This window comes from Marinilabilia salmonicolor JCM 21150, from assembly GCF_000259075.1.
Classification (GTDB): Bacteria; Bacteroidota; Bacteroidia; order Bacteroidales; family Marinilabiliaceae; genus Marinilabilia; species Marinilabilia salmonicolor.
In genome coordinates this window covers 1-57,671 of the sequence record NZ_AJKI01000020.1, presented here as the reverse complement: position 1 = coordinate 57,671, position 57,671 = coordinate 1, and the positions used below count along the sequence as shown (strand labels likewise).

General features: G+C 39.9%; 38 protein-coding genes and 1 tRNA gene (1 of these 39 running past the window's edge). 31 read left to right on the top strand and 8 right to left on the bottom strand.

The genetic code is table 11. The annotated features are described in order from the left end of the window. From W7W_RS0111100 to W7W_RS0111075, 6 genes are all read left to right on the top strand, one after another. Positions 1–804 carry the 3' portion of a sugar porter family MFS transporter gene (locus W7W_RS0111100; RefSeq protein WP_010663832.1) on the top strand. The gene continues 549 nt to the left of window position 1, outside the view, so 804 of the gene's 1,353 nt are visible here — the last part of the coding sequence; its start codon lies beyond the left edge, outside the window; its stop codon occupies positions 802–804. A gap of 272 nt (positions 805–1,076) precedes the next feature. Continuing rightward, positions 1,077–1,958: a carbohydrate kinase family protein gene (locus W7W_RS0111095; protein ID WP_010663831.1), complete on the top strand. Its 882-nt coding sequence runs from the start codon at positions 1,077–1,079 to the stop codon at positions 1,956–1,958. Between the two features lie 58 nt (positions 1,959–2,016). After that, the gene (locus tag W7W_RS0111090; RefSeq protein WP_010663830.1) at positions 2,017–5,151 is read left to right on the top strand and encodes a SusC/RagA family TonB-linked outer membrane protein; all 3,135 of its coding nucleotides are present in this window, start codon (positions 2,017–2,019) and stop codon (positions 5,149–5,151) included. Positions 5,152–5,162: 11 nt separating this feature from the next. After that, positions 5,163–6,848: a RagB/SusD family nutrient uptake outer membrane protein gene (locus W7W_RS0111085; protein ID WP_010663829.1), complete on the top strand. Its 1,686-nt coding sequence runs from the start codon at positions 5,163–5,165 to the stop codon at positions 6,846–6,848. A gap of 35 nt (positions 6,849–6,883) precedes the next feature. After that, complete coding sequence (locus W7W_RS0111080) at positions 6,884–8,074, top strand: DUF4960 domain-containing protein (protein ID WP_010663828.1); 1,191 nt, start codon at positions 6,884–6,886, stop codon at positions 8,072–8,074. 287 nt (positions 8,075–8,361) lie between these two features. Next, on the top strand, positions 8,362–9,888 hold the full coding sequence (locus tag W7W_RS0111075) for a glycoside hydrolase family 32 protein (protein WP_010663827.1): 1,527 nt from the start codon (positions 8,362–8,364) through the stop codon (positions 9,886–9,888). Between the two features lie 240 nt (positions 9,889–10,128). On the opposite strand, the gene W7W_RS23510 is transcribed toward W7W_RS0111075, so the two are convergent. Further along, positions 10,129–10,305 carry a hypothetical protein gene (locus tag W7W_RS23510; RefSeq protein WP_010663826.1) on the bottom strand — a complete coding sequence of 59 codons (177 nt, stop codon included), beginning with the start codon at positions 10,303–10,305 and terminating at the stop codon, positions 10,129–10,131. Positions 10,306–10,398: 93 nt separating this feature from the next. Further along, positions 10,399–11,358 carry a substrate-binding domain-containing protein gene (locus W7W_RS0111065; protein WP_010663825.1) on the bottom strand — a complete coding sequence of 320 codons (960 nt, stop codon included), beginning with the start codon at positions 11,356–11,358 and terminating at the stop codon, positions 10,399–10,401. 289 nt (positions 11,359–11,647) lie between these two features. Between W7W_RS0111065 and W7W_RS0111060 the strand changes: the two genes are divergently transcribed. From W7W_RS0111060 to W7W_RS0110990, 13 genes are all read left to right on the top strand, one after another. Beyond that, complete coding sequence (locus W7W_RS0111060) at positions 11,648–12,220, top strand: RNA polymerase sigma-70 factor (RefSeq protein ID WP_010663824.1); 573 nt, start codon at positions 11,648–11,650, stop codon at positions 12,218–12,220. 438 nt (positions 12,221–12,658) lie between these two features. Further along, complete coding sequence (locus W7W_RS0111055; protein WP_025007118.1) at positions 12,659–13,633, top strand: FecR family protein; 975 nt, start codon at positions 12,659–12,661, stop codon at positions 13,631–13,633. Positions 13,634–13,825: 192 nt separating this feature from the next. Continuing rightward, a complete protein-coding gene (locus W7W_RS0111050; RefSeq protein ID WP_157202471.1) occupies positions 13,826–17,029 on the top strand; it encodes a TonB-dependent receptor in 3,204 nt (1,067 codons plus the stop codon). Between the two features lie 20 nt (positions 17,030–17,049). Next, positions 17,050–18,720: a RagB/SusD family nutrient uptake outer membrane protein gene (locus W7W_RS0111045; RefSeq protein WP_010663821.1), complete on the top strand. Its 1,671-nt coding sequence runs from the start codon at positions 17,050–17,052 to the stop codon at positions 18,718–18,720. Between the two features lie 89 nt (positions 18,721–18,809). Further along, a complete protein-coding gene (locus W7W_RS0111040; RefSeq protein ID WP_010663820.1) occupies positions 18,810–21,482 on the top strand; it encodes a glycoside hydrolase family 2 TIM barrel-domain containing protein in 2,673 nt (890 codons plus the stop codon). A 79-nt stretch (positions 21,483–21,561) separates the two neighbouring features. Continuing rightward, positions 21,562–23,163, top strand: coding sequence for a hypothetical protein (locus W7W_RS0111035; RefSeq protein ID WP_157202470.1), 1,602 nt, complete (start codon positions 21,562–21,564; stop codon positions 23,161–23,163). A gap of 233 nt (positions 23,164–23,396) precedes the next feature. Further along, positions 23,397–25,388, top strand: a complete 1,992-nt coding sequence (locus tag W7W_RS0111025) for a glycoside hydrolase domain-containing protein (protein ID WP_010663818.1) — start codon at positions 23,397–23,399, stop codon at positions 25,386–25,388. A gap of 57 nt (positions 25,389–25,445) precedes the next feature. Beyond that, positions 25,446–27,299, top strand: coding sequence for a glycoside hydrolase family 2 protein (locus W7W_RS0111020; protein WP_010663817.1), 1,854 nt, complete (start codon positions 25,446–25,448; stop codon positions 27,297–27,299). Between the two features lie 364 nt (positions 27,300–27,663). Next, positions 27,664–28,095, top strand: coding sequence for a glycoside hydrolase family 3 N-terminal domain-containing protein (locus tag W7W_RS23870; protein ID WP_051536331.1), 432 nt, complete (start codon positions 27,664–27,666; stop codon positions 28,093–28,095). Positions 28,096–28,120: 25 nt separating this feature from the next. Beyond that, positions 28,121–29,218 carry a glycoside hydrolase family 3 C-terminal domain-containing protein gene (locus tag W7W_RS22070; RefSeq protein ID WP_238532133.1) on the top strand — a complete coding sequence of 366 codons (1,098 nt, stop codon included), beginning with the start codon at positions 28,121–28,123 and terminating at the stop codon, positions 29,216–29,218. A gap of 147 nt (positions 29,219–29,365) precedes the next feature. Continuing rightward, positions 29,366–30,196: a glycoside hydrolase family 16 protein gene (locus W7W_RS0111010; RefSeq protein WP_010663816.1), complete on the top strand. Its 831-nt coding sequence runs from the start codon at positions 29,366–29,368 to the stop codon at positions 30,194–30,196. Between the two features lie 349 nt (positions 30,197–30,545). Continuing rightward, positions 30,546–31,793 (top strand): agarase, encoded by a 1,248-nt coding sequence (locus W7W_RS0111005; protein WP_148660943.1) that lies wholly within the window; start codon positions 30,546–30,548, stop codon positions 31,791–31,793. A 786-nt stretch (positions 31,794–32,579) separates the two neighbouring features. After that, positions 32,580–32,927 (top strand): carbohydrate-binding protein, encoded by a 348-nt coding sequence (locus W7W_RS0110990; protein WP_025007186.1) that lies wholly within the window; start codon positions 32,580–32,582, stop codon positions 32,925–32,927. A 176-nt stretch (positions 32,928–33,103) separates the two neighbouring features. On the opposite strand, the gene W7W_RS0110985 is transcribed toward W7W_RS0110990, so the two are convergent. Beyond that, positions 33,104–34,927, bottom strand: coding sequence for a glycoside hydrolase family 15 protein (locus W7W_RS0110985; RefSeq protein WP_234408997.1), 1,824 nt, complete (start codon positions 34,925–34,927; stop codon positions 33,104–33,106). A 92-nt stretch (positions 34,928–35,019) separates the two neighbouring features. On the opposite strand from W7W_RS0110985, the gene W7W_RS0110980 reads away from it, so the two are divergent. From W7W_RS0110980 to W7W_RS0110965, 4 genes are all read left to right on the top strand, one after another. Beyond that, positions 35,020–37,245, top strand: coding sequence for a bifunctional alpha,alpha-trehalose-phosphate synthase (UDP-forming)/trehalose-phosphatase (locus tag W7W_RS0110980; protein ID WP_010663810.1), 2,226 nt, complete (start codon positions 35,020–35,022; stop codon positions 37,243–37,245). 66 nt (positions 37,246–37,311) lie between these two features. Then, complete coding sequence (hflK, locus tag W7W_RS0110975; protein WP_010663809.1) at positions 37,312–38,307, top strand: FtsH protease activity modulator HflK; 996 nt, start codon at positions 37,312–37,314, stop codon at positions 38,305–38,307. A gap of 94 nt (positions 38,308–38,401) precedes the next feature. Next, entirely contained in the window at positions 38,402–39,343 is a 942-nt protein-coding gene (gene hflC / locus W7W_RS0110970) for a protease modulator HflC (RefSeq protein ID WP_010663808.1), read from the top strand. A gap of 669 nt (positions 39,344–40,012) precedes the next feature. Further along, positions 40,013–46,759 carry an aminotransferase class I/II-fold pyridoxal phosphate-dependent enzyme gene (locus W7W_RS0110965; protein ID WP_010663807.1) on the top strand — a complete coding sequence of 2,249 codons (6,747 nt, stop codon included), beginning with the start codon at positions 40,013–40,015 and terminating at the stop codon, positions 46,757–46,759. 78 nt (positions 46,760–46,837) lie between these two features. Here the strand turns inward: W7W_RS0110965 and W7W_RS0110960 are convergent, their stop codons facing one another. Next, a complete protein-coding gene (locus W7W_RS0110960) occupies positions 46,838–47,872 on the bottom strand; it encodes a DUF4097 family beta strand repeat-containing protein (RefSeq protein WP_010663806.1) in 1,035 nt (344 codons plus the stop codon). A 91-nt stretch (positions 47,873–47,963) separates the two neighbouring features. Here W7W_RS0110960 and W7W_RS0110955 point away from each other — a divergent pair, with 91 nt between their 5' ends. The 4 genes from W7W_RS0110955 to W7W_RS0110940 all read left to right on the top strand — a co-directional run bounded on the left by W7W_RS0110955 (position 47,964) and on the right by W7W_RS0110940 (position 51,330). Continuing rightward, complete coding sequence (locus tag W7W_RS0110955) at positions 47,964–49,244, top strand: S28 family serine protease (protein WP_010663805.1); 1,281 nt, start codon at positions 47,964–47,966, stop codon at positions 49,242–49,244. A gap of 365 nt (positions 49,245–49,609) precedes the next feature. Continuing rightward, a complete protein-coding gene (locus W7W_RS0110950; protein WP_010663804.1) occupies positions 49,610–49,891 on the top strand; it encodes a hypothetical protein in 282 nt (93 codons plus the stop codon). 228 nt (positions 49,892–50,119) lie between these two features. Further along, positions 50,120–50,317 (top strand): hypothetical protein, encoded by a 198-nt coding sequence (locus tag W7W_RS0110945; protein ID WP_010663803.1) that lies wholly within the window; start codon positions 50,120–50,122, stop codon positions 50,315–50,317. Between the two features lie 122 nt (positions 50,318–50,439). Beyond that, positions 50,440–51,330, top strand: coding sequence for a patatin-like phospholipase family protein (locus tag W7W_RS0110940; protein ID WP_025007185.1), 891 nt, complete (start codon positions 50,440–50,442; stop codon positions 51,328–51,330). Position 51,331: 1 nt separating this feature from the next. Here the strand turns inward: W7W_RS0110940 and W7W_RS0110935 are convergent, their stop codons facing one another. Together W7W_RS0110935 and W7W_RS0110930 are read right to left on the bottom strand one after the other, a co-directional pair. After that, a complete protein-coding gene (locus tag W7W_RS0110935; RefSeq protein ID WP_010663801.1) occupies positions 51,332–52,558 on the bottom strand; it encodes a hypothetical protein in 1,227 nt (408 codons plus the stop codon). Positions 52,559–52,812: 254 nt separating this feature from the next. Then, complete coding sequence (locus W7W_RS0110930) at positions 52,813–53,484, bottom strand: flavin reductase (RefSeq protein ID WP_010663800.1); 672 nt, start codon at positions 53,482–53,484, stop codon at positions 52,813–52,815. A 250-nt stretch (positions 53,485–53,734) separates the two neighbouring features. Here W7W_RS0110930 and W7W_RS0110925 point away from each other — a divergent pair. Next, positions 53,735–53,809: transfer RNA gene (locus W7W_RS0110925), tRNA-Pro, on the top strand. Between the two features lie 307 nt (positions 53,810–54,116). Here W7W_RS0110925 and W7W_RS0110920 read toward each other — a convergent pair. Beyond that, entirely contained in the window at positions 54,117–55,256 is a 1,140-nt protein-coding gene (locus W7W_RS0110920; RefSeq protein WP_010663799.1) for a hypothetical protein, read from the bottom strand. A gap of 345 nt (positions 55,257–55,601) precedes the next feature. Beyond that, positions 55,602–56,528, bottom strand: a complete 927-nt coding sequence (locus tag W7W_RS0110915; protein WP_010663798.1) for a hypothetical protein — start codon at positions 56,526–56,528, stop codon at positions 55,602–55,604. A 193-nt stretch (positions 56,529–56,721) separates the two neighbouring features. Between W7W_RS0110915 and W7W_RS0110910 the strand changes: the two genes are divergently transcribed. From W7W_RS0110910 to W7W_RS0110900, 3 genes are read left to right on the top strand one after another with little or no spacing between them, the layout of a single operon-like run. Then, positions 56,722–57,165, top strand: a complete 444-nt coding sequence (locus tag W7W_RS0110910; RefSeq protein ID WP_010663797.1) for a DUF6557 family protein — start codon at positions 56,722–56,724, stop codon at positions 57,163–57,165. Between the two features lie 55 nt (positions 57,166–57,220). Further along, complete coding sequence (locus tag W7W_RS22065) at positions 57,221–57,400, top strand: hypothetical protein (RefSeq protein WP_025007183.1); 180 nt, start codon at positions 57,221–57,223, stop codon at positions 57,398–57,400. A 41-nt stretch (positions 57,401–57,441) separates the two neighbouring features. Next, the gene (locus W7W_RS0110900; protein ID WP_010663796.1) at positions 57,442–57,639 is read left to right on the top strand and encodes a hypothetical protein; all 198 of its coding nucleotides are present in this window, start codon (positions 57,442–57,444) and stop codon (positions 57,637–57,639) included. Positions 57,640–57,671 lie beyond the last annotated feature (32 nt).

The window sequence follows — 57,671 nt, the reverse complement described above, 5'->3', positions numbered from 1 at the left end:
AAGTTTCCGGAAAGTCCGCGCTGGCTCATCTTAAAAGGATACAAGGATGAAGCACTGGGCGTTTTGAAAAAAGTTGCCGGAACAGCGAATGCTCAGAAAGAGTATGACTCTATTCTGACAAGGATTGAAGAGGACCAGAGGAAGTCAGGAAAAGGGGTGAAGTTTTCATCCTTGTTTAAAGGTAAGTTGGGCAAGGTTGTATTTCTGGGAATCATGCTGGCAGCCTTTCAGCAGATCACCGGCATCAATGCAATCATTGCTTATGCTCCCACCATCTTTAATCAAACCGGTGTGGGAAGCGACATGGCTTTACTGCAGGCCATTATGGTTGGGGTAGTAAATTTTCTGTTTACCCTGGTTGCCGTTTGGCTGATAGACCGGATTGGCAGGAAGAAGCTGTTGCTCATAGGAACAGGGGGTATGACCGTGTCTCTTCTCTATTTGGTTTTTGCATTTCTGACCGGACGAGCAGACAGTCTTGGTGTGTTGATATCAATTCTTGGATACATCGCCTTTTTTGCCGCCTCTCTGGCGCCTGTAATGTGGGTTGTTACTTCTGAAATATATCCCAATAAGATTCGCGGAATAGCAATGTCGGTTTCTACCGCAGTAAGTTGGGTTTGTACTTTCATCGTGGTGCAGTTTTTCCCCTGGATGCTAAACGGTCTGGGCGGAGCCGCAGCCTTCGGATTCTTCCTGGTTTTCACTGTGGTAGCCTTTGTTTTTATTTTGGCAAAAATACCGGAGACCAAAGGAAAATCACTGGAAGAGATTGAGTTAGAGTTAGGATTGAGAGAAGAATAAAACCAAAATACCCGTTGCCTGAAGTCAACATGTTAAACCGGGTGTTTGCCCGCAAAAAGGCAGCACTTACCTGTCGGGCTAAGGGTTTGTAATGAAATGAATTGACAGATTTAACGAAGTTATTTTGTTCTTTACCGACTTGAAAATACTGCGAATAGCGAGCTATTTAATGGGTTTTCAAGGAAGTTAAAGAGCAAAAGAACAAGTTTAAAGCGGCAAGTTATTTCGGCACAATCCCTAAGGGCAACGGGTAGTTTCCAAAATAAAAAGTCATGGAGAAAAAAATTGTAGTCGGAATAGGAGAGATTCTGTGGGATCTTTTACCCGAAGGCAAACAATTGGGCGGGGCACCTGCCAATTTTGCCTGGCACGCTCAACAATTGGGTGCGCGTGGGGCAGCAGTCAGTGCTGTTGGAAATGATAAAGAGGGAGATGAAATATTGAAGATTATTCAGGAGCGAAACCTGACGAATGGTATTTCCCGTGTTGATAAACCAACAGGAACGGTGGATGTAAAGTTGGTGGACGGAGTTCCTGATTATGTGATAAATGAAAATGTTGCCTGGGATTTTATTGCATTGAACGATGTGGCTAAAGAGGCCATTGTGTCGGCAGATGCCATTTGTTTTGGTTCCCTGGCACAGCGCTCCGAAGTTTCCTCCAAAACCATTCAGCACGCTTTAGAAATGGCTCCCGAGAAATGTATTAAGGTTTTTGATATCAATCTGAGACAGTCTTTTTATAGTCGCCAGATTATCGAAAGCTCGCTGGAGCATGCTACTGTATTCAAAATTAACGATGAAGAATTGGATGAGCTGAGAAAACTGTTCAATATGTCAGGAAATGATGTGTCGATTTGCCGGCAGTTTCTGGATAAATACAATCTGTGCATGGTGGCCCTTACCAAAGGGAGTGAAGGAAGTATCCTAATTACCCGGGAGGAGATGTCGGAAATGGAAACTCCGAAAGTAGAGGTCTCAGATACGATAGGAGCAGGAGACTCTTTCACTGCTGCGATGACCGTTGGGTTACTGGCAGGTAAGTCTCTGAAAGAGATTCATCGCTCTGCCATTGAAATCTCGGCGTTCGTTTGCACCCGGGCCGGTGCAATGCCGGTGATTCCGGCAGAGCTGGTGTCCGGTATTAATCAGTAAAGTATTCATGTTATGAGAATTGAAATAAATCTATATAGTCAACTTAAACAGCAAGATCATGAAAAAAAATCGAAATTTTAGAACCTTGAAAAGGGGTTTGCTCATAATGGCCTTTGTGGGGCTGTTTATCCCCGGGGTCATGGGCCAGGGGGTTGAAGTCACCGGAAAAGTCATCGATTCAGAGGGATATCCTCTGCCCGGCGTTACCATTGTGAAGGCAGGAACAACGGAGGGGACTATTACCGATGCAGAAGGACAATATTCCATTAATGTGTCGGGAGATGAAACGCTCGTATTTAGTTTCATTGGAATGAAGACTGTTCAGGTTCCTGTGAATGGACAGCGAACCATTAATGTAACACTGGAACAGGAATATGTGGATTTGGAACAGGTGGTAGTGACCGGTTACTCTTCACAGAGACGTTCTGATATTACCGGAGCCGTTTCTGTTGTCGAGGTGGATGACATGATGAAAACTCCGGACAGTAACCCGATAAAAGCATTGCAGGGACGGATTCCCGGTGTGCGCATTACTTCAGATGGTAGTCCAAAGGGAAATGCCAGTATCAACATTCGCGGAATCAACTCTTTGCGGTCAGATAATAATCCGCTTTATATCATTGACGGTGTTCCTACTCAGGCAGGTATGCATGAATTGAACTCCAACGATATTGAGAGTATCCAGGTGCTGAAGGACGCATCGGCAGCCAGTATTTACGGTTCACGTGCCGCCAATGGGGTAATTGTTATTACTACCAAGAAGGCCAAAGAGGGTAAAACGGTTGTTGAATTTGATGCATACCTATCCTCATCTTATTACAACAACAAGATTGATGTGTTAAACACAGAGCAATACGGGCAGGCTATGTGGCAGGCCTATGTGAACAGGGGCGCTGAACCCAATACCAATAATATGGGGTATGAATATGATTGGGGCTACGATGGAAACGGAAATCCTGAGCTTAATAAGATTTTACTGCCGGCTTACCTGGATGCAGCGCAAACCATGCGACCAGCTGATACTGATTGGTTCTCAGAGGTTACCCGCCCGGCACTTATGCAGTCGTATAACCTCTCTTTGAGTAACGGAACAGAAAAAGGAAACTATTTTTTCTCTGTGGGTTATCTTGATAACGAAGGAATTGTTAAACACAGTAATTTCAGCCGCGTTTCCACTCGGATGAACTCCGAATACAAGCTTTGGGATGATAAACTGACCATTGGTGAAAATTTCACTTTGAATATGACTCAGGAGCTGGAAGCCAATGCCGGAGCTGCAATAGACCAGGCCATTCAAGCCTTGCCGGTTATTCCCGTTTACACCGAAGATGGTGGATGGGGTGGCCCTACGGGAGGAATGAACGACCGTGATAATCCCCTCAGGGTACTGGACGCCAATAAAGATAACAGTTACCGCTACTGGCGTACTTTTGGAAATGGTTATGCCAATCTGGAACCGATTGAAGGATTGAATATAAAAACCAGCTTCGGATTGGATTACGGGAATTTCTACAAAAGAAGTTTTACCAGAAGCTATCAGGCCGGATTTCTTAAAAACGACCGAACCGCTGTTGATATGCAACAGGGACACTGGTTGAAATGGACATGGACCAATACAGCCACTTACAACCTTCAGACAGGAAATCACAATGTTGACTTTCTGGCCGGTACAGAAATGTTCCGGGAAGAGAACATAGATTTCAATGCCACAAAAGAGGGCTTTGATGTGGAAACCACTGATTTTATGTGGCCCAACACCGGAACAGGCGATGCCAGAACCACCGGTGGTTCAATTGGTTATTCTCTTCTTTCATATTTTGGACGGGCCGATTATTCCTACGATAATCGATATATGGCATCAGCCACAGTAAGATATGATGGTTCTTCCCGTTTCGGAGAAAATAATCGCTTCGGTTTCTTCCCTGCCTTCTCTTTAGGATGGAGAATAAGTCAGGAGTCCTTTATGGATAATGCCGATTTTGTTTCTGATTTGAAGTTGCGTGCCAGCTGGGGCCAGACTGGCAATCAGAGTTATGACGGATATTATGGAACACTAACCTCTTTTGTTCCCGATTATGGTATTGCTGACCCTACCTGGGTGATTATTCGTGGTACTGCTTATGATATCGAAGGCAAAGGAACCGGCCAGTTGCCCTCAGGATTTAAAAGAGAGCAAATTGGAAATCCGGATTTGAAATGGGAAACTACTACCCAGAGCAACATTGGTGTGGATTTTGGCTTCCTGAAACAAACCATTTACGGAACCATTGAGGTATATCAGAAGGAGACTGAGGATATGCTTGTTACCCCTCCATATATTGCGGTAATCGGCGAAGGCGGTAGTCAGACTTTCAACGGGGCTTCCATGAAAAACACCGGTTTGGATGTATCTCTTGGGTATCGTGGAGAGATGAGCAACGGGTTGTCGTACGACATCAGTGGAAATATCTCCGCATACAAAAATGAAATCACTGAACTTCCGGAATATGTGTGGAATGCCTACAGTACTGGCGAGCAGGGAGGAAATATTCTTGGACGTCCCATCGGGTCAATGTTTGGATATGTTACTGATGGTCTCTTCAGAAACCAGGAAGAGGTGGACAATCATGCCGTACAGGATGGTAAAGGTTTGGGCCGTATCAGATACAAAGATTTGAATGAAGATGGCTTTATTACCGAAGATGACCGCGCCTGGATTGGAGACCCGCATCCTGATTTTACTTATGGTTTGAATATCAATCTGGAGTATCGTCAGTTTGATTTGAGTCTATTTGCCGAAGGGGTTCACAATGTGGATTTGAATGTGCATGCGATGAAAACCTTTACCGATTTCTGGAGTGTAAGAGAAACCGGCTCCAATAAGGGAACCCGCTTATTGAATGCCTGGAGTCCGGCCAATCCTGATTCGGATATTCCGGCTCTTCAGTCAACCAATATCAATAACGAAGGACGATTCTCCACTTATTATGTGGAGAACGGGTCGTATCTGAAACTGCGAAATGCCCAGTTTGGCTACACCCTGCCGGAGAGTATCTCCTCAAGAATCAGAATGCAACGATTCAGGGTTTATGTTTCCGGTCAGAATTTATTCACAATAGCCAGTAAGGACTTTACAGGTGTTGACCCTGAAAACACCGGATTCGGATATCCGAAACCCATTTCATTCACTTTTGGTATTAATGCTACATTTTAAAAAGAGGAACGATGAAAAGAACAATTATATATTTTGCAGCAGTGTTGGTGGTGCTTTTCAGTGGTTGTAAGGACAGCTTTCTGGAGCAAACACCACAGGGAGTACTCGACGAAAGTCAGGTAACCTCGCCCGATGAGATTGACAAACTGGTGATTGCCGCATACTCAATGTTGGGCAACGACCATTACGATGTGCCATTCAGCTTGTGGCCTTATGGCAGTGTGAGGTCTGATGATGCTTACAAAGGAGGCCGGGATGAGGCGGATATTGATGATTTTCACTTTTATGAAATCTCTGAGAATATGCGTCTGGATGCCGGGCCCACAGATGGTATGTGGTTCAACCTCTATGTTGGTATTTCCAGAACCAATGCAGCGCTCAGGGTATTGAACTCTGTGACAGAGGAGCAGTATAAACAAAAAGCAGAACGCACAGGAGAATTGCGTTTTATCCGGGGACATTTTTATTTTCTATTGAAGGTCTTGTTCAAAAATGTGCCCTATATTGATGAAACCGTTCCTGCAGAGGATTATGAGACCATCTCCAATACCGCACTGTCCAATGACGAATCATGGTCAAGGATTGCCGATGATTTCCGGTATGCTTACGAAAACACCCCGAAACAACAAGATGAGGTTGGGCGTGTTACTAGCTATGCCGCTGCTTCTTACCTGGCACGTGTACTGCTTTATCAGGCTTACCAGCAGGATGCACAACACAACGTCACAGGGGTTGACCAGGCGATGCTGAATGAGGTGCTTCAGCTTACTGAATATGTCATGGGCTCTCCCTACACCCTGGAGCCGGATTTTGCCAATAATTTTATTCACGGTTCGTATGAGAACGGCCCGGAGGCCATTTTCTCCATTCAATTCTCCCATGATGACGGAACATTTCACGGACGTCTGAATTTCTCAGATGTGCTGGCAACGCCACAGGGGCTTGGCTGCTGTGATTTTCATAAACCAAGTCATAACCTGGTGAATGCTTTTAAAACACAGAACGGACTGCCTGCTTTTGATTCCTATAACGATGAACCTTATGATGAAGGAATCCATTCTGTTGATCCGCGGTTGTACCATACTGTAGCGATACCCGGTTATCCATTTAAATACAATGACAACCAGATTTATGAGGAGAGCTGGAACAGAAATCCCGGGATTTACGGAGTTTATGCCTCATTGAAAGAGAATGTTGACCCCGAGAGCGATGCCTTCATAAACATTGACCCATTTTATGGAAATTCGAAGAACCGCATCATTATACGTTATGCTGATGTATTGTTGATGCGTGCCGAAGCACTGATTGAACTGAACCGGGAAGATGAAGCGCTGCCGTTGATAAATGAAATCAGAGCAAGAGCACAGGTAAGTACTCCCAAAATTGAGTATGCTCCTAACTTACAAACAGCCTTATATCAAGACGGAGTGAATTGCGACTGGACCAATGATTTTGCACGGAAAGCTCTACGCTGGGAGCGAAGACTGGAATTTGCCATGGAAGGTTACCGATTCTTCGACCTGGTGCGCTGGGGAGTTGCGGATAGTGTTTTGAACGAGTATTATGAGTCTGAGGCGCAAAGAATCACCTATTATGAAAATGGGGATTTTGATAAAAACAAGGATGAATACCTTCCTATTCCGCTTCAGCAAATAAACTTTAGTAAAGGACTTTACGATCAAAATCCAAGTTATTAATCAGTTGTAATTCAGCAATTAAAAAAATATTTGTTATGAAACGAAATATAGTAGCTTCAGTAATGGTATTTCTTTTGGCGGGGGGACTTTTTACCTCCTGCCAGGAGGAATGGACAGCCAGCAATCTTGAGCTTGATGGAGAGGCCCAAATAATGAGCTTTTCGGTAAATGGCGTTGAAGGTGAAATCAATGAAATTGATGGAGAAATTAATGTTCAGGTTCCGGATGGTACAGATTTGACCAGCTTAAATGTGGAGATTGATGTGCCTGCAGGTGTGGAGATGAGCCCTGAAATTGGAGATGTAATGGATTTCTCGGAGCCTGTTTCCGTGAGATTGGTTAACGGAAACGTCTATAACGATTACATCATAAATGTCACCGAGTTGTTTTATATTGGATTTCTTAGTGCACATTCGAGTGTTGCAACCATCGAAGACGATGATGAAAAAGCGGCCGCTGAGTGGTTTTTCTCTAATTATGAAAATGGTGAATTTGTAACCTTTGAGGAAGTTCAAAACGGAGAGGCAGATTTGTCAAAATATCGTGTACTCTGGTGGTACTATGATCAAAGTGCTGAACTGCCCGGGATTGCTTTGGATAATTCGGTTCTCAGTGCCGTGAATGGCTTTTATAAAGGTGGTGGCGGATTATTATTGAATTCGCATGCCTGTAGTTATTTGTGGGATTTGGGACGAATTTCCAGTGAGTTTGCTATGGTTATTGGTTCGGGTGAAGGTTTTGATAACCCTGACACTTGGGGTATTGGTGTTACCCTGGATGCCGAAAATGGGGGATGGGCTCATAATGTAAGCAATCATCCTGTTTATAGCGGAATTTCTATGAATGTTGATGATGATGGGTATATGTGGTTCCCGGTTATTGGTCCCGGTTGGAAAGAAGACCATAATCATGTGATAGAAAATGTTCCCGGATACTTTGGTGTCGGGCCCAATGATAATCCCGAGATTTATCAGGCGTTTACTGAGGAACTGCAGGCTGAATGGCTTGGAGTGTGGGGCGGAATTCGGGATTACTGGATGGCTGGAGTAGTGGAATTTCTGCCTACCGAAGAATATGGTGGAAAGGCTATATATCAGGGAATTGGTGGATTCGAATTCAACCAGAATGCACTGGGTGAGCTTAATCCTGACGGCGAAAATCCTCATCACGGAAATATTCAAAAGTTCACCAAGAATGCCATAAATTATCTGGCACGCAGAAATTAAAATAAGTTTTTATGATGAGTCTTTTGAAAAAAAGGCTATAGTTTAAAGTAGCGTTTTTTTCATTAGAGATTGCTTCGGGCATAGCCCTCGTAATAACGGAACCTACCGATAACAGAGAAGAGGTTGGCAGATGGCAGGGCGGAGAAGCCGCCCTGCCATCTGTCAACCTCTTCCATAAAAAGTGAAAGAGCGTCATTGCGATCCCGATGAGGAACGAAATCGGGAGAAGCAATCTCTAAAAATATACATACGACTATAAACTTAAGCCAAAAATAAAGTTTAAGACTATGAAACTTAAATCAAAAGATATGAAATTATTGTTGTATTTGTTTCTTTTTGGGTTTGTTACACTTTCTTGTGATAATGATGAAATAGATTATGAAAACGAGGAGGTACAGGCTGATTATGAAGAAAAGTATCGGCCTCAAATCCATTTTACCGCAGAGAAAAACTGGATCAATGATCCCAACGGGATGGTTTATCTTGATGGTGAATATCATCTTTTTTATCAACACAACCCATTGGGAACTAACTGGGGAAATATGAGCTGGGGACATGCCGTTAGTGAAGATTTATTTCACTGGGAGCATCTTCCGGTTGCAATATTTCCTGATGATCTGGGAGCAATATTTTCGGGGAGTGCTGTGATTGACAAGAACAACACAGCCGGTTTTGGGGAGAATGCAATGATTGCAATTTATACTTCGGCGGGGGATAAACAGGCTCAATCGCTGGCTTATAGTACAGATAAAGGGCGATCCTTCAAAAAGTATGCAGAAAATCCGGTAATCCCCAATCCCGGAATTAATGATTTTCGTGATCCTAAAGTCTTCTGGCACGAAGAGTCCGAAAAATGGGTCATGTCTTTGGCGACCTATAATTCTATTACGTTTTATGGTTCCGCCAACCTGCTGAATTGGGACAGACTGAGTGCGTTTGAATATTATGAAGGCTTGCCTTATGGTGTTTGGGAATGTCCCGATTTGATATCAATGGACTATAATGGTGAGGAAAAATGGGTGCTGATTGTCAGTACCAATGGCGCACCCAACGGGGGAACCGGCACGCAATACTTTGTTGGTGATTTTGACGGGAATGAGTTTATTCCTGACAATGCTCCTTACCCTTTGTGGCTCGATTACGGAAAAGACAATTATGCAGGAGTGACCTGGAGCAATGAACCTCAGGGCAGGAGTATTTTTATGGGGTGGATGAGCAATTGGGAGTATGCCGGACAAACACCTGCTTCTGTATTCAGAGGTGCAATGACACTTCCCAGAGAGCTTTTTCTTGACACTTATCCGGACGGGCATCTGATCGTTGGTTCTAAAATTGTAGAGGAGATTAATGTGATATCCGAAAATGAGACTGGATTATTTGACGGTCAGGTGACGAATAATGTCAATTTGGATATAGATGCTCCTGATGCTTATGAATTATCGGTTTCCATTAGCGGGTTTTCGAATTCAGGAAATATTCTGAAGTTGCAAAACTCCAATGGTGAACTTGTAACGATTGGGTATGATATTGAACGGAGAATGTTAACTTTTGACCGGACCGAATCCGGAACATCGAACTTCTCAGGTGCTTTTCGCAAATCAATTGAGAGCCCGGTCGATTTTCGGGAGGAGATGCTAAATCTTCAAATAATAGTCGATCAGAGTTCTGTTGAGATTTTTGTCAATGGTGGTCTTTCCAGTCAGACCAATCTGGTTTTCCCTGAGGAAATCTACAATGAGTTGGTATTAACCGGGGAGAATAATTCTTTTTATGCTGATGTGAAATTCAAATCACTGAAGTCTGTGTGGAAATAATAATACTCTGTTATCCCGAAGTTTCGGGATTAGAAGTAATTAATAATCAATGGTTTACACAAACTACAATGCAGTACATAACTCTCTCATAATAAAAACTTTGCGTCATTGTGTCTTTGCGTTTATATTCTTTTTAACGGACTATTAAAATAAGAAAATGATATAAATAAGCAGGGGCTGTCCAAAAAGTATTGGGCAGCCCCTGTTTGTTTTATATCAATCAGGAAATCAGGTGTTTTCTTACCCAATATTCCCCAAAATCTTCTCCTCACTGGATATTTCTCCACCGGCCAGCAACATGGCTGTGTCAATTAATGCCAGGTGGGAGTAGGCTTGCGGGAAGTTCCCGAGCATTCTTTTGGTTTCAAATAGTTTCGAAATCCAGATTTTCACTTGATTGGATATGGTAAGAGTCATGCACTTTAAGGTATTTACAAAAAGGGCATGCCGGCTCTCTAATTCACTAATTAAATAATGCGCAGTGCTTAATATAGTCCATATCGGCTTGTATTAATTGTTTCTGTATTCCTCAACATTCTTCCGGGTTATCACTTCTGATTTGATCCTTACCACCGGAACATCCTTTAATCCATTGAAAACTTTTCCACTGATGTGCTCTTCAGTAGTTTTATTTTCCAATAAATCTCTAACTATTTCTGCTGCTTTACCCGCCAGTTTATCATAGGGGTGGTAAACGGTTGCAACCTGTTGTCTGTTCGCAATGTTTTCCAGTGCGATATTATCACCATCCTGACCAACAACAAAGACTTTAAAGGCAGGATCTCTTTTGGTTATAAGTTCAATACTGGCGTTTGCCATGGCATCATTCCCTGCAATAACTCCGTCGAGGGGATAAACCTGGAGTACTTGCTCCAGCTCGAATGCTGCATTATCTGCATTCCAATCTTCGATGTATGTATCGTAAACTATTTCTAACTCATTATTTTTTTTGTGTTTACGAATGGCTTCGTCTATGGCATTTTTTTGCTCCACCGCGTTAGGGTCCATCTTATCTCCGGCCAGGAGTGCTATTTTCCCCGTTTTAACACTGTCCAGAAGACAGGAGGCCATGGAGTTTCCGATGAAGTAATTGTCGCTATAGATTAACATTTCTATATCTGCATTCATGATCATCCTATTGTATGCAACCACGGGAACACCCTCGTTGTTTGCCAGATCGACAATGTTATGTGCTGTGTTTATGTTCACAGGAATTACGACCAGAATATCCAGTTCTTTTTCGAGCATTTCTTTGGCTCGTTCGTACTGGAGTGCATGGTTTTCTTCACAATCTTCCAAGAGGACCTCATAACCATAAGCTTCCAGCTGCTCTTTAAAATAACCGGCTTCTTTTCGAAAGCGTTCCACATCAAATGAAGTGGCTAGAAATCCAACTTTTCTGGATGAGTAGTTTGATGTACATCCGGAAATAAAGAGAAATACGAATAGTATAAAAATTAAATTTTTCATGATTGAAGTATTATAGAAGTAAGAGATATAAATTTAGAGTATGTAGTTCTGTTTTAATATCAGCTGGGTTACCAATACTGTAAATGATGTGTCAAAACTGAAAGGGATGGTTGATTTTTATGGATATTGCTACAGAAGTAATCTTTTACGTAACATGGGTTATAGCGGGTGTATTTGGGGGTAGATGTCCTATTCGTAGAGCAAAAGAATGAAGCCCGCTAGGATCAGCAATGCATAATATTTTTATATATTTGGGCGTTGTAAATAAATGTTAATTAATCCGCGCTGAATGTCCTTGCAACTCAAACATCATGATGAAGTCAGATTCAGAGAATTACTGGATCAATATTTTTTGAGACTTAAGAGATTTGCTGCTTCTTTTCTTAAAGAGGATGCTCTGGCTGAAGAGGTTGTTATGGACGTTTTCCTCAAACTTTGGGAACGACGGGAAACGCTGGATCAAATAGAAAATCTGAATACTTATCTTTTTGTTGCGGTACGGAATCTGTGTTACAATGTTCTTCGCAGAGAGCATTATTTGCACACTGACTCATTAGATGATGTAGAGGTGGAGCTTACTCGTTATGCAAATACGCCTGAGGATGATTTGATTTCTGAGCAAATGCTTGAAACACTGAACTCTGCTGTGGAGGAATTGCCGGCAAAATGTAAAATGGTGTTCAAACTGCTGCGCGAAGAAGGACTTTCCCGAAAGGAAACTGCCCAGGTTCTTGGAATATCTGCCAATACCGTGGATAATCAGATTGCCATTGCCGTGCGCAAAATCGGCGAAACGTTGGGCATGGATCTGACGATTAAGAAAAACTACTCCGGCCTACAATCCTTTTTATTGTGTCTGTAGCAAATTATTCATTCTTTCTTTTAGTCCTGGCTAAACTACTATAATGTTGTTGTGTTGAAGGTTTTATGTAATAGTCTGGGGCAGCCTTTCAGGAAAATAGAAATGAACATTTACCCCTCTCTTCCTGATCGCAAAGTGACCACGAAGAGGGAAGGCGTGGGGGTTACCTCTTAACACAGTGTATTTTCGATGGCGATTTCTCCCAGACTTTCCGCCTTTTTACATCTTACCTGTCCTATTTATAAGGTCGGTGAAATACCATATTATGTCCTTGTTTGATATTTTTTCTAAAAGTATAATTGCTTTTGAATAAATATTTTGTGAAAAATGAATAATAAAATCTCTTTTTTATTTAGTAATATTCTCAAAAATATGTGTCCTTATAATAAATGGTAGATTAGGTTTTCAAAATTTGTCAATCACGACAGTAAGATAACAATGAAACGAGAAAAAGATATATCAAAAATAATCGGCCGTCATATAATGGTTGCATCTACTGATGAAGAGAAGGAAGAATTAAAGAGATGGCGGTCAAATGAGAAAAATGAGATCGAATATCAGAGGCTGAAGAAACTGATTCAACATCGTTATTTTAAAAAGAACGAGGAAGCGGATTCTGTTCCGATTAATGATTTTTTTAATCGTGCCAGACTTACTCAGTCTAAAAAACGAACCTTGAATTGGTGGAAAGTGGCTGCCTCTGTGGCAATTATCCTGTCTGTTGGGTCAATGATTTCTGACTATTTTTACCTTTTTGATAATACTCAGATTGAGCTGGTTGCTGATTCAGGTCAACGAACAGAAGCAGTTTTGCCTGATGGAACCCGGGTGTGGTTGAACAACAGTTCTAAACTGGTATATGAACAACATTTTGGCCGTCAGAGGAATGTACAGTTAGACGGGGAGGCCTTTTTTCAAGTGGCAGAAGATGTGACTAGTCCTTTTGCAGTAGAGACAGGTGGAATGGAAGTGAGGGTGACCGGAACTCAATTTAACGTAAAAAATTATTCTAATGATAAGTCCGTCGAGGTTGCACTCGAGGAAGGAGCTGTAAAAGTCAGGTCAGACGTTGGGGAAAAGATTTCGCTGGAACCTGGTGACTTTTTGACCATGAGCAAAGAGACTTTTCAATTTGTGAAACAGCGGGGTGATGTTAGAAATAGTTCTGCCTGGAGAGATGGAGAGATGGTCTTTAATAATGAAGATTTTGACAATCTTATTACCCGTCTGGAAAGGTGGTATGACATACGTATAGATTACCGGCAGGAAGATTTTAATGGTATTCACTATTCGGGTACCATTAGGAATCTGAGGTTGGATCAGGTATTTGAATTTGTAAATCTTACCGTTCCCATTGAGGTGGAAATGAAACCCAATCATATCGTGTTACATAAACAGAAGTCTAACAAGTAAAAATCCGAATCTATGAATTAAAAACAAACGGGGAATGCTCCAACATCCCCCGTAATGAATTGCTTCAACTGCTGCTCCAACAGCATTGAAGTTGGTTTTAATTGTGAACTAAAACATTGTAAATCTATGAAAAAAATGTGGAATTGCACAGGGACAAGACGTTCCTGGGCAGGAAATCGAATTCTTCGAATTATGAAATTATCCTTGTTCTTTGTGACAGTGCTTACGTTTCAGCTGTCTGCTGTGACAACCTGGTCACAAAATGAGAAGTTAACACTTAAAATGGAAAACAGCACCATTACTGATGTGCTGAGTTCTATTGAGGCACAAACCGGTTTGAGCTTTTTTTATCAGGACGAACAATTAAAAAGTGTATCACCGGTAAATGTGGATGCTAATGGTGAAACTGTAACAGAAGTACTCACCGATATCCTATCCAATACAAACCTGGACTTTAGGATCGTTGATAAGCATGTGGTTATTTTCCCTCATGAGGAAAAACCTGGCAATGCACCCTTGAACCAGCAGGACGAACTCCTTGTTCGAGGAAAAGTGACTGACAGTCAAGGGGAATCCATACCCGGTGTGACAATAACAGTGAAAGGGACCTCTGGAGGGACTATTACAGATATTGATGGTAATTTTTCAATTATGGTTGATGAAGCCGCTGATATTCTGATTTTTTCTTTTGTCGGGATGAAATCGCAGGAAGTTTCGATTGGAGACAGGAATGAAATTAATGTTACTCTGGAAGAAGACCTTGTTGGATTGGATGAAGTGGTTGTTGTTGGCTACGGGTCAATGAGAAAAAGTGATATGACAGGTACTGTTGCATCTATTCCCCAAGATCGTTTGGAAATGGTTCCTAATGTGGACATTACTCAAGCTATACAAGGTGCAATGCCCGGTATTACAATTAGTACCAATAGCGCCGGGGCAGCTCCCAATTCTTCTATTTTGATCAGGGGACGAAACTCCATTAAAGCTAGTAACAATCCTCTTGTTGTGCTTGATGGAATACCGTATGAAGGAGCTTTAAGTGACATAAGTCCTAATGATATAAAATCCATTGAGGTTCTTAAGGATGCTTCATCTGCTGCGATTTATGGATCCAGGGGAGCCAACGGGGTCATCTTGGTGACCACTAAGCAAGGCAGAAAAGGTGAAACAGTAATTTCCTATGATGGTTATTATTCCCTTCAAAAGATGGCTAATTTTCCAGAGTTATTAAATGGTGAAGAGTTTTACAAATTTAAAATGGAAAGGAATCCATCAACGATGACTGAGGCTGAGCAGGAAATTTATGAAAGTGGCGAATGGGTTGATTGGACCGATCTCGCCTTGAGAGATGGGAAAAGTCAAAACCATACCTTGTCAGTTTCCGGTGGAAATGAAAAAACGAATTTCTATATCTCCGGAAATATTCTTGATGTTAAAGGGTTGGCAGTCAATGATAAGTTTCTGAGAGTTAGTAATCGAGTTAATCTTCAAACAGATATAACGGACTGGCTGACATTTGGAACCAGAACCTCCTTTACTTACACCAATCAGGATGGAATCTCACCAAGTATTTATGATGTTACCTGGATGAATCCTCTTTCCAGAGTTTATAACGATGACGGTACACTTACTTTATATCCCAATCCTGCGAGTACAAATTTTTCTAATCCTCTGGCAGCGACCTTAATTTCAAATATTGACAGGTCCTATCAGCTGGTTTCAAATAATTTCTTCGAGGTGGATATTCCTTTTGTTGAAGGGTTAAGCTATCAGTTGAATAGTGGAATTCGTTATAAATTTACTGATGATGCCTCTTATTATGGCAGAGATGTTAAGCAAGGGGCCGAAAATCAGGGGGAATCCAGTACATTAAGAGCAAAGTATGAGAATTATACAGTTGAGAATGTTTTGAACTATGAACGTGACTTTGGAAAGCATAGTTTGTTCTTTACCGGGGTTTATAGTTTTGAAGAGAATAATTTTAGTAGCAACGGACTAAAGGCATCGGGCTTTCCTCATGATATACTTACCTGGTATGCTGCGGATCAGGCCAGTTTGATTGAGCCATCATATGGATATTCAAAGACTAATTTGTTATCTCAAATGCTACGTTTTAACTATGTTTTTGATGACCGGTATCTTTTTACTCTGACCGGACGCCGTGACGGTTATTCCGGCTTTGGAGAAGAGGACAAGTGGGGCTTTTTCCCATCATTTGCTTTGGGATGGAATATTGCTAATGAGAGCTTTTTCCCATTCTCCGAGACTGTTGATATGTTAAAATTAAGGATATCCTGGGGAGAGAATGGTAATCAGGCACTTGGTGCTTATGAAACATTGACCCGTTTGTCAGGTCAGGATTATGTATTTGGAAGTACAACTCTGCCTGGGTATGTCCCAAGCAAACTGGGAACAGGTAATTTAAGCTGGGAGAAAACAGAGAACTTTAATGTAGGGGTTGATTTTGCTTTGTTTAAGAGTCGAATAAGAGGTGATTTGAATTACTATGTTGCCAATACTACAGATTTATTACTCGACCGGACTATTTCTCCTATCCATGGTATAGGTGAAATTACTCAAAATATTGGTGAGACCAGAAATAGTGGATTCGAATTATCCATTAATTCCGCCAACATTAAGACAAACGATTTTTCCTGGTCGACTTCATTAAATATGGCCTTTACCAATAATGAAATTGTATCACTGTATGGTATTCTTGATGAGGATGGTAATGAAATTGATGATGTAGCTAATAGTTGGTTCATTAATGAGCCCATCCAAGTCATTTATGATTATGAAGTAATCGGGGTTTGGCAGTTGGGAGAAGAAGAAGAGGCCGATGTTTATGGATCAGAGCCTGGTATGGTGAAAATTAGAGATGTAGATGAAGATGGGGATGTTGATGCTGAGGACCGGGTTATTCTAGGTCAGAGAGATCCTGATTTTACATGGGGGTTGAACAATGGTTTTAACTATAAGGATTTTGGTCTGAGCGTATTTGTTCATGGAATGCATGGTATGTTGAAATACAATAGTTTAAAAACTGATAATGTTTGGACTGATATTTCCAGAAATACAACCAAGAAAAACTGGTGGACTCCGGAAAACCCCACTAATGATTTTTATGCGAATTCTGAAGATGGTTCAAGTTCAGGTTCCGGAAATGCCAATTACTATGAAAATGCAGGTTTTGTGAGAATTAAGGACATAACACTTAGTTATAATCTTCCGAACAATATATTGAATCGCATAGGACTGAGTAAAGCAAGAGTTTATTTTACAGGTAGAAACCTGATGACCATTACTGACTTTGGAGGGATGGATCCTGAACTTGATGGACAAAGAGGAATCCCTTTGCAGAAAGAATACGTATTTGGTCTTAATATTGGTTTTTAATAAAAAAAATAAGAAAAATTATGAAACTTAATATTTTCACTCGAATAATAGTCGGATTACTCTTTTTGGGGTCTATTATTGGTAGTTGTTCAGAGGATTTCCTTGTGGAAGAACCGCCACATATTATTGCAGCAGAATCTCTTTATGAGAGCGTTGATGGGTTTGAAAACGGGCTGAACGGAATGTATAGTCTGGTTAGAAAACAGCGTGAAGGAAGAAATGGACCCAATTATTTGTTGGGGGAAATAATGATGAACGGGAATGATAATCTTTGTACTAATCATGCCGATGGGTTTGCAAGAGTTGCACAGCAGTGGGGTGAAAGAAATAACCCCACTAACTGGGATATGGTTGCAACCTTTGATTGGGCTTATGAAATAGTAAATGCAGCAAATACATTAATTCACCGTGCTGAGCAGAGTGATATTAATTGGGCCGCAAATGGTATGACAGCTGAAGAAAATAAAAATCGTATTCTGGCTGAAGCACATGCAATAAGAGCCTGGGCCTACCGGCATCTTGCTTTTTTATGGGGAGATGTTCCTTTGAGCCTTGAAGAATCTAAAGGATCGAATGTTAAAACTGACTGGCAACGGGCTCCGGTTGAAGAGGTTTGGGCGCAAATAAAAAAGGATCTTCTTTTTAGTGAGAAGCATCTTGCAATAGAACCGTCTGTTGAAGGAAAGATTTCCAGGGGAGCTGTTCAACATTATTTGTCGGAGTTGTATCTTATTGACAATAAGCCGGATAGTGCACTTTTTTGGGTGAATAAGTGCATTAATACACCAGAATATAAGTTAATAACAGAAAGATATGGTGTGAGAAGTGATCAACCAGGAGTTCCATTTATGGATATGTTTTACCCTGGAAATACCAATAGAAGTGAGGGAAATACCGAGTCTCTGTGGACATGGCAATATGAATTTGAGACTGCTGGTGGCGGTGGAAGCATCATGAGACGCTGGCATATCAGCCGGTATAATGACTTGAATATTGATGGTGTTACACCACTAGAATTGACTTTTGACCGGGGGGGGCGCCCCAGGGCGAGAATGGCATTAACCAAGTTTGCAATCGATTTGTATGATGCAGAAGATGACAGAGGATCGCAATACGCTATCAGGAAGTTTTATATCCTGAAAGATGCTGATCAAAATGATACGGGTAAAGCAGATCAATTGCCTGAAGGATATAGCTACGGGGATACAATCAGAATGGACTGGAGTGAGGATATTACTTATGAGACCAGAAACAGAAGAGATTGGCCCCATTCCCGAAAGTGGGAGGTTTCACATGCCGGAGATGTAAATGGAAATGAGAATTTTAATGATCAGGCCTATCTCAGGTTGGCAGATACCTATTTGTTGAAGGCTGAAGCTCAACTTCAGTTAGGAGATGAAGCAGGTGCTGCCGAAACCATTAATGTGGTAAGAAGAAGAGCTAATGCTCCTGAGATTAGTTCCGGTGAAGTAGATATTGACTTTATCCTTGATGAGCGTTCCAGAGAGCTCGTCGTTGAGGAAGAAAGAAGATATACCTTATTGAGAACCGGTAAATGGTTAGAGAGAACCAGACTATACAATCATAATGGTGGACAATATGTGACAGAAAGGGATAAACTTTTTCCCATTCCGCAGAAAGTTATCGATGCCAATTTGACCTACCCGATGGAGCAAAATCCCGGTTATTAGGATCTTAAATTTTCCTTGGTGATCTGAACTCACCAGGGAAAATTAATTTTCTTTTTTTGATTCTCTCTTTTTATTTAAAAACTTAAACGATGAATAGGGCTATCCTCTTTGGTCTTTTCTGCTTGCTTCCTTTTTTTATGTTGGGGCAGAGTAAATACTATACAATTAATGAATCATGGAAATTTTTCAAGGGAGATTTTCAAGGTGCTGAAAAGGTTAATTTTGACGATGCAGACTGGATGAAAATAAATGTTCCTCATACCTGGAATGACAAAGATGTTGTGGATGAAGAATCTGGTTATTACAGGGGTAAGGGTTGGTACAGACGTGATATTTATATTGGGCAGGAGGCCGAAAATAAGCAAGTCATTTTATATTTCGAAGGTGCTAATCAAGTTACTAAAGTGTGGATTAATGGTGAGTTTATTGGTGCACATGAAGGTGGGTATACTCGTTTTTCTTTTAATATTACCGAGCATATCAATGCGGGGGCGAAAAATTTATTTGCGATTCAGGTAGATAATTCTCATTCTGAAAATATCCCTCCTCTATCTGCTGATTTTACCTTCTTCGGAGGCATTTACCGGGATATTGCAATTATTTATAAAAATGATACACATATAAGTGCGACAGATTATGGTTCGTCCGGTGTTTATTTGTCCACTCCGGAAGTATCAGATGAAAATGCATCTTTAATACTTAAAACCAAAATTAATAACCATTCGGATAAAAGTAAAAGAATAAAAATACATCATACAATTATTTCACCTTCAGGCCATGAAATTGGCCAGCATTGGACGAAAGCAAAAATAAATCCCGAAGTACAGAAAGTGACAGATATTCAAAATATGAAAATTGATCATCCTGCACTTTGGGATCCAGATTCTCCACAACTATATAAGGTGATTACCCGGATTATTTCAGAGAATGGTAATGAGGTTTTGGATGAAGTTACAAATTCATTAGGATTTAGATGGTATGAGTTTCATCCGGAAAACGGGTTTTCTATCAATGGTAAGCCCTTAAAGTTGATTGGAACAAACAGACACCAATGCTTTGCAGGATTGGGCAATGCTTTGCGTGACGAGATGCATGTTCGGGATATTCGGTTATTAAAAAAAATGGGAGGAAACTTTCTTCGGATTTCACATTATCCCCAGGATCCGGTGGTTCTTGAAATGTGTGACAGGTTAGGAATAATTACATCTGTGGAGATCCCTTCTGTAAACAGAATTACTGAAACAGAGAAATTTTTCAATCGATCAGTTGAAATGGTCAAAGAAATGGTTCGACAAAACTTTAATCATCCTTCTGTCCTGATATGGAATTATATGAATGAGATTATGTTAAGACCTCCATATGATAAGAATTCAAAGGAATATGATGCATATTGTACATCGGTCGAGGAATACGGACATTTACTGGAACAAACCATTCGAAAGGAAGATCTTTATCGAAAATCGATGCTCGTTTTTCATGGTTCTTTATCTGCTTATGAGGATGCTAACCTTATAGAAATTCCTCAATTGGTGGGATGGAATCTTTATTCAGGGTGGTATGGTCCGAATTTTTCCGGATTTGATAATTTCCTTGACGACTTTCATGCTAAGTATCCTGAAATTCCTGTTTTTGTTTCAGAATATGGAGCAGGCGCTGATCCTCGATTGCATTCTTTTGAACCTCAACGTTTCGATTTCACAGTCGAATATGCAAATATGTATCATGAGCACTATCTTGAAGCTATATTGGAACGATCATTTGTTAATGGAGCAAATATTTGGAATCTGAATGATTTTCATTCAGAGTTGCGAGGTGATGCTGTTCCTCATATTAATAGTAAAGGTATTACTGGTATAGACCGGGAGTTGAAAGACCCATATCAGCTTTATACCGCTCGTTTTTCCGGTAGGAATACTGTTTTGATTGGAAGTAAGAGCTGGAAATACCGTGGAGGGGGAGCTAATGAGGAAGGTATTACTCTTCAACCGGTAAAAGTTTTTTCAAATTCAGATAGTATAGATTTTTATCATAATAATGTATGTCTGGGACGAAAAGCTGTTATTGATAATACTGTAGTTTTTGAAGTGCCGTTTGTTCATGGTGAGAATACACTTGAAGCAATTGGGACTTTTGGCTCCCAAAAAATTCGGGATATTTTGAATGTGCAATTTTCCCAGGTACCATACGATTTAAGAGAAATTGAAGGGGATTTTGCCTCTGTTAATGTTTCTCTTGGTTCAAAACGGTTTTTTGAAGACCGGGATGCCGGAATGGTTTGGATACCAGAGCAACCCTACACTTCTGGAAGCTGGGGCTATGTTGGAGGTGAGATAAATGCTCCCAATACCTGGCATGGAAGTTTACCAGCTTTTGCCAATGAAATAAAAAATACTGATCACGATCCGATTTTTCAAACCCAAAGAAAAGGATTGGATCGTTTCAAATTTGATGTTCCTAACGGGAAGTATGCGGTATATCTTTATTGGGCCGAATTAGAAACTGATAAGAAAGTTGAAGCATTGGCCTATAATTTGGGGAATGATCAAATAGATGCTGGTGCCGAGGTTCGGGTCTTCGATGTTTATATAAATGAAGAGCTCGTTCTTGATAATCTGAATCTGGCCAATCAAGCAGGTTTTGAAACGGCAGTCATCAAGAAGTTTTCTGTTAATGTTAATTCGGATAAAGGGATTGATATCAGATTTGAAGCTGAGAAAGGAAGTCCTGTCTTGAATGCTGTTAGGATCTATAAAATATTTTAATTGACTTCTAGGAATTAGTCTTATGTATAGTCGAAAAAATATATCATTTTTCATTTTGATTTCTTTCTTGTTTCAAGGGATGTTTCTGTTTTCTTGTGGTTTTTCTTCGAGGGTGGATGAGCGAGAGATTTTTTACATTGATGCAGAAATGGGAGATGATTCGAATGACGGAATGTCTGAAAGTTCTCCATGGAAAACATTGAGAAATATTAATGAGTATCACTTTACTCCAGGAACTAACCTTCTGTTTAAAAGAGATCAGGAATGGGAGGGAGATATTTATTTCACGAGCTCCGGTACTGAAAGGGAACCTATCGTAATTGGTGCTTATGGAAAGGGAGCCCGACCGCGAATTAATGGAAACGGCGTTATAGCAACTGTTTTTCTTGAGAATTGCGAATACATTACTTTAAGGGATCTTGAGATTACTAATTATGACCGATCAGATGAGGATGGTAAGTTATTATCCAAATGGGAAGAGGAGAATATTTTTGTTTGGTTCAATGTAGAAAACCCGGATCAATACATTTCTAATAATAGCAGGAGAATGGGGATCTATTATCTGGCAACCGATATTGGCAGGATAGATGAAGTAAATTTTCTAAACCTGGAAGTACACGGAGTCAACGGAGCAATAAATCAAAAGGAGGAAGAAACGAAAAATAATGGGGGTATTTTTATTGAGATTGCCGGAGATAAAGTGCCTACTTATTTTGATGATTTGTTGGTTGAAGATTGTTACATTCATGATGTCGATCGTACAGGACTCTCCAACAGAAGCTCGTGGTCGAAAAGGAGTTTGGATTCAATTGAAAATTGGACGCCTTCTGTGAATTATGTGGTGCGTAAGAATGTGTTTGAGAGAGCCGGAGCAAATGCGTTGATTGTACGTGTGGCCAGAAAACCTCTTATTGAACACAATGTCTTTTTTCAGAATGGATTGAAGGCCTCAGGGAATGCTGCTTTTAGCTTTAATACAGATAGTGCCTTATGGCAGTACAATGAGGCATCCTTTACAAAGAAGAACAAAAATGATGAGGATGCTGGTGGCATTGATAGTGATTATATGTCAAAAAACACCATTATTCAGTATAATTATTTGCACGACAATGATTTTGGAATGTTAGTTACTGGTGGGCCTTCTTATTATGGTGGATTTAATGATACTACAATTATACGGTACAATATCTTTGAGAGGGAAGGTCTGGCTAACCAAGATGATGGTTGTTATTTTGCTTTGAAAATTGCTGGATTGGCCAACCATACTTTTATTTATAATAATGTATTTTATTTGAGCCCTGAGCAGTCGGACGTAAAAATGGTTTATCATAAAGATTGGGGTGGGTATGCAACAAATACTTATTTCTTTAATAATATATCCTTTCTCGAAGGGGATAGGCATAGTTTGGCTCTGGGTGAAAGCAAGAAAAATCATTTTTGTAATAATTTATATTTTGGTAATTCTACAATTGATTGGCCTGAAGATAAACAGGGAATCTTTAAAAATCCACTTTTTTTGAAACCTGGAACAGGTCCCGAAGGATACAGGGTGGACGAGAACTCTCCAGTGCAAGACGCAGGGATGAATCTTCAGCTACCAGGAATTCCAGATACTGACTTTTTTGGAAATCAACTTCCGGAAGACTCCAGGATAGACATCGGTGTGCACCAACAAAAATAATCATGCTTTTCGCTTTTGTTTTTTTGAGTTATGTTATTGCATCTATTGCAAATAAGGTTTGCAGATACATTTTGAAAAAAGAGGGGGTATAAATTTCTCTTTCCTCTTTGTTATGTTAAAAAAATATGATGGTGTTTTGAGTATTCGGCTTTTATCAATGAAGCGATTATTTGCACTCCTGGTTGCAAGTCAAATGCTTAAGCATAGGCTGGTTACTTTAAGTTTAGTTTTCTATGAAATTTTTTGTTTCGTTTGGTTTGTTTTTTTGCATGCATATAATTTATGCTCAGGAAAATATTGATTATGTGAATTTATTTGTTGGTACTGCAGATGATTTTGGACAGAACCATCCAGCGGCATGTGTACCTTTTGGAATGGTGAAGGCTGGGCCTGATACAGATCCTAAAAGTCATGTGGGATACAATTATGAAAGGGCAATTCTTCATGGGTTTAGTATTAACAGAGTATCAGGAGCAGGATGTGGCGGGGCAGGGGGTAATCTGAGTTTACGTCCTTCAATCGATGGAGAGGAATATATCTTTTTGCACAAAGGGACAGAGAGAGCTGTCCCCGGATATTATGGGGTTGATCTTTCCAATGGGATCGGTGTGCAATTGAGTGCTACCAATAATATGTCTGTTCAACGTTTTTTTTTTGGCAGAAATGAATCACTGACTATTGAATTGGATGTTTCTTCCAGCTTTGAAGATCTTTTAACAAGTTCTTTTGAGTTCCTTAATGAAGATACTCTGGTTGGCACTTACTCTGCCAGAAATGTTTGTAATAAGGGACGGTATATTCAATCCTATGCGGTGGCTATAAATGAGCCCTATACAGTAAAGGTTGCAGAAAATAAGATCGGTTTTCATTTTAAAAGAGGCAACAAGTCATTTGTTGAATTTCGAATAGCACTTTCCCCAATTGGCAGGCAGACTGCTTTAAAGGAACTTAAAAAACAGAGTCATCTTTCTTTTGATGATATACGTAATACTGCTTACAAACGTTGGGAGAAAAAATTAAACAAAATAACTTTAAAGGGGGGGACTTATTTAGAAAAAGTGATGTTTTACACCTCTTTATATCGTTGTTTTCTTAATCCGGTAAATGCTACTTCTCATGACAATCTTTATTTAGATTCTCAAGGAGAAATAAATAAGGCAGATAACTTTGTTTATTACAGTTCCTGGTCTTTGTGGGATACTTATAGAACCCGCTTCCCATTGCTTTCATTAATAGACCCTTTTGCTTACAGTGATATATGTAAATCATTGGTTGCATTATATCAAAGTGGAAAACCAGAATGGTCTTCAAATTTCGAATCATCACCATCGGTACGAACCGAACATTCCATTCTTGTTTTATTAGATGCTTTTAAAAAGGGAATAGAGGGGATCTCACTGGAAAAGATTTATGAAAAAATGGAAGAGGAAGCTGAAGGATTACCGATGAGGTCTCCTGATAATCATCTTGAAACTGCTTATGATCTATGGGGAATGGGACATATCGCTAAAGAACTGGGTAAGGATTCAGATGCAGAAAGATATTTCCAAAAAGCATCTCAAATATGGAAAAATGTCTGGAAGAAGAAATTTAAGGATATCAAAGAGGAAACCTTTGATGTCATGCATGGTGAGGGTTTATATGAGGGAACTTTGTGGCAGTACCGATGGTCTGTTCCTTATGATATTAATGGTCTTGCTCTAATGGTTGGGGGAACCGAAAATTTAGTTGCCCAACTTAAATATTTCTTTGAAAATGAGTTGTATAATCAGGGAAATGAGCCGGATATTCATGCTCCGTTTATTTTTGGAAGATTAAACAGGCCTGATTTAACCAATAAATGGGTGGCCTCGATCTTGAAAGATTCTATGAATCATAGATATGGAACGCATGACCATTTTAAAAATCCATATACAGGAATGGCGTATAAGGCAGCACCTCGAGCATTTATTCCGGAAATGGATGATGATGACGGAACAATGTCAGCCTGGTTTGTGTGGGCTTCAATTGGACTTTACCCTTTGGTTGTAGGTGAGCCATATTATGATGCATTTAAGCCATTATTTGATGAAGTAATAATTAATCCTGGAAATGGGACGCTGTTTCGAATAGTAAACAATTCAATAACGGGACGTTCTAGAATGTTTTTAAATGACAAAAAGGTAGATGGAGTACGCTTAAGTCATGATGACATTATTAACGGAGGATTATTGATATTTAAATGATCTAACCAGATTAATTTATGTAATATTTTTTTGATCTGTCATAAAATACAGGAGAACATGAATAGTAAAAAAAGATTTTGGATTTTTACAACGTTGATGAGTGTCTTTTTTAATACAGTAGTATTTGCGCAGTCAACCCAAATAATCAACGTGGATAACCGTAATACAACCACATTAAACGGTGTCTGGAAATATCTTGTAGATCCTTATGAGGTTGGCTATTATGATTACAGACGGGTTGCGCGTGACACAAAGGATAATCCAGATAAATCAGAAGCTTTTTTTCTGGGTTATAGGCAGGAAGGACCTTCCGAAAGAGTTGAATATGATTTTACAAAAGCTGATAATATTTTGGTTCCCGGAGATTGGAATTCCCAAAAGGAAAAGCTCTTTTATTATGAGGGAACTGTTTGGTATTATAAATCTTTCGATTATAACCCGAAAGATAAAAATTCAAGGCAATTTGTTCACTTTGGAGCAGTTAATTATGAAGCTGATGTTTATCTAAATGGAGAAAAACTTGGGAAACATATTGGTGGTTTCACTCCATTTAATTTTGAAATTACGCAGAAGCTTAGAGCCGGTAAGAACTTTCTTATTGTGAAAGTTGATAATTCCAGAGGAATAGAAAAAGTTCCTACCGTAAACACTGACTGGTGGAATTATGGAGGAATAACACGTGATATTCGAATAGTAGAAGTAGAAGAAACTTTCATACAGGATTACTATCTCCAGTTGAAAAAAGGTTCTGATGATATGTTAGAGTTTTTAGTTAAATTAAATGGGTCCAATGCAGACCAGAGGAGAGTTGTTTTGTCCATTCCAAAAGCAGATATAGAAGCTTCTTTAATAACAAATTCAGATGGCATAGGGAGGATGGAAATTCGTGCTGACAGACTAAAACTCTGGTCGCCTGAAATCCCATTTCTGTATGATATTCAATTGCGATTTGAAAACACCAGAATAAACGACCAGATTGGGTTTCGAACTATTGAAGTGGAAGATACCGATATTCTGTTAAATGGAAAGCCTGTTTTTCTTAGGGGAATAAGTATTCATGAAGAGAACGGAATGCGGGGTGGACGTGCTTATTCAAAGGAGGACGCCCGTATTTTGTTGGGATGGGCTAAGGAATTGGGGTGTAATTTTGTGCGGTTGGCTCACTATCCCCATAATGAGCCGATGATTCGGGTTGCCGATGAATTGGGTTTAATGGTTTGGTCAGAGGTTCCGGTTTATTGGACTATTCAATGGCACAATGAAAATACCTATAACAATGCTCATGCTCAATTGGTGGACATGATTGGTCGGGATAAGAACCGTGCTTCAGTTATTGTCTGGTCAGTAGCCAACGAGACTCCGGTTTCGGAATATCGGACAAAATTTCTTAGGAGATTAATTGCCGAAGCTCATCAGATGGATCCTGTTCGTTTGGTTAGTGCCGCCTTAGAACGCCACACAAAGCCGGGAACTGACAATGTTCAGGTTGTTGAAGATCCATTACAGGAATATGTAGATATTATTGCCTTCAATGAATATATCGGTTGGTACGATGGTAGAAATGAAAAAATAAAAACTGCTGCATTCGAAATTGAATATCAGAAACCGGTAATTATTTCAGAGTTTGGTGCCGGAGCATTACAAGGAAATCATGGTTCTGCTGAGGAACTTTGGACTGAAGAATATCAGGAAGAGCTTTATAGAGAAACTCTGAAAATGCTTGAAAACATAACGCAGCTAAGAGGAATTACCCCATGGATTCTTGCAGATTTTCGCTCTCCTCGAAGGGTTTTGCCCGATATACAAGATGGATGGAACAGAAAAGGACTGATCTCCCCAACCGGAAATAAAAAAAAGGCGTTTTTTATTCTAAAGGATTACTATGAATGGAAGAAAAAACAATTTGAATAGGTGCTAAATTGAAATTCTTGAGGCTTGATGGAAACAAGGGAAATTATGATGATAAGATCTATAAATTGCTTAAAAGAAAATTGTTCAACAGGGTAAAATGTATAAATGCGTATTGTCAAATCATTCTAATTTCTTCTCAGAGGAAAGGGTGTGGTAAGAATCTCCGGGATTAAAATGGGAGTTAGACTATGCCGACGTGCTCGAATAAGGTTAAAAAAATTCAAAATTATATTGATGTTTCAGGCATTATGTTTTTAAAGCAAAAAAACTACAATTAAATATGTTGTGCGAGAGGAAAGTGGCTTTATTCGTTTTTTAGTCTTAATGATATTTTAGTGCCGGTTAAATATAAAATTTTATGAGGATGAAAATAGTGTTTTGTTTGTTGGTGCTTTCGGCGATAATGCTCAGTTCATGCAGTGATTCAGGAGCTGATGATGAGATAAATCACAAAGTGGATGCGTTGCTTTCACAAATGACCTTAAAAGAGAAAATAGGTCAAATGAATCAGCTTGACGGAAGAAGAGTTAATGAAGCGCTTTTTGAAGCTGTTCGGAAAGGAGATATCGGATCCATCCTGAATATTGAAGAACCTGAGTTGGTTAATGAAGTTCAGAAAATTGCAATGGAAGAGAGTCGTTTGGGCATTCCTTTGTTAATTGCCAGAGATGTTATTCATGGGTATAAAACCATCTTTCCGATTCCGTTGGGGCAGGCGGCATCTTTTAATCCGTCGATTGTAGAGGGTGGAGCCAGGATTGCTGCAGTAGAAGCCTCCCGAGAAGGTATTTGCTAAAGAGGCGGCGGTACAATCCATTGTTTTGTTGAAAAACGATGAGAGAATATTGCCTTTTTCTGAGGAACTCAAAACGATTGCTGTTGTCGGATCTTTGGCTGATGCTCCCCATGATCAGATGGGAACCTGGGTTTTTGACGGTGAAAAAGAACAGGTTATTACCCCCATTGAAGCGCTTCAAAAAACTTATGGGGATAAGGTTGAAATAATATTTGAACCAACGATTAAGTATAGCAGAGATAAGGATAAAGGTAGTTTTGGAAAGGCATTGAATGCAGCAAAAAGAGCAGATGCTGTTATTGCTTTTGTAGGAGAAGAGGCTATTCTTTCTGGCGAGGCTCATTCACTTGCAAATATTGATTTGCAGGGGGTCCAAAGCAATTTAATCAAAGAACTTTCGAAAATTGATATTCCATTAATAACGGTAGTAATGGCAGGTCGCCCTTTAACTATTGAAAATGAGGTTGAGATGTCAGATGCAGTTCTCTATGCCTGGCATCCCGGTACAATGGGAGGCCCTGCAATTGCTGATATTTTATTTGGAAGATCTATTCCCTCAGGAAAATTACCTGTTACATTTCCAAGGATGGTGGGGCAAGTACCAGTGTATTACAATCACAATTCAACGGGACGGCCAGCCAGAGGTACAGAGGTTTTGCTAGATGATATTCCATTAGAAGCAAGACAGTCTTCGTTGGGAAATAGATCCTATTATTTAGATGCCGGTTTTGACCCCTTATTTCATTTTGGACACGGATTATCCTACACAACTTTTGAATACAAAAATCTTAGACTTTCTGCTAAGGAGTTCCAGAAGCCTGACTCGATAAAGGTAAAAGTCAATGTATCTAATACCGGTTCTCTTGACGCAACTGAGATTGTACAGTTTTATATTTCGGATAAATCAGCATCTATTGTTCGTCCGGTGAAAGAGTTAAAAGGATTTCAGCGTGTTTTTATTGAAGCAGGCAAAAAGAAAGAGGTTGTTTTTTCTATCTCTGCTTCCTCTTTAGGGTTTTGGGATAGTGAGGGAGACTACTTGGTTGAGCCCGGTACTTTTTCATTAATGGTAGGGGGTAATAGCCTGAGCGGTTTAAATGGTGAGATTTTTTTGATTGAATAAAGAGCCTTAGTCAAGACCGGAAGTCAGACCAAAATAGAAATAAGCTTTTTTTAACACCGGTGTATTTATACAGGAAAAATTAGGCGTATAGTAAATATAAACAAAGAGGTGGAATGTGCTGTCTCTCAAACAAAAAAACTGAATATTATGAAAGGATTTTTTATCTGTACATTATTATGGGTTGGCATTACTTCATGTGCAATAACAAAAAAGGAGAAAAAGGTTGAAAACCCGGATATAAATAAAGATGCCTGGGAATTGGTTTGGAGTGATGAATTTGACCAAGACGGGCTGCCGGATACCACAAAGTGGAATTATGCCACAAGAGGAAATTCCTGGGGGTGGGGAAATAATGAAAAGCAATGGTATACTGTAGCCGATCCTGACAATGCATACATTAAAGATGGAATTTTGACAATTACAGCTATAAAGGAGCCTTTATCTGGAAAAGATTATAGTTCTGCCCGTTTAACCACAAAAGGAAAAGGAGATTGGAAGTATTGCAAAGTTGTTGTAAGGGCAAAAGTGCCAAAGGGAAGGGGAACATGGCCTGCAATTTGGATGATGCCTACTGAAAATACTTACGGAAACTGGCCCCAAAGTGGAGAAATTGACATAATGGAGCATGTAGGGTTCGAACCTGATACTGTATCTTCAACTGTGCACACCGGTTTTTACAACCACATTAAGAAAACCCAGGTAGGAGAAGAATTCTATTTACCTACTGCAACAACTGATTTTCATGTATATTCAATGGAATGGACTGAGAAAGTGATTAGAAGTTTTGTGGATGGGAAACACTACTTTACATTCCGCAATAATGGTAAAGGGCATGGAGCCTGGCCATTTGATCAACCTTTTCATTTGATCCTCAATCTTGCGATTGGTGGAGGACTTGGTGGAAAAAAGGGAATAGATAATTCCTTGTTTCCCCATGATTATATGATTGATTATGTTCGTGTTTACCAAAAACAATGAAAGGTTGAAGAAATACCAAAAAATTGATTTTATAGGGCTGAAAAACAACTTACTTTTTGTGCTAATATAATAATCCTTGGAACTGAGCTAAATGAAGTAAGCAATCGTATTTAAATTTTCGCTACGAATAATTATGGTTTTTGAATTTGTTAAAATATTAAAAATGAACAAGACACTAATAATTCTTTTTCTGTTTTCTTTAATCAATGCATGCAGCATAAAAAGAAATGAAGCTAATTCTGAAAGAAAACAGGAATCCATTGTAGTTGAGGCTAAAGTTCGTCTTTACCATGAGGATGAAACCAGAACATACACGGAATATCAGCCTTTTAAAACGCGAACAGTTGATTTGCTGAAAGGATTTGAAAGGTCAGCAAAACCAGTTGAAAAGAGCCGTTATGGCGGAAACAAATACTTAAAGACAACCGCCACCGGTTTTTTCCATGTTAAAAAAATTGGAGACAGATGGTGGTGTATTGATCCAGATGGTTATTATTACATAAATATTGCTTTGAATAGCCTGAGAACCGGAAAATCGGAAAGAAATAAAAAGGCTTTGTTGGAAAGATTTAACTCAAAGGAAAACTGGATGAAAGAAACCATTATAATGCTTCAGGACAATGGTTTTAATTGTGCTGGTTCATGGTCAGATACTGATGCCATCATTGAGGCCAATAAAAGTCTGGAGAAACCTTTTGCTTATTGTATTAACTGGAATTTCATGAGTAGTTACGCATGGTCCCACGGTAAAGCCCGCCAATTAGCTGGGCATACAGGCTATCCCAATGAGGCAATTTTTGTATTTGATCCCGGTTTTAAAGCTTATGTTGACGAACGTGCAAAGCAGCTTGTGAAATACAAAGATGATCCTAATTTGTTCGGGCATTTTTCAGATAATGAAATGCCTTTTAAATTTGAATCTATTGATAATTATTTGGCATTACCTACAAGCGAGCCAGGTTATCTGGCAGCCAAAGAATGGTTAAATGAGAAGGGGATCTCATCAGGCCAGATTACCGCTAAACATCGTGAAGAGTTTATGGCGCTTGTGGCTGATAAGTACTTCTCAATTGTTTCAAATGCGATAAAAAAATATGATCCAAACCACATGTATATCGGAGCAAGGTTTTACAGTAAAGAAAAAAACTACCCGATATTTATGAAAACGGCAGGCCGTTATCTCGATATTGTTTCTAATAATTACTACAATCATTGGACTCCCGATAGTGCAGATATGGCTAATTGGACCAAATGGAGTGGAAGGCCCTTTATTGTTACAGAATATTACACAAAAGGAGAAGACTCTGGAATGCCCAATCAAAGTGGTGCCGGTTGGATTGTAAAAACTCAAAAGGATCGTGGTCTTTTTTATCAGAACTATAACTTAGCCCTGTTGGAGTCAAAAAATTGTGTTGGTTGGCATTATTTCAAATATCAGGACAACGATCCAACCGCAAAAGGTGTTGATCCTTCAAATGTTGACGCTAATAAAGGGATCGTAAATAATTATTATGAAATTTGGGACCCCATGATGAAAGAAATGAAGGAGCTGAATAATCAAGTTTATCAGCTTATTGAGTATTTCGATGCGAAGTAGAATGTATTCTCATTTATTAATGAGAAAAGAGGGGGTGCGTGTTTTTTTGTATATGTTTGGTAAAAACATGGGGATGCTTTTGGGAAACTTGCTTATTAATTTCTTTTCTTCAACACGTCCCCACCATCCGGAGTTTTTGGGGGATTGTAATAAAGCGCCTGCACGACAATGGGAATTTCATTGTTCGTCAAAACGCGCATTACATTTCTACAGAACCTCAATTTTTTTGTTAAAATGACAACTCAGGTCTGCAAAGACCATATTACAATTCAAATTTGTTCTCGTGGAGCTTCATTGAGGTTTTGCATAGAATAGGGATAGGATTTTTTCATCATTCCATTGCCAAGAACTTTTGATTTGAGCATTTTTTACATTGTTGAAGAGATTGGTTTGGATTGTTTTGAGCTGCTTTGAATAATCGAAAAGCAAAAAGTTGCCCAAACTCATGGTTTGAATATTAAAATGGTTAAAACACATTTTTAGGTCATCAAAATTTTTTCAAAAAGAATTGAGAAAAAAGAACTTTCTTTTTTAGATGTTTTTTTTACTTATTATTCATTACTCTTACGAATTCATAAATTACCCTGAAGTCCTGAAGTATCCCCTGGGTAACGCTAAAATTCTTGTAGAGCATAAGAAAATACCCGGGAGCTTCAGAAAAACATCCGTCACGATAAAAAACTGTCCAGGGACGGCCCAAATTTTTTTGGAACTCTAATTCTGAAAGCAGAGGATTTTAATTTGATTTATCAAAATTAAGTTCCGGGTTTTCAGGAAGACGGGTATGTGAAGTTTTCTAAGGAACAAAATGACCCGTTGAAGTTTTCTGCCTCAACACCTGAATCAGGAAAATGGTTTCTGTCATTCCGCTATGCCAATGGTAGTGGTCCTGTTAATACCGATAACAAATGTGGGATCCGAACCTTGTTTGTAAATGGTGAATTTGCGTCTTCTTTAGTTTTCCCGCAGCGGGGAAGCGATGAGTGGGCCAACTGGGGAACAACAAATACCATTGAGGTAGAACTTCGGGAAGGTAAAAACCAACTCGAAATAGGGTATGAATCATTCAATGAGAATATGAACGGGGCTGTTAACCGTTTTTTGATTGATCAGATCATCTTTGCGGAAAGGTAATGTTAATGAATTGGAATCTTGGGTAAACCGGTTTTGAACACTCTTTTGAGTTTACAGGATGTACTGTAACTCTTTTGGGAGGATCGAATTTTACGTATATCAAACAGCAGGGGCTGCCCAAACGTATTGGACAGCCCCTGTTTGTTCTATATTAATCAGAAAAATCAGGTGTTTCCTTACCCAATATTCCCCAAAATCTTCTCCTCACTGGATATTTCTCCACCGGCCAGCAGCATAGCTGTATCAATCAATGCCAGGTGGGAGTATGCTTGCGGGAAGTTCCCGAGCATTCTTTTGGTTTCGAAATCCAGGTCTTCACTGAAAAGTCCCAGATGATTGGAGTATTTCAGCAGTTCATCGAATTTTCTTTTGGCTTCATCCTTTTCTCCAATCATATAGAGGCTTCTTACCAGCCAGAAAGAGCAAATGGTAAAAGCAGAGGAGGGCTGTCCGAAATCATCTTTATTTTTGTAACGGTACATCAGTCCTTTGTGTTCCAACTCTTTTTGAATGGCTTTAACAGTACTTTTGAATTTGGGATCTTTTCCCTCAATGAATCCGTAGGCTTCCATCAATAATATAGAGGCATCCAGGTCTTCGGTACCATAAGCCTGCGTAAAAGCCTGCTTGTTTTCTGACCAGGCATTTTTATAAATATCATTTCTGATTTTATCTCTCAATTTGCCCCACGTCTCGATGTATTCTTTCTGATGCAGCAATTCTGCAATTTTAATTCCCCTGTCGGCAGCGACCCAGCAAAGTACCTTGCTGAATGTAAAGTGTTTATTGCTATTCCTGATTTCCCAGATCCCCTTATCGGGCTTTTGCCAGTTTTTTTCCACCACTTTTACAATGTTTCGGATGATGGTCCACAGCTCTTCGCTGTATTCCAGCGAAGTAGTGAAGAGGTGAAATAACTGATAAATTACATCTACCAGAATACCATAAATGTCATTTTGTTTTTGTTTGTATGCAGCATTCCCTATACGAACCGGTTTACTGTTTTCGTATCCAGACAGGTGGGGAAGCTCTGTTTCGGTAAGTTTTTTCTCTCCGTTGATACCATACATTATCTGAATTTTCTCATCCTTGTCGGGGAGCATGTCGATAATGAAATTCAGATATTTATGTGCAACATTGAAATGGCCCAGCATGGTCATGACCTTAATCACCATGGATGCATCTCTGATCCAGCAAAAACGGTAGTCCCAGTTGCGGACTTCTCCGATGGTTTCGGGTAGTGATGTGGTAACTGCTGCCAAAATGGCTCCGGATTTATGATAACTCAGGAGTTTCAGAAGCAGGGCGCTACGCATGATTTCATCATTGTAGTCTTTAAACCTTGTGGTGCGTTCTGCCCAGTCGAGCCAATAAACCTTAGTTCTCTGGAGTTTCAGGTAAGCTCTGTTGAGATCCTGAGCCAAAAGTTTCTGGTTGTAGCTGATAAGGATAAACTGATCTTTATCGATGGTGATTGGTAACTGGCCAACCACTGAGAGTTTGTCCATACTGGTGTAAAGATACAACGAATCGTAACTTCCTTTGGCAGTATATGCTTTCACATATTTGCCGTTAAAGGTGATGTGAGTATCGTACTTACCATATTCCAATCGGGGATCGAAATGAACTTTAATTTTCGGTTTGCCTTCGATTAATTTAATATATCTGATCAGATCCGGAGGCAGGTAATAGCCCTTGTTGTCTGTTTTGTACCTGGGCATGAAATCATGAATCTCAAAAATACCATCAGCACATTCGAAGCGGGTGATTAAAATATTGGAATGAAATTCATATCTTTGAGTAATGTCAGCTCCGGTAACGGATACAATAGAGAATTGACCCCCTCTTTCTTTGTCCAGTAAAGCAGCAAAAATGGATGGAGAATCAAATTTTGGTAAACAAAGCCAGTCCACCGATCCTTTATCTGATATCAATGCTGCACTTTTACCGTTACCAACGACACCATAGTTCAGGTTGTTCATGTTTGTTAGTGTGTTCAATCTTTTCAGTTTTTTGTTTGTTTTGACGATGCAAAGTTTGTAAAATAAAGAAAAAACATTATACTTTAAAGGAAAATAAAAAGCATAAACCCATGAAAAAACTTCACATAGTTTCTAATCGATTGCCATTCAGTATAGTTTCGGAAGAAGATAAATTTTTGTTAAAACCCAGCGTGGGTGGTTTGGCTACCGGAATGAAATCAGTTTATAAGGATTTTGAGGGCCGGTGGATAGGGTGGCCAGGGATCGCAACTGACAGTTACACGGTAGATCAGTTTAAGGAAATTGAAGGGTTGCTCGATAAGGAAGGGTGTGATACTGTTCCACTCACCGCCGATGAAGTGCATACCTTTTACGAAGGTTTTTGTAACAGAACTATCTGGCCTCTTTTTCATTACTTCAATCAATATGTTGATTATTCTCCCGAGTTCTGGGAATCATACGTAGAAGTGAACCAAAAGTTTGCCGATAAGACACTTGAAGTGGTGGAAGATGGAGATTTTGTGTGGGTACACGACTATCAGCTTATGCTGGTGCCGGGAATGCTAAAGGCCAAACGTCCTGATATTACCATCGGATTCTTTTTGCACATTCCTTTTCCATCGTATGAGGTGTTCCGCATCTTACCATGGCGTAATGAGTTGCTTGAAGGGCTTTTGGGGGCTGACCTGATCGGATTTCACACCTACGACTATGAACGTCACTTTTTAAGTAGTGTCCGTCGTCTGTTTGGTTATGAAATCTCTTTCAATCAGATACATATTAATGAAAGGATTATTCTTGCCGATGCTTTTCCCATGGGGATTGACTATGACAAGTTTCATGATTCGGCGATCAAAACAATTTCCAGACCCATGCAGGAGAAATCTACTCTGCATAAGGAACTGGAAAAGTATTTTTTGGTATCTCCCGACAGGAAGTTAATTCTGTCTATCGATCGGCTTGATTATTCCAAAGGGATACCAAACCGTTTAAGAGCTTTTGAGAAATTTCTGGAGAAGTTTCCCGAATACCGCACTAAAGTGACTTTGGTTATGCTGGCTGTGCCTTCGCGCAACAGTGTTCCGCAATATCAGCGATTAAAACGGGAAGTGGACGAACTTGTTGGGCGCATCAACGGACTTTACGGAACGGTAAACTATGCACCGGTTTGGTATTTTTATCGATCCATGCCTTTTGAAAATCTGGTGGAACTATACAGCATGAGCGATGTAGCCCTGCTAACCCCGGTGCGTGACGGGATGAATCTTGTGGCTAAAGAGTATGTAGCTTCACGAACCAATCAGACCGGTGTGATGATTATCAGTGAGATGACCGGTGTGGTAAAAGAGATGGGAGAAGCCATTGTCATTAACCCCAACCATGAAAGCCAGGTTGCTGATGCGATCAAACAGGCACTGGAAATGCCCATCGATGAGCAACGAGCCCGCATGTCAGTTATTCAGAAGCGTTTGAAGCGATATGATGTTTTCAAGTGGGCAGAACAATTTGTCTCTTCGCTGAAGCGGATTGCACAGATTCAGACAGATTTTCTGGCGAAGAAGATTACTACCAAACTCAGTAAGAAATTGCTGGATGACTTTTCCAAAGCCAAGTCAAGAGCTATTTTCCTTGATTATGACGGCACCCTGACACATTTTAAGAAAGTAACGCGAGAGGCAGAACCCAGTGCAGCGCCGGATTATCCGTTACATGAAATTCTGAATGCACTTACCAGTGATGAGCGAAACGAAGTGGTACTCATTAGCGGACGGGATAAGGAAACCCTCAGCAAATGGTTTGACGGATCTGATGTGAGCCTGATCAGTGAGCATGGGGTTTGGATGCGTGAAAGAGGCAGTGACTGGCAAATGCTGACCAATGCCACCAATTCATGGATGCCGATGGTACGTCCTATCCTTGATAGTTTTGTCGTTCGTACTCCCGGAACTTACCTGGAAGAGAAAAATTATTCTCTGGTGTGGCATTACGAAAAGGCCGAAGCCGAATTGGGCGAGTTGCGTGCCAAAGAACTGAAGGATGAGTTGACAACTATGGTTGCCAACCACAACCTGGAAATTATGGAAGGAAACAAAGTGGTGGAGGTGAAGACCGGTGGCATTAATAAAGGAGTGGCTGCCAATCGCTATTTGTTAAACAAGCAGTTTGACTATATCCTCGCTATGGGTGATGACTGGACAGATGAGTACCTTTTCAAAGAGTTGCCACCTGAAGCTGTTACCATTAAAGTAGGTATCAAGCATACCAATGCATCTTACAAGTTGGAAACAGTGGATGCTGTAAGAAATTTCCTGAGGGTTATGTCTGAAAATCATTAATTCTGTAACAAACAAATATTCCAATCAAGTAATTCCCGATTACGCGGGAGAAATGTAAATTTAATTATGAGTGAATTCGAATTCTCAAATCAGGAGATACCTCCTGTTTTGAAAAAAGTGCTTAAGAATATAAAGTCGGTTGTTGCGGCAATCGTTATCGTGGTTGTGGCCTGGAGCGGTTTTTTTCAGGTAGGCCCCGAAGAGGCCGGGGTTATTGTGCGTTTTGGGAAATATACCAAAACCGTGATGCCGGGTTTGAATTTTAAAATTCCTTTCATAGAGACTGTGTATAAAGTACCGGTGGAAAGGCAACAAAAACTGGAGTTTGGATTCAGAACAACCTCTTCTAATGTACGGTCGGAATATACCAAGAGCGGTACCAGAGATGAGTCTCTGATGCTTACCGGAGACCTTAACCTGGCAGATGTGGAGTGGGTGGTTCAGTACCGTATTAATGATCCTTACAAATTTCTGTTTAAGGTTAGAAACCCCGAATCCACCCTGCGTGATGTTTCAGAAGGAGCTGTCCGTCAGGTGGTGGGCGATCGCACAGTGAATGAAGTATTGACCGTTGGCCGCGCTGAAATTGCTTCCAGCGTTCAGGTATTGATTCAGGAACTTTCCAACAACTATGAACTTGGGGTTAAGATTGATCAGGTGGTGCTTCAGGATGTGAATCCGCCTGATCCCGTCAAAGCTGCCTTTAATGCAGTAAACGAAGCTCAGCAGGAAAAAGAGACCTTAATAAATCAGGCTAAATCGGAATACAATAAGGTGATTCCCAAGGCTAAAGGTCAGGCTGAAGAGACCATTCAAAAGGCTGAGGGATATGCTGTTGAACGTGTCAATAACGCAAAAGGACAGGTAGCTCGTTTCAATGAACTTTATTCTGAATATGTCAGAGCTCCTGAGGTAACGCGTGAACGTATTTATCTCGAAACATTGCAGGAAGTAATACCTCGTCTTGGAAATAAAATTATCACCGATAAGGATGGAAACAATGTCTTGCCACTATTGCAAATGCAGATGGACAATGTAAAGAAACTTAACACCCAGGAGTAATGCAGAATCCTGAACCGGCTTCTGGGTTCAGCTTTTTACCTCAACCTGAAAATTAAAGATGAATCGTAAGATTCAACACAATAAAAGAATTAACATGAAACGAAATAAAATTACTTTAATAATTGTGCTCTTTCTCGCATTTATCACCCTTATGGGGAGTATATTTGTGGTTGACGAAACCGAACAGGTGGTCATTACTCAATTCGGAAAACCCGTGGGAGAGGCTGTCGTGGATCCGGGACTGAACTTTAAAGTTCCCTTTATTCAGACGGCAAACTTTTTTGAGAAACGGTATATGGAATGGGATGGTGATCCCAACCAAATTCCGACCAAAGACAAGAAATACATTTTTGTGGATACCTATGCCCGCTGGCAAATAGTGGATCCTTTACAGTTCTTTAAACGTCTGCGTAATGAATTGGGCGCACAATCCAGACTTGATGATATTCTTGATGGAGAAACAAGAGACTTTATTGCCAATCATAATCTTATTGAAGCCGTTAGAACAAGTAATCGACAGCCAATGTCATCGGGTGTTATAAGTGAAATGATTGGTGACAGTCTGGAGCAGATTCTTGTGGGCCGTGAGAAAATCCAGGCCATGATTCTTCAGGCAGCCAATGAACAAACAGCCGATTTGGGCATTAAAGTAATGGACTTCCGCCTGAAACGTATCAACTATGTGGAAGACGTCCGCACACAGGTTTATGAGCGGATGAAGAGTGAACGCTATCGCATAGCTGACAAGTTCAGATCTGAGGGACAGGGTGAAGCGTCTCGTATCAACGGTGAAAAGGAACGGGAACTTAAGTCTATTCAATCGGCAGCATTCAGAGAAGCCGAAGAAATCATGGGACGGGCCGATGGTGAAGCTGCAGCTATTTATTCCAATGCTTACAACAGATCGTCGGCTTCCAGAACTCTTTACACTTTTATGAAATCCATGGAAACTTTCGAAAAAACCTTCGATGATCAGACCCATGTTATCCTTTCCACCGACAGTGAATTGTATAAATACCTCAAAGGTTCCCGTTGATATGATTAATTGACTTTGTCGAACTTTGTTTCATTATTTCTGGTTACCAGATGATCAAGTACCAGGAAATATGGATAGTCGGAGATAAAACTGGAAAAAGATTATTGAACCATTCTCTTTAGTGGTCGCAACGCGACCACTAAAGAGGGGGTAATAACTCTAAACCAAGGGCCTTGCCCCGGGCTATTGCTCTCAGGCTTTCAGCCTGTTTTCACCTTGCTTGATTTATGTATAAGGTGTAGGTTAACCTTTTTTGATCTGATGGAATTTTGTGTTGTAAGAAATAAAGGCAAAACGTTAATCCCTGTTAATATCCGTGTTTAAGGTTAAAAACAGGGCGGTTTTGCTTTTATTTTATTTTTGATATATCTATATTTGTAACATTTTGAAATCAAATGGCGCTAAAATTAGTGAATCTTTAAGCGCAGGTTGCAAGAGATATTAATTAAATTACAGGCTGTCTATAAACTAAGCAAGATTTGTTTCTGGTCATGTGTTTGTCAAGAAAGTGCCAGTTACAAGGCTTGCGAAGCCCGAAAATACGCAGTTTACTTGAGTAAATGAGGAATTTTCGGGCAAGTTTAACGCAGTAAATGGTGCTTTATGGACAAACACTAATTACAGGACAAAAGGATATTTATTAACCGGAATTTTTAATTGACATTTATTATGCAAATCGAAGGAGTCCCCAAAGCTTTTCTACGACAAGAGGCTCGTGAATACATCGACCTTTATGCCTCGCTGGGAGAACGAGCAGAAGTGTTTCTGCCGAATTTTGTCTTCGATAATTTAAAGGCTTTTGTACGCCTTTGTTATGAAGAACCCAATGATCCTGCACGACAACAGGCCGAGATTCAGAAGTTTCTCCTTAAGTTTCGGGAGGAAATTCCCGGGTATTCGGATATTGCTCTGATGCTGTATCCTCACGAGGACTCAAAGGCATTTATTTATAACTCCCTGAAACAGGGCTTTAACCGCCGTTTGGGATATTTCGCTGACCACGATATTGTCAACTCTCAACAGAAAAAATGGATTGAAAATATTCGAAATGCTCATGATTTTTCAGTGGGAACTCCTCCTGTTACTGAGAAAACCATTGATTTTCTGGCTAAAGTAATTATTGGCGATGCTCCTGTTGAACTTCGTCGTTTCCGGGATGTTATAGGCGTTATTGGAGACATCGATGAAGCCCACTGGAATTACCTGATGGATACTCTGGAGCAGATGATTAACCAGAGTACGCATTATACCACTAAAGCTGAAAAAAGTAACTTCCTGCATCGTACCGAGTGGGCAGTCAACTTTAAGGGGCTTAACGGTCTGATACGAACCGTTGTTTCCGGAAATAGCGATACTGCTGTAGAATTGATCAAAGGCGAAGTCTTTGGTAACAGTTCTGTGCGCGTATTGGAGAATATAAAGGGAGACGAACTCTACGAACAAATGCTGGATGATACTGCAAGTGTTTTTGTGGTGAAAGTAAAGCATATGCGCAAAAATATGTTTGCAGGGTCCAAATGGTTCCCGCTTATTTCCCGCATTGTGGTAATTGATGATTCGCCCGAATCGCATGCTTCCAATACCTCCCTTGTTTTTAGTTTCCACAACGGTGTTATTAACACCCTGAATAAGGTTCATACCAAAAAACTCGGGGCTCCTGCCAATACTCAGCTCAACCTCCGGTTGATCCTCGAGAATGTGAACAACAAAAATCTGGAGGAATTTAAGGAGCTGCTCGATAAGAAAATTGAAGATTACAATCAGGAACTTGACGAAATAAAAAAAGAACAGCTAGGGCAAACCAATGATCAGGTGAAGAATACCAATCTGTTCAAATTTGATTCATTTTCTCGTCAGATTCTTAAGGATCGATATTCCCTGGCACGTCTTCGCGACTTTATTCAGTTTATCCAGAATACTGCTGCACCCGAAAAACGGGAAAAGCAAAACGAAGAATTGATCAATACTTTTGAAGATCGGATTCGTAAATATTTCTATTCGGATACTCCTGCCTTGCAGATTGCTACGATCCTTGAAGGAGGTGGGCGTAACCAGATTCGTACCTACGGCGAGTACCTGCTGCAACGTAAAGTAAAACCCATTGATGATAAAATACTTGATCGTTGCAAGACAATCATCAACTTTATCCCAGACAACTATAAACGAACTCTTCACAACCATTTTCACAAAAATTTCGGGGTAAATCTCTTTATGGAGAAGTATCAGAAATTCATTGCAAAAATTGACAATGAATCTGATAATAAAGGGAGGTTCCGCAATGTGCTTATCGATCTTGGCGTTTATAAGGATTTTGAAAATCTCAGCGAAGAAGACCAGAAAGTTATTAAAGGATTTATCAGTGATCTTGGAAATCTGGACAAGACCTCTATTTCTGATGATGTGCAGATGATTATTCGCGATTTATTGTTTTACCGCGATAAGAGTCCGAAGCCATATATCATCTACAATAAGGTGCTTGCATGGGAATATACTGATCTGTTTTCGGACGATAAGTTTTATATCAATCCTTTTGATATTGAAATTGAGAACCTGGAAGATCAGCGGATTGATTATGAGCGTTTGCTGACAAAACTTTCCCGCATAAAGAATACCCTGCAACTTTTTGATGCAAGCGGAAACTTGTGGGATAGGTTCTGTGAGAATGTGACTATTATTATCAATGATCCATCTAACCCAACAGGTTACAGTGATTTTAATCGTGAAAGCCTTATTGAGTTTCTTAAGTTTGTCAACAACAGTAAAATTACTTTGTTGCTCGACGAGGCTTACACAGACAGTGTGAAGGTGAAAGAGGAAATGATGCCCAAATGGAGATCTATTTCCCGTTACATTTTCAATAACGAGAATGTTTACTCTAAAATGCGGGCTGTATCGTCACTTTCTACCACCAAAAACCTGGCAGGATCGGGCGATCGCCTTGGTGCTCTTGTGGCTACCCCTGCTATGAAGGAGGTTATTGATTATTCGCGTAAACGTAATCAGGCTGTCAGAGGCAACAGCAGTTCTCTTTACTTCCTGAATGCCGTGCTTGAGGTTGGTCTGAAGGCAAAAGCATTGAAGGACAAGCTGGAATCGAGATTGCCTAAAGATGCCAGTCGAAGCCGGATTGTCAACCAGATTGAAAGTTTTATCGTAGCCTCACTGGCTGATGAAGGTAAAAAGAAAACGGCGGCCGGAGATCCGGTAAGGGCCGGATTTGAGGGAAGTCCGATGCATTTGTTTTTGCTTGACGAACTGGTGTCGCTTGCAAAACTTGATATTCTGGGCCTCCCCGATGACTTTAAATACAAGGATGTGCCATTTTATATCTATTATGGTGGTGAGCTTGTAAAAGGTCTGAACCGTTTCAGAATCAACAAAAACTTCAGAACAGAGTCGAATCTGCGATTAAAAACTGCAGCCGGAATTGCTGAAGAAGTAATAAAAGAGTTGGAGGTTGAGGATGTTTCCATTATTCATTCTGATGGTTCTTATTTGTTTAACCTGCTGTTTAAGAATTTCGGAAGCTATAACGATCTTGAAGACTTTGCCAAGAAAATTGCCGGTGAAAGGGGAATTTCAGCGCTTCCATATCGCACCGGAGTGGTTCGCTTCTCTTTGGGTGGCTTCATCGAAGGAACTGCAAAAAGTTATGAAGTCTTTGAAAGTGAAGTCCGTACTGCATTTACCCTGTTTCTGAATTATTGGAAGAAATTGCAGGCTGCTCGTCAGGCTGAGCCTAAAGCCGAAGTTCCAATCTTGATGAACGAAATTTTGAGTTCGGGGAAAGATGCTGAATTCCTGAAGGCGGTTTTTGCAGATTATGAGAACGTACGCGATCTTACCAAAAAGGTCAATCAGTCATTACTCATCAACGAGAATCGTTCGCTATACCATGCATCACCCCAGGTGAGTGGTGTTTCAATTACCACAATCGGAGATTCTAAAAACTCAGTTATTGAATTTCAGGGGGATGTAGGTGATTGCCGCGATGTGGAAGAGTTTGTGCGTAGTAGCGCATTTACTAAAATATATGAGAATTTACTTCCGCAGATCTATAAAAAGATTCCTCAGTTGAGAAATCTTAACTTCAATATCGTAGCATCTCGCTTTAGCAAAGCTACCATATTGAAATATATTAATAATAAGAAAACATTCCATCCGAACCATTACGTATTGGATGACCCGGAAGAGAAGAATATTATGCGTGAAATCCTTATAGAGATGGAACGCCTTCTGTTCTCCGATACCAAGATGAAGATTCTGACGCTTCAGGCCAGTGGAGATTATTATATGGATGTTGCGCGTCTGGAGGGTGTTAATGCTGTGTTGAAAAAGCACATTCAGGAAATTCTTCTGCACTTCAATCTTCCGTTTGAGCAGGCTACCATCGAACCCAGTCGTCGCGAGATGATTCGAATTGCCTGTGATCTTTTTGAAGAGGTTACAGGCCTTGAGGTCAAAGATCTTGATTTGGAAAGGTATGTCAGCCACTTTGTGGAGACATTGCGACAGGATGAGAAGTTTTCTGAAATTGGCATTTCTGGCCGCAGCCTTGGGTTTATTGCTGATGTTGTAAAACGTCGTGTTTTTGAAAGTGACTTGTCGGTTAGTGATCAGGTACTTTACCTCTATTTGCTGAAGAACGATAACAGTTTCTTCAACCAGGTTACGAAAAAACTGCAATTTCTTCAGGATCGTATCAATAGTACAGATGATGCTGATCTTAAGATTTTTACCGAAAATATCCTCGCCGATATTTTGCCCCGGGAAGTGGATGACATCATGAATTATATCCTTCGTAAGAAAGATATTAAAGTGGACGAAACCCGCCTGGCTGAGGTAACTCAGAAAGTAGTTGGGTTCCTTATTCTGTTGCAAAATCTGTCAAAAGGTACCGATTTTTACCATAAATACACGCACACGCTTATTAAAGTGCTGGATACCTATTTCAGAAGACAGAACAGTGACGTGAATCAGATGATTCAACACGGTATTACGTTGTTCCGTAATTTCGAGATCAAGGATAAAACCCTGAAGGAGTTTAATGGAGGATCCCTCAACTGGATCAATGACGTGATGACCAAATGTGGGGTAATCTCTGTTGAGCAATCGGTGCAGCGACATACACGCATCTCTACTGATGCCAAAAAACGTGAATATCCTTTCCACAAAATTGATCGTGGTGATGATGAGCCCATGTACCTGTTGGATATGAATCGTAATAAGTCGAAAAATGATTATATCAAAGCGCTTTCGACCAAGCCCGATTCCAAATTCTTTGAGCGAAGGCTGGCACGCTTTGTGGCCAATATGGATCCTGATGATTATCGCTGTAAAATAATGAAAAGCGGTGTCGTTACCCAGTTGATTATTTTCCAGAAGGGATATATTAAATATCTGACCGACTTCTTCAGGTTAACTCAGTATAAAGATATTTCACTTGAAGAGGCCGAGAATTTTGTGCCTGATGTATTCCTTTTGCTGGGAGCTCCCGAGAAGGTGATTTCATTCCCGCAGGTTGGGTACTTCGACATCAAAGGCCCGCGTGGTAACATTAAAACGCTTGTAACTCCGCTTCGTAAGGAAGCCGACTATTTTGGTGATGTGAAGAAGCCATGGCTTACCATGATGAATGAGCGCGTGAAAGAGATGGGTGGTATTCCCAAGCACGGTTCGCTCTTTGCCATCGAGTTGGAAGATGGTTCCATATTCGTTGTGGAAGTGGATGGTGATAGTGGGGTAGGTAAGTCCGAAATGCTGGCAGGTCTTACGCTTAAGTGGTTGGAACAGAATCTTCCCGGCGTTCGGTCCATTAAGAATGTGGCTGGTGATATGTACCACGTATTCCGCGACAAGGAGGGCAATATCTATGGGTTTGGAACTGAGGAGGGAGACTTCTCACGTGTTACCGACTTCGATCCGGAATATATTAAGTACTATAAATATCTCTTTGAGAGTAGTGCCGACAGTAATGTGGAAGATCTGAACTCCAGGAGCACGATTAGCGGCCTGTGTGAAATTCAGATGCCCTACAAGATTGATATTATTCTTACTGCTCACAATTATTCCAAAGAGGAAGCAGGTATTACCAGAGTTAGTAATCCTGAGAACTTCCTGCTTTACATCGATTCGCATGGTGAGCGTAAAGAGAAAGCAACAAGTCAGGATGGACCTCACTTCCAGCGTACTCTTTCGCGTTACACTGCCGATAAAAACATTGTCGAGGTACTGTCACAACATGGAAATTATCTTGATGATGTGCTTGATTGGGAAATCGATCCTAAAGACGGGAAGTATTACCTGGCATCTTCATATAAGATGATGGATAAGGTGGATGTTGAGAAAGTGGTGAACCAGATCTTTGTGGGTAAGAAAATTCCTTTCGAGGATGAGAAGTGGCTTGTGACCGAAGTGAAATTCGATATCGTGAAAAACCGCTTTATTGCTCATGTGGAACTGGATGATCAGATTGAGGATGTAATTCTTTCAAGAAATATCTTTAGCTCTATATTCGATTCATTGGCCAGTACTCCTGCCGGACAGCCGTTTATTGCTCAGGATAATCAGATAGAACAACGTTACCAGTTGATTGATGTGCTGAGTGGTGGCTCCGACGGTAAAGGAGAAGGTGCCAAAATAGAATGTGGTATCGTTTCTACCGAGATCGGAAAGAAAGGTAAAGAGATTATGGGACCACAGAAAGCTGCCCAGTCACTTACCAACCTTATAAAGGAACTGCGTGCCAACAGCAGTGAAATCAACGACAAGAAAAACCACGTCCGAAGAATTGTACGTGAGAAGTATGGTCACATTTTTACCAATGGGCAGAGCAGTAATGAACTGTGGAGATACAATTTCTATCTCTACCAGTTAGATAAAATGATGAAAGCCGAATTTGTCAGGATGGATGATCCTTCAGTTTCTGTAGATATGAGCGGGGTAAATATGTTCTGTCCTAAAGATAAGAAGGAAGGGTTCAGCCCGCTTTTGGTAACTCCTAATCTCAATATTGAGTTGAGTAGCTTTGGGGAAACCTGTAACGAACTGATGAGTCTTCCCAACTATCCTGATTTTGCCCAGGAGTTTCTTGAAGATTCCGGCAAGCTATATCAGGCTAAAGGATACAATGACGAAACGATGATCAATAATATGATCACCCAATTGTTGCTAATGGATGGTTACATCGAGTTCGACGACCTGATGAAGGGACGAATTACCGAAAAGGTGAATCGTGAAACCATTGCGGCAGCCAAATATGCAGTGCTTAAAGAGCTCGAACGCCGGAAAAAGGGTGGGGCAAAAGACGCTGCTGCAACGAAGGCTAAGGCCTCTCAACCCAAAGGTCAGCCTGCCGGTGGTATGAAAAATGACGATGCAAACAAAAGTCAATCAGGAAAATCAAACAAGAAGTAATTCCTGATGGGACTTAGAAATAAAAAAGCCGTTCTCCCGAATTTGGGATGAACGGCTTTTTGCTGTTTAATAACTCTATTACTTATTAACCAACGTGAATCTTTGCGCTCCGTTGTTTGATGAAGTTGAGATTAGAATTGGACCTTTGCCCTCTTTTAGCTTTTTCTTTTTCGATTTTCCCGGGATGTAAAGAAAACCGTAATTGGACGCCAGATCAAAAGTGAGTTCATTAATGTCGTTTCTGAGTTCCATTTCGATTCGTCCTTTGGTGGTTTCAAAATAGGCATTTTCCGTAAGCAGAATGTTCTTTCCCACCAGGTTGCCTGAAATGGATATCAGACGCATGGCACCTTCAACATCCGTCAACCAAACATCTCCGTCATCATTGGCTGTTTCTAATGATCCCTTGATATTATTGATGGTAATTTCTCCGGTTGAAGTTCGCAACATCAAATCTCCATCCAGGTTGTTAATGGTTTGGGTTCCGGTATTGCTTTGGGTGTTAATTTTACCTTTCAGGTTCTTAAGAGTCAGGGCTCCTGCGTCAGTAACAATGGTCGTGGTTGCATCAATATCTGACAATTCAATGTCGCCCTTGGTGGAACTTGCAGATAGCTTACCAGTCAGGTTGTTCACGTTGATACCTCCGGTGGAAGTTTTGAAAGAATAATCTCCTGTTAAGTTTTCCACAATTATTTTTCCATAAGAGGCGTGAGCATTTACTTTGCACTCTTTCAGGTCTGAAGCTTCAATGTAACCCGAAGCTGTTTTGATTTTAATTTCGGTGCCGGCAGGTAGTTGAATTTCAATTTCCCCCGATTTGGTGGATACATGCTCTGAAGGAACAGCCACCGATAGGTTGAGTTTGCCGGCTTCGGTCTGGTCGTTGATCCCAAAACCTTCAACGTCTTTGGAGGCTTCAATGAAGCTGTTTACCGTTATTTGCTCGCTGGCAGATGGTTTCAGAATTACTTTGCAAAAGTCTCCTTTAATTTCAACCGATGTAATATTGTCGTAGGTTTTTGTTGAGCGGTGCACCTCTTTTAAAGGTGCTGCAACAGAAATTAAACTGAAAAGAAAGAAGAATACTGATAGTGTAGAAAGATGCTTCATGGTTTATTATTTTTATTAACTTATATCATTACAAAGAAAAACATTTTGATGTAATTTTGACCTCTCTAAAGATTTCATTTAACGTAGGAAAATGGCAAAAGTTATACGAATTTCACTTCTGCTGGTAGTTACCGGTATTCTCTCTTTTTGTAGTCTAAAATGGAAATCGGCGACCGAATTTATTGAATCACGGCCTGCATTTTCTTCTTCTGAGGAGATAGAGCCGGACTCAATGTATTCCAATGCATGGCTGTTATGGATTAATCAACCATTGGATCATCATAATCCCGAAAAAGGATTCTTTAAACAACGAGTCTGGTTGTCTCATAAATCCGAAGAAGCCCCTGTGGTATTGATTACAGAAGGTTATATGGCTCCACAGAATTTCACATCCGAACTTGCCTCATTGCTGGAAGCCAATCAGGTGGTGGTTGAGCACAGGTATTTTGGAATGTCTGTGCCCGATTCCGTCAGGTGGGAGTATCTGACGGTGGAACAGGCGGCTAACGATCATCATCGTGTTGTTGAAGCCCTGAAGGAATTCTATAAGGGCAAATGGGTTAATACCGGAATAAGTAAGGGCGGCCAGACTGCTATGATTCACCGGGCTTTTTTTCCGCAGGATGTTGATGTTACTGTCTCTTATGTGGCACCATTTAATCTGGAGCGTGATGACCGAAGACTGGTGGCGTTTTTTGACAGTGTGGGCACAGCCGAACAGCGAAAACGAATTGCGGCATTTCAAAAAGAGGTTTTGAAACGCAAGGAGGAGTTGATGCCCTGGTTTAATGATTTGATTACACAAAAGGATTATACTTTCCGAATGGGGAAGGAGCGTGCGTTTGAACTGTCAGTTCTTGAATATCCATTTAGTTTGTGGCAATGGGGCGGACCGGTAGATGAAATTCCCGAACCGGGTGCTGATGCGGAAGTGCTTTTTGCCCACCTGCATCAGGGTAGCGATTTTGGCTATTTTTCCGATCAGCAGTGGGAAGAAATCGGACCCTTCTTTTATCAGGCATACAGAGAGCTCGGGTATTATCCATACCTGGCAGCTCCTTTGAAAGATTTTTTGGACGAAATAAAGGAAGATACTGTTTCCAACGGTTTTATGGCTCCGGACGTGGAAAACTTATCTTTTGATGAACAAGTGCCTTTTGAAATATTGCGTAAGCTGAAAAAGGTTGATCCTGAAATGATTGTGATTACCGGCGAGAATGATCCCTGGAGTGCAACATCCCTTGAGAATGAAGGGTTTAGTAAAATGCTGAAAATTGAAAAACCTGGAGGTTCTCATCGTACCAGAATAAACAATTTACCGGATTCCTTAAAAAACAGGGTGATGAGTCAGCTTGAAGTGTGGTTGAATTGACAGACACTTTATAAAGTAAAAAAGACGGCCCAACGTTTTGGGTCGTCTTTTTCTTTTTGAACATGGGTTACTTGGGTCAGGCTGCGCTTTTTGGGTTAAAAAAAGCACAAGCACTTTCTGACACACACAAATTTAAGAATTTATCACTCCGATGTTACTCATTAATGCTTAAATGATTGTATTCTTTTATGAATGTTCGTTTTTTTGTGATAAATGAAAGTGATTTTGTGTGTTTCCGGTAACGAAATGAACCTGGAGCCTTTTTCTTATTATAACTACTCACAAAAGACTTTTTATTCAACCGGTATTGTCTGAGTTCAAAAAAAACTACTAAATTTGAAGAAGAATCATAAAAACAGATAAAAATGGCAAGTATTCGTGATTTAAAAAAAGACATAAACTATCTTGCTTCGGAGATTGTTACTGAAGCTTATGTTCGTAAAATGATATTTGATCAGATTAAAGAAGAGGATTTTAAAAAAGTGGTTACTGATGCTATTGATTTTCGGAATGATGTCATTGCCAAGGTAAATCATCCTGATGGAAAAGATGATCCGAAAAAAGTTAAAGCATTTTTTAAAGGTATCAGAACCGAAATGGATAAAAAGTTTTCCGAATTGGTCGAAGCCGTTAATAACCTGAAATAATCTGATTTTGATTGTTTGTAAAGGCCGGTTACAGCATTGTTTCCGGCCTTTTTGCTTGAAATCCATTATATAGCAATCACTTATAAGTGTTTGTCAAAAAAATGAAGATCATCTGCTCTTTTTTTGAATCAAAAAGCACTTTTCTGCGTACAAGAAATTAAACTTATTGATTGTGGAGTCAATTAGGTTATTTACGGAATCGGTTTAATTTTTTAATTTAATGTACCTATGAAAAAAGTTTTTACCAAACACTTTCAGTATACCGGATTGGATGATTACGATATGTCTCTTGATGATCAAATGAATTCATTTTTGCAGGAGGAGGAAATTACTCCTGAACAGATTCTTGATCTTGAGTATTCGTCGCATTCAAGCCAGGGAGTTAACACCTATTCTGCATTGATTATGTACTCAGTGGAGAAATAAATGAATGAGACATCGTTTTTACAGGTTCGTTAAAAAGGGAAAAACAAATTGGTTGTTTTTCCCTTTTTTGATAATTTTACCTTTTCATTGTAAATCAGAAGTTTTACCTAATGATCAATAGGATGGGTTGGTTTAATTGGTTCTCTAAAGAGAAAAATAAATCTGAGGACGCAGACCCCGAAAAAGTTGTTGTCCCGATTGAAAACAAGTACGATCATGATATTGGTATTGCTCTTAGTGGTGGCAGTGCCAGAGGGTTTGCCCACATTGGCGTACTCAGGGCGCTTGATGAAAACGGGATGTCACCCGATATTGTTTCCGGAACCAGCATGGGGGCCCTGATTGGCGTGCTGTATGCCGCCGGTTACAGTCCCGATCAGATTCTTGAAGTTGTGAAAAAGGAAAAGATTTATAATTTGGTCTCGCTTCGGATTGGGCAAAAAGGCTTTTTTGAGTTGGATGCTGTAAAAAAGATTCTCAAAAATAAAATTGAGAAGGATGATTTTTCTGCCCTTAAAAAGCCTTTTTATTTGTCAGTTGCCAATATTACCGATGGAAAAAATGAGGTCAAAGGAGAAAAAGGTCCCCTTATTGATTTTGTTCTTGCTTCATGTTCCGTTCCGGTAATAATCTTGCCACAGGTGATTGACGGTGTTACCTACATTGATGGTGGTTTGTTTGACAATCTTCCGGCCCAGTCTATTAAAGACAAATGTCAGACTTTAATAGGGGTGCATGTGAATTACAACGGCCCCATGAAGGACATAGAAGGGATGAAAGATATTGCGCAGCGTGCTTTTAGTCTGGGAATTGAGCAAAATGTGGTTGAGAGTCGTAAACTTTGTGATTTTGTAATCGAACCGGAAGAGATGAAGGGGTTTACCTTTTTCGATTTTGACCGGATAGATGATCTTGTGGAAGTAGGGTATAAAGCCACACTTAAATTGATAAAAGAGGAACTTGCTCCGGTGCTTAAAAAAGATAAGATTGAAGAGCAGGAAACTCAAGTCTGAGTTATCGCAAATGTAACCAGGCACCAAAAAGTTTATCCCCGGCTGGGTCAACAAATGGGATGAATCCCTTAATGGGCTTGCCGTCAAGTGTTTTGACCGGGTGACTTGTGGCCTCTTTTTGGCAAAACTCTTTCCATTTTTCTTTAGTAAAGATGCCGGTTTTCCACATTCCTTTTGCTTCGGAATGCATCTTTTGCTTAAAAAGAACATTGGCATATCCCATGTTGTATCGCAGATTTATCTCCAGACAGGGTTGTAACTTTAGCTTTCCGTTATCATCAACGAATATTCCGTCAATTCCAGCAGGACCTGTGTATTGCTTGTTGAGTTTTATCTCTGAAATACCTTTGTACAGAAGACCGGAGGCTTGTTCTATGGCCTCAGATATCAACTTCTTATCCTGGAGCATAGGCGAGGGAGATTCGGGGTCTCCAATGGCGCAACCGGCAAATTGGCCTGATGCCTCCGCGTAGAAAAAATTATGTCCCAGAAAGCTAATCTCATCCGGATTCATATAAAATTGAAAAGATACATCCTGAATTTTTTTAAGCATCTTTTCAACATATATCTTTCCCTGTTTTTTTAGCATTCCTTTTATCCATGGGGATTTTTCAGGGGCATCTTCTTCAGTTCGTATTCTGAAAAGGCCCCTCCCTGATGCACTGAAGGGTGTTTTGACAATCAGTGGGGGAGACAGCTCCGTGAGTATGGTCGAAAGGTTCTTTTCATCAAGAATCTCCATTGGCAAATCCGGAATGGTAATCAGGGGATATGCAGATCGGTTGGCCTTTTTTATGTCATAAATCTTTTTCAATAGCTGATAACTTGTTGCTCTGCTTAAAATATTTGCAAGATCTTTTTGCCAGATGGCAAACGGATGCAAAGACCACTCAGGGTGGCTGAACGACATCCAGGGTTTAAAATGTCTGTAAACAGCAGGACTCCAGCCCCAGGGAGAGAACCATAGGTTGTGACGGTCTTTTGAGGAGATCTCTTCCGGCGATGAAACTAAAGTGGGCAAGTTCCAATTGAAAGGTTCCAGATGCTGTATGGAATTTCCCCCTTTTTGTCTGACCAGGATGTAATCTTTTTCGTTGCCCAACAACCAGGGCAGTGCAGCCATATCCATTTCAAAATGATGCAGATGGCGGGGAGGCATGTAGGAAACTTCACCATTTGCTATGGCCATTTCGTTGGTGGGATTGAAAAAGAAAAGTCTGGAGTACATCAAAAAAATTTTGGCAAATCTACAAAACTATTTTGTACAGAGATGGCGCGCGCATGTTTATCTCATAAAAAAACCGGTTGGCTGTTGCTTCCCGGGTTTTTAATGAGTTAAACAGAGTTTGTTTTTAGTTATGTGTCTGATCAGCAAGTGCCAGTTACAAGGCTTGCGAAGTCCAAAAATACGGAGTTTACTTTTGGTAAATGAGTACTTTTCGGACAAGCGTAACGTAGTAAATGGTATTTTATGGACAGACACTAAATAGCTTTGAATTTTGATTTTGGTGCACCGCAAACCGGGCACTTCCAATCGTCGGGTAATTCTTCAAAGGGAGTGCCTTCCTTCTCGTTTTCGTAAACAAATCCGCATTGCTGGCACTCATATTTATCGCCTGTCTTTTTTGTGTCAGATGATTCCGGTTCATCAATGTGGGTTGGGGCATTGGAAGGCGCTGTCCGTTGTTTTTTTTCTTTAAATTCTGCGTAGGTCATAGCCGGTTTTGTTTCATCCAGTAATTCAGTCTGCAACACTTCGCCAATAAAAATCAGATGTGTTCCCGCGTCAACTGTTTTTACAACTTTACACTCCATCCATGCTATGGCCTCGTTGAGGAGGATGGGTACTCCTGTGCCGCCGTACTCCACATTCATCTCTTTGAGTTTATCAATATCTGCACCACTTTGATAGCCGAACTTGTCAATAACCGATGTTTTAGCTTCGTTGTGAAGAACAGAAATGGAAAAACTTCCGGTTTTTTCAATGATTCCCGTAGTATGATTGTCTTTATGGCAGCAGGCAGCTATTTGGGCCGGGCGGGCAGTTACCTGAAATACACTGTTTGAAATATAGCCGTTACCGTTTTTTTGATTGCCCGAACAAACTACATACAGTCCGTAAGACATTCTTTTGAAAGCTTCTGTGTCAATCATATTAAAATGGGTTTAGATGATTTTATTCGGTTATTCTTGAATTGTATTGTTTCTCTTATCTCAGATACGTAAAGATAATGTTTCTTAACGATCTTTTTTTTATTGATAAAAGGAAATTGTAACTTTTTTAAAATCAAAGGAGTCGTTTCTGTTCCCTCAAAAAAAACACATTTTTTGGCTTTCGGCTCTTGCAGAGACCTCCAATTTGGTTATCTTTGCACCGTCTTAAAAATAAGACCACATAATTGTTCGGGATGTAGCTCAGTCCGGTTAGAGTACTCGTCTGGGGGGCGAGGGGTCGGAAGTTCGAATCTTCTCATCCCGACTATTGAAAATGAAAGGGTTAGCGCTGTTGGTGCTAACCCTTTTTTGTTTGTGGTGCCATTATAGTGCCATTAAAATTGTGATGCCATTTTTTTTTCACCCTACATTTTTAAGAAAAGTAATCTTTGTTCTTCTATAGAGGTATGTTTTGACTGTAAACTTGTAAACCTGTAAACTTGAAGGGTTAATGTGTTAGTTGTTAATGTGTTGTTGGTTTACTGCCGGTTTACAGAGCACACATTTTGATACATCCTTATTGTAAACCCCTATTCTATCTTTTTCCGACATTAAAATATTGCTTGTTTCCATTAAGAAATTATAGCTTGAATAGTTTTAATAGACGGGAGCAGCTTTGTGTTTTCTTCACCAATTCCAAGGAGAGTATCAAAGAAGTAGTAGCTTATATCAGATCTTCTTACCAGCCAGGGTCGGCTGTATGGTATCAATCGGTATTCTGATGATTTATAATAATCGGCTTTACGTTGACATGCACCGATCACCGAATTGGTAGCGTAAGCCCTGTCCCCTCCGTTTTTAGCAAAAAATTCGCAACCTCCCTGAATTGATTTGTGGATTATAGCCCAAATCTGGCCAATGCTAAATTCTGATACCAGAGTTTTAAGAATGGTTTCCGTTTTGGCGCCGATTTTTGTGTGAAAATTTACATCCTCCATTTTGTCCAGGTAATATTCAGCAGCTTCGTAATAATTGAGCTTCTCCCAAAAATTGAGTATTTCTTCTGCTGATGCCTCAAAAAAGTCATGAGGGCTAAATAAATAGTCTGTAATGTTCCTGTCTATAGTTATAACATACTTCTCTGACAATTCATAGAAGAAATTGCCCAGGTTTAATTCTTTCAGAATATTCATTAACCATTTATATTGTGGCGATATTCTTCTTTTCATGGCGTTTAAAAGCACTATTGTTGACATATCCTCTTCAATCGAGAACTTAGCAAGTGCGCTAATAAATACCTTTTGTTCAAATGTTAATTCCGGGAATTTGTGTTCGTCTATTCTCTTTATTACATAAGGGGTGTTCACTAATCTTTCAAAGAATTGAGGATCGTCCATGTGATCTAAAAAGAACCCCGGATACACGGTATCCGTATTTGTGTCTTGAGTGCAGTCTAGATCTCTGTTTTCCTTGTCTGATAACTTTCTTTTGCATAGTGGACAGTACGGGGTGTCATAACCTGTATTGCCCATTTCAAGTTTTTTATGAGCATATACACTGCAATCCGGACAAACGATACCATAATCTATGATAGGAGGTAGGCGCAACTTTATTAGATTGGGTCTTACCTTTTTTAAATTGTATTTCTTTATGAGGGCATTTCCATATAGACCATTTTCGAGGTAATCCACACGCAAATTCTCGAGTTCTTCAACTGATAGATCTGACAAATCGGGATGAACTTCCGGAGGAATCGATTTTATCTTTCGCATAAATAGTGAGTTTTTGGAAGCCCACAAAAAAATGTGGGTGTGAACCTCCGCTATATCTAATCACAGAAGGTACGACCAAGCACCTGAAAGAATTAGATCAGCGAAAGGAACACACCCATATCAGGTGCGTTCACTTTCTGGCTCCTCTCTTTCAGTTAAAATTGGTCGTTTTTCTGTGGAGAAGCTTTAGTGACGCAATGCCATTATCTATTTAGTTTTACAAAAATAGTAAATCCCTGATTATTCATTGGGGCTTTTGAGATTAATTTCAGCGGTTGAGCATTTGTTCCCTTATGGTTTTTAGGAACAGGAAAACAAAAATGAGGAATATGATAAGGCAGCGATCTATTGATTAGGATTTTTGAATTCTATCATCATTTCTTTAAACATGGGGTTAAACTCAACTATAACATTATCTTTTTTGATAGTTGTCGTTAATATGATGTCAAAAGTTTCCTTTGTAACTTCTTCTATTTCCTTAAGGCTGTCCAGAATGATTCTTAACTCATCTGATAAAATGAATGTGTAAAAATCATTTTTAAGATTCAATGATTCAATATTAAAGAAGAAACCAAGAATGAAAATGTACGATGCCAGTTCACTTTCCCGTAGTTCAAACTGGTAATTTTCAGAGTCTGACTCTTTTTTACAGATGGCTAATATTACAACACTTTCTTGTAAATCCAGATTTTGATAATCTTTTTTGCTTATTCTGTAGCCATCAAATTTCATTAAGATTTTTGTGATTTTCTTAAAATCAAAGTGTAATTCGACTTCATTCATTGATTCAGGGTGAGGATCTTTTGTTGTGATCATTTTTAAAATCTTTTCCTCCTCTAAAGCCTCTAATATTTCCATAAACACTTCTTTTTTTAGTTGGTGTTTATACTGATCTAATTGGACCATGGTATTGCTTATTTTTATATGTTTATCAATCTCAAGCTTTTTCCCTTTAATTTTTTTTACATCAAGATTGAGCTTGCTTCGGATGGCTTTTGAAAGGCCTTCTGGTGTAAAGTCATATTGAAGTGCTGTTTCCGCTAATGTATGGCCGTTATGAATGTTTTCTACACAGGATAATAACCTAAATCTTTCTGCAATTTCCAGTGGAGTGTATTTGGAGTACTGTTTAAAGATTCTATCGAATTGTCTTTTGCAGTAATGAAAGTTTTGCTCAATTGTAGTTGAAGTGATTCGTCCATTGGCTAAAACGTCAAACTTCTTTACATAGTCAACAAAATTTTTAGCAATTTTATTTTTTTCTTCATCCATTTCATTCAGTATTATTTGTAGCAATATTATATGCTTAAATTTCAAAAAGGACAATCCAAACGGACAATTTTCAAATTAAAAGGTTATCTAATTCAATGGATTATGTAAATTTGAGTAATTGATCTGGCCGATTTTTGTCAACATGGAGATTCAATATTGTTCAGACCTATATCTCATTAAGCCCTTTTTAACGATGACTTTAAAAGATATATACCGTAAAACGACCTGGTCGTCAGTAAGGGAAAAACTTTTTTCATTTTACCCGGATCTAAAGAAAAATGAAGCCGGCTATCAAAAAGTTTATGAACAAATGCCCTTAATTCGCCCACAGAAAAGCACCTCTGAGATTTTATTAAGTTTCATTGAGGAAGAAGAGCCTGAATTCGAGTCTTTTATCAACCTATCAGCGATTGAGACCAATTCGAATCCCCCGGAATCATATAGTCCGATGTTCTCTTCCTGGGAAGAATGGATGGGAATGTCCGTTAATGAAACCACACTAAGAGATTTTACCTCTTCAGAGATCCTGGCCCATTGTCTCCTTGAAATGACATTGACCGGATTTAACCCGGAAACCAGAAAGAGAACTGAAGACGATCTGTATAAGCAAAGTCTCCAAATGTGTAAAAACGGTTGATTGCATATTGCTACCGGAAAAATGCTATAATTGGAAATAATATTAAAAAGGCGGTATGAAAAAAGAAAGGGGAAAAGAGAAGAATGATCAGTTCTGTGAGAATTCAGGAGATTCTTCAAAAAAGAATGTTCGACAAGGCTGGGATAAAGCAGCCAGGGAAGCCCATGAAAATGGAGATGACAAGTTAATGCTTGATTTTTCTGATGATTCTGAAGGGAATGAATGGACATGGTAATGCCTATGGACATTAGTCATATAAAAAAGATGTAGATCACAATGGAGAAAAATCCTGATAAGCTGTTTGAAAGATGTCATTTAAATAAAGATGTATATGACAAAGACTTCTTGCCTGTATATAAAAAATTAGGTATCAATCCTAATAGAATTTTTCAAACAATGGTACTCTTACCATTTGAAATTCCTCTTGAAAATGGAACATGCGTTACCTTAGTACATGACAAAACAGTTAAATAATTGAAAATCAATAAAATAACAGTCTAAAAATT

Bases quoted from the DNA above. Each gene is read 5' to 3' on its own strand.
- W7W_RS23870 (WP_051536331.1), top strand. From the start codon at position 27,664: ATGAAAATAGTGTTTTGTTTGTTGGTGCTTTCGGCGATAATGCTCAGT.
- hflK (WP_010663809.1), top strand. From the start codon at position 37,312: ATGAGTGAATTCGAATTCTCAAATCAGGAGATACCTCCTGTTTTGAAA.
- W7W_RS0111035 (WP_157202470.1), top strand. From the start codon at position 21,562: ATGTTTCTGTTTTCTTGTGGTTTTTCTTCGAGGGTGGATGAGCGAGAG.
- W7W_RS0111080 (WP_010663828.1), top strand. From the start codon at position 6,884: ATGAAACGAAATATAGTAGCTTCAGTAATGGTATTTCTTTTGGCGGGG.
- W7W_RS0111025 (WP_010663818.1), top strand. From the start codon at position 23,397: ATGAAATTTTTTGTTTCGTTTGGTTTGTTTTTTTGCATGCATATAATT.
- W7W_RS0111020 (WP_010663817.1), top strand. From the start codon at position 25,446: ATGAATAGTAAAAAAAGATTTTGGATTTTTACAACGTTGATGAGTGTC.
- W7W_RS0110945 (WP_010663803.1), top strand. From the start codon at position 50,120: ATGAAAAAAGTTTTTACCAAACACTTTCAGTATACCGGATTGGATGAT.
- W7W_RS0111090 (WP_010663830.1), top strand. From the start codon at position 2,017: ATGAAAAAAAATCGAAATTTTAGAACCTTGAAAAGGGGTTTGCTCATA.
- W7W_RS0110955 (WP_010663805.1), top strand. From the start codon at position 47,964: ATGGCAAAAGTTATACGAATTTCACTTCTGCTGGTAGTTACCGGTATT.
- hflC (WP_010663808.1), top strand. From the start codon at position 38,402: ATGAAACGAAATAAAATTACTTTAATAATTGTGCTCTTTCTCGCATTT.
- W7W_RS23510 (WP_010663826.1), bottom strand. From the start codon at position 10,305: ATGACTCTTACCATATCCAATCAAGTGAAAATCTGGATTTCGAAACTA.
- W7W_RS0111055 (WP_025007118.1), top strand. From the start codon at position 12,659: ATGAAACGAGAAAAAGATATATCAAAAATAATCGGCCGTCATATAATG.
- W7W_RS0111040 (WP_010663820.1), top strand. From the start codon at position 18,810: ATGAATAGGGCTATCCTCTTTGGTCTTTTCTGCTTGCTTCCTTTTTTT.
- W7W_RS0111010 (WP_010663816.1), top strand. From the start codon at position 29,366: ATGAAAGGATTTTTTATCTGTACATTATTATGGGTTGGCATTACTTCA.
- W7W_RS0110920 (WP_010663799.1), bottom strand. From the start codon at position 55,256: ATGCGAAAGATAAAATCGATTCCTCCGGAAGTTCATCCCGATTTGTCA.
- W7W_RS0110940 (WP_025007185.1), top strand. From the start codon at position 50,440: ATGGGTTGGTTTAATTGGTTCTCTAAAGAGAAAAATAAATCTGAGGAC.
- W7W_RS0111075 (WP_010663827.1), top strand. From the start codon at position 8,362: ATGAAACTTAAATCAAAAGATATGAAATTATTGTTGTATTTGTTTCTT.
- W7W_RS0111095 (WP_010663831.1), top strand. From the start codon at position 1,077: ATGGAGAAAAAAATTGTAGTCGGAATAGGAGAGATTCTGTGGGATCTT.
- W7W_RS0110900 (WP_010663796.1), top strand. From the start codon at position 57,442: ATGGAGAAAAATCCTGATAAGCTGTTTGAAAGATGTCATTTAAATAAA.
- W7W_RS0110965 (WP_010663807.1), top strand. From the start codon at position 40,013: ATGCAAATCGAAGGAGTCCCCAAAGCTTTTCTACGACAAGAGGCTCGT.
- W7W_RS0111085 (WP_010663829.1), top strand. From the start codon at position 5,163: ATGAAAAGAACAATTATATATTTTGCAGCAGTGTTGGTGGTGCTTTTC.
- W7W_RS0110910 (WP_010663797.1), top strand. From the start codon at position 56,722: ATGACTTTAAAAGATATATACCGTAAAACGACCTGGTCGTCAGTAAGG.
- W7W_RS0110930 (WP_010663800.1), bottom strand. From the start codon at position 53,484: ATGATTGACACAGAAGCTTTCAAAAGAATGTCTTACGGACTGTATGTA.
- W7W_RS0110950 (WP_010663804.1), top strand. From the start codon at position 49,610: ATGGCAAGTATTCGTGATTTAAAAAAAGACATAAACTATCTTGCTTCG.
- W7W_RS0110960 (WP_010663806.1), bottom strand. From the start codon at position 47,872: ATGAAGCATCTTTCTACACTATCAGTATTCTTCTTTCTTTTCAGTTTA.
- W7W_RS22065 (WP_025007183.1), top strand. From the start codon at position 57,221: ATGAAAAAAGAAAGGGGAAAAGAGAAGAATGATCAGTTCTGTGAGAAT.
- W7W_RS0110980 (WP_010663810.1), top strand. From the start codon at position 35,020: ATGAAAAAACTTCACATAGTTTCTAATCGATTGCCATTCAGTATAGTT.
- W7W_RS0110915 (WP_010663798.1), bottom strand. From the start codon at position 56,528: ATGGATGAAGAAAAAAATAAAATTGCTAAAAATTTTGTTGACTATGTA.
- W7W_RS0110935 (WP_010663801.1), bottom strand. From the start codon at position 52,558: ATGTACTCCAGACTTTTCTTTTTCAATCCCACCAACGAAATGGCCATA.
- W7W_RS0111065 (WP_010663825.1), bottom strand. From the start codon at position 11,358: ATGAAAAATTTAATTTTTATACTATTCGTATTTCTCTTTATTTCCGGA.
- W7W_RS0111045 (WP_010663821.1), top strand. From the start codon at position 17,050: ATGAAACTTAATATTTTCACTCGAATAATAGTCGGATTACTCTTTTTG.
- W7W_RS0111060 (WP_010663824.1), top strand. From the start codon at position 11,648: ATGTCCTTGCAACTCAAACATCATGATGAAGTCAGATTCAGAGAATTA.
- W7W_RS0111050 (WP_157202471.1), top strand. From the start codon at position 13,826: ATGAAATTATCCTTGTTCTTTGTGACAGTGCTTACGTTTCAGCTGTCT.